Annotated in this window: 44 protein-coding genes and 1 riboswitch (1 of these 45 running past the window's edge); of the genes, 26 read left to right on the forward strand and 18 right to left on the reverse strand. The window is 33.2% G+C overall.

Translation table 11 applies throughout. From position 1 onward, the window contains the following. From PQF96_RS00005 to PQF96_RS00040, 8 genes are all read right to left on the reverse strand, one after another. Positions 1-5,484: DUF6923 family protein (locus PQF96_RS00005; RefSeq protein ID WP_271764618.1), on the reverse strand; the 5,484-nt coding region annotated here is incomplete at its 3' end. Positions 5,485-5,494: 10 nt separating this feature from the next. Next, positions 5,495-5,953 (reverse strand): hypothetical protein, encoded by a 459-nt coding sequence (locus PQF96_RS00010; protein WP_271764620.1) that lies wholly within the window; start codon positions 5,951-5,953, stop codon positions 5,495-5,497. An 834-nt stretch (positions 5,954-6,787) separates the two neighbouring features. Further along, positions 6,788-9,874 (reverse strand): sulfatase-like hydrolase/transferase, encoded by a 3,087-nt coding sequence (locus PQF96_RS00015; protein ID WP_271764622.1) that lies wholly within the window; start codon positions 9,872-9,874, stop codon positions 6,788-6,790. 813 nt (positions 9,875-10,687) lie between these two features. Beyond that, positions 10,688-11,359, reverse strand: coding sequence for a response regulator (locus tag PQF96_RS00020; protein ID WP_109438583.1), 672 nt, complete (start codon positions 11,357-11,359; stop codon positions 10,688-10,690). Positions 11,360-11,455: 96 nt separating this feature from the next. Then, complete coding sequence (locus tag PQF96_RS00025) at positions 11,456-13,501, reverse strand: sensor histidine kinase (RefSeq protein ID WP_271764624.1); 2,046 nt, start codon at positions 13,499-13,501, stop codon at positions 11,456-11,458. A 116-nt stretch (positions 13,502-13,617) separates the two neighbouring features. Beyond that, entirely contained in the window at positions 13,618-13,770 is a 153-nt protein-coding gene (locus PQF96_RS00030; protein WP_271764625.1) for a hypothetical protein, read from the reverse strand. Positions 13,771-13,829: 59 nt separating this feature from the next. Further along, entirely contained in the window at positions 13,830-13,985 is a 156-nt protein-coding gene (locus PQF96_RS00035; protein WP_271764627.1) for a hypothetical protein, read from the reverse strand. A 423-nt stretch (positions 13,986-14,408) separates the two neighbouring features. Further along, a complete protein-coding gene (locus PQF96_RS00040; RefSeq protein ID WP_109438581.1) occupies positions 14,409-15,146 on the reverse strand; it encodes a LytR/AlgR family response regulator transcription factor in 738 nt (245 codons plus the stop codon). Between the two features lie 387 nt (positions 15,147-15,533). Between PQF96_RS00040 and PQF96_RS00045 the strand changes: the two genes are divergently transcribed. Continuing rightward, positions 15,534-16,217 (forward strand): SIR2 family NAD-dependent protein deacylase, encoded by a 684-nt coding sequence (locus PQF96_RS00045; RefSeq protein WP_271764629.1) that lies wholly within the window; start codon positions 15,534-15,536, stop codon positions 16,215-16,217. A 112-nt stretch (positions 16,218-16,329) separates the two neighbouring features. Here the strand turns inward: PQF96_RS00045 and PQF96_RS00050 are convergent, their stop codons facing one another. Next, complete coding sequence (locus PQF96_RS00050; RefSeq protein WP_271764631.1) at positions 16,330-16,866, reverse strand: heme-binding domain-containing protein; 537 nt, start codon at positions 16,864-16,866, stop codon at positions 16,330-16,332. Between the two features lie 179 nt (positions 16,867-17,045). Between PQF96_RS00050 and PQF96_RS00055 the strand changes: the two genes are divergently transcribed. Both PQF96_RS00055 and purB read left to right on the forward strand, forming a co-directional pair. Next, a complete protein-coding gene (locus tag PQF96_RS00055) occupies positions 17,046-17,600 on the forward strand; it encodes an adenylosuccinate lyase (protein ID WP_143917036.1) in 555 nt (184 codons plus the stop codon). 211 nt (positions 17,601-17,811) lie between these two features. Continuing rightward, positions 17,812-19,155 (forward strand): adenylosuccinate lyase, encoded by a 1,344-nt coding sequence (gene purB / locus PQF96_RS00060; RefSeq protein WP_271764633.1) that lies wholly within the window; start codon positions 17,812-17,814, stop codon positions 19,153-19,155. 77 nt (positions 19,156-19,232) lie between these two features. Here the strand turns inward: purB and PQF96_RS00065 are convergent, their stop codons facing one another. The 4 genes from PQF96_RS00065 to PQF96_RS00080 all read right to left on the reverse strand — a co-directional run bounded on the left by PQF96_RS00065 (position 19,233) and on the right by PQF96_RS00080 (position 21,404). Then, positions 19,233-19,784, reverse strand: a complete 552-nt coding sequence (locus tag PQF96_RS00065; RefSeq protein WP_167571856.1) for a DUF4252 domain-containing protein — start codon at positions 19,782-19,784, stop codon at positions 19,233-19,235. 101 nt (positions 19,785-19,885) lie between these two features. Next, positions 19,886-20,422, reverse strand: coding sequence for a DUF4252 domain-containing protein (locus PQF96_RS00070; RefSeq protein ID WP_109438575.1), 537 nt, complete (start codon positions 20,420-20,422; stop codon positions 19,886-19,888). A 51-nt stretch (positions 20,423-20,473) separates the two neighbouring features. Then, positions 20,474-20,908, reverse strand: a complete 435-nt coding sequence (locus tag PQF96_RS00075) for a hypothetical protein (protein ID WP_271764635.1) — start codon at positions 20,906-20,908, stop codon at positions 20,474-20,476. Then, the gene (locus tag PQF96_RS00080) at positions 20,895-21,404 is read right to left on the reverse strand and encodes an RNA polymerase sigma factor (RefSeq protein ID WP_109438573.1); all 510 of its coding nucleotides are present in this window, start codon (positions 21,402-21,404) and stop codon (positions 20,895-20,897) included. Before PQF96_RS00080 ends, PQF96_RS00075 begins: the two co-directional genes overlap by 14 nt. A 229-nt stretch (positions 21,405-21,633) precedes the next feature. Here PQF96_RS00080 and PQF96_RS00085 point away from each other — a divergent pair, with 229 nt between their 5' ends. Continuing rightward, entirely contained in the window at positions 21,634-23,046 is a 1,413-nt protein-coding gene (locus tag PQF96_RS00085) for a S41 family peptidase (protein ID WP_271764637.1), read from the forward strand. 72 nt (positions 23,047-23,118) lie between these two features. On the opposite strand, the gene PQF96_RS00090 is transcribed toward PQF96_RS00085, so the two are convergent. Next, the gene (locus PQF96_RS00090) at positions 23,119-25,041 is read right to left on the reverse strand and encodes a TonB-dependent receptor plug domain-containing protein (protein WP_271764639.1); all 1,923 of its coding nucleotides are present in this window, start codon (positions 25,039-25,041) and stop codon (positions 23,119-23,121) included. An 81-nt stretch (positions 25,042-25,122) separates the two neighbouring features. Further along, a riboswitch (cobalamin riboswitch) is annotated at positions 25,123-25,418 on the reverse strand. A gap of 84 nt (positions 25,419-25,502) precedes the next feature. On the opposite strand from PQF96_RS00090, the gene PQF96_RS00095 reads away from it, so the two are divergent. From PQF96_RS00095 to PQF96_RS00180, 18 genes are all read left to right on the forward strand, one after another. Then, positions 25,503-26,015 carry a bifunctional adenosylcobinamide kinase/adenosylcobinamide-phosphate guanylyltransferase gene (locus PQF96_RS00095; RefSeq protein WP_271764641.1) on the forward strand — a complete coding sequence of 171 codons (513 nt, stop codon included), beginning with the start codon at positions 25,503-25,505 and terminating at the stop codon, positions 26,013-26,015. Between the two features lie 12 nt (positions 26,016-26,027). After that, positions 26,028-27,065, forward strand: a complete 1,038-nt coding sequence (gene cobT, locus PQF96_RS00100) for a nicotinate-nucleotide--dimethylbenzimidazole phosphoribosyltransferase (protein WP_271764643.1) — start codon at positions 26,028-26,030, stop codon at positions 27,063-27,065. Between the two features lie 66 nt (positions 27,066-27,131). After that, positions 27,132-27,455, forward strand: a complete 324-nt coding sequence (locus PQF96_RS00105) for a hypothetical protein (protein ID WP_109438568.1) — start codon at positions 27,132-27,134, stop codon at positions 27,453-27,455. Between the two features lie 34 nt (positions 27,456-27,489). Next, positions 27,490-28,254, forward strand: a complete 765-nt coding sequence (locus PQF96_RS00110; protein WP_271764645.1) for an adenosylcobinamide-GDP ribazoletransferase — start codon at positions 27,490-27,492, stop codon at positions 28,252-28,254. Continuing rightward, a complete protein-coding gene (gene cobC / locus PQF96_RS00115; protein WP_271764647.1) occupies positions 28,236-28,754 on the forward strand; it encodes an alpha-ribazole phosphatase in 519 nt (172 codons plus the stop codon). The genes PQF96_RS00110 and cobC overlap by 19 nt, the downstream gene beginning before the upstream one ends. A 132-nt stretch (positions 28,755-28,886) precedes the next feature. Continuing rightward, positions 28,887-30,026 carry an ABC transporter substrate-binding protein gene (locus PQF96_RS00120; RefSeq protein ID WP_109438565.1) on the forward strand — a complete coding sequence of 380 codons (1,140 nt, stop codon included), beginning with the start codon at positions 28,887-28,889 and terminating at the stop codon, positions 30,024-30,026. Beyond that, positions 30,027-31,058, forward strand: coding sequence for a FecCD family ABC transporter permease (locus tag PQF96_RS00125; RefSeq protein ID WP_109438564.1), 1,032 nt, complete (start codon positions 30,027-30,029; stop codon positions 31,056-31,058). 117 nt (positions 31,059-31,175) lie between these two features. After that, on the forward strand, positions 31,176-31,751 hold the full coding sequence (locus tag PQF96_RS00130) for a DUF1572 family protein (RefSeq protein WP_271764650.1): 576 nt from the start codon (positions 31,176-31,178) through the stop codon (positions 31,749-31,751). Between the two features lie 124 nt (positions 31,752-31,875). Continuing rightward, a complete protein-coding gene (gene dnaN, locus PQF96_RS00135) occupies positions 31,876-32,994 on the forward strand; it encodes a DNA polymerase III subunit beta (RefSeq protein WP_109438562.1) in 1,119 nt (372 codons plus the stop codon). A 214-nt stretch (positions 32,995-33,208) separates the two neighbouring features. Continuing rightward, the gene (locus tag PQF96_RS00140) at positions 33,209-34,729 is read left to right on the forward strand and encodes a M20/M25/M40 family metallo-hydrolase (protein WP_271764652.1); all 1,521 of its coding nucleotides are present in this window, start codon (positions 33,209-33,211) and stop codon (positions 34,727-34,729) included. A gap of 2 nt (positions 34,730-34,731) precedes the next feature. Continuing rightward, positions 34,732-35,580 carry an alpha/beta hydrolase family protein gene (locus tag PQF96_RS00145; RefSeq protein ID WP_143917023.1) on the forward strand — a complete coding sequence of 283 codons (849 nt, stop codon included), beginning with the start codon at positions 34,732-34,734 and terminating at the stop codon, positions 35,578-35,580. 17 nt (positions 35,581-35,597) lie between these two features. Beyond that, on the forward strand, positions 35,598-36,557 hold the full coding sequence (locus PQF96_RS00150) for an aldo/keto reductase (RefSeq protein ID WP_271764654.1): 960 nt from the start codon (positions 35,598-35,600) through the stop codon (positions 36,555-36,557). Positions 36,558-36,614: 57 nt separating this feature from the next. Beyond that, positions 36,615-37,256 carry a fused MFS/spermidine synthase gene (locus PQF96_RS00155; RefSeq protein ID WP_271764656.1) on the forward strand — a complete coding sequence of 214 codons (642 nt, stop codon included), beginning with the start codon at positions 36,615-36,617 and terminating at the stop codon, positions 37,254-37,256. An 80-nt stretch (positions 37,257-37,336) separates the two neighbouring features. Beyond that, the gene (locus PQF96_RS00160) at positions 37,337-38,272 is read left to right on the forward strand and encodes a threonine ammonia-lyase (RefSeq protein ID WP_271764658.1); all 936 of its coding nucleotides are present in this window, start codon (positions 37,337-37,339) and stop codon (positions 38,270-38,272) included. Between the two features lie 212 nt (positions 38,273-38,484). Beyond that, a complete protein-coding gene (locus tag PQF96_RS00165; protein ID WP_271764661.1) occupies positions 38,485-39,723 on the forward strand; it encodes a glycosyl hydrolase family 18 protein in 1,239 nt (412 codons plus the stop codon). A gap of 207 nt (positions 39,724-39,930) precedes the next feature. Further along, on the forward strand, positions 39,931-40,290 hold the full coding sequence (locus PQF96_RS00170; RefSeq protein WP_109438555.1) for a BlaI/MecI/CopY family transcriptional regulator: 360 nt from the start codon (positions 39,931-39,933) through the stop codon (positions 40,288-40,290). Further along, the gene (locus PQF96_RS00175) at positions 40,290-43,058 is read left to right on the forward strand and encodes a M56 family metallopeptidase (protein ID WP_271764663.1); all 2,769 of its coding nucleotides are present in this window, start codon (positions 40,290-40,292) and stop codon (positions 43,056-43,058) included. Before PQF96_RS00170 ends, PQF96_RS00175 begins: the two co-directional genes overlap by 1 nt. A 108-nt stretch (positions 43,059-43,166) precedes the next feature. After that, on the forward strand, positions 43,167-44,651 hold the full coding sequence (locus PQF96_RS00180) for a serine hydrolase domain-containing protein (RefSeq protein ID WP_271764664.1): 1,485 nt from the start codon (positions 43,167-43,169) through the stop codon (positions 44,649-44,651). 85 nt (positions 44,652-44,736) lie between these two features. On the opposite strand, the gene PQF96_RS00185 is transcribed toward PQF96_RS00180, so the two are convergent. Both PQF96_RS00185 and gltB read right to left on the reverse strand, forming a co-directional pair. Beyond that, on the reverse strand, positions 44,737-46,200 hold the full coding sequence (locus PQF96_RS00185; protein WP_109438552.1) for a glutamate synthase subunit beta: 1,464 nt from the start codon (positions 46,198-46,200) through the stop codon (positions 44,737-44,739). 13 nt (positions 46,201-46,213) lie between these two features. Further along, on the reverse strand, positions 46,214-50,713 hold the full coding sequence (gene gltB / locus PQF96_RS00190) for a glutamate synthase large subunit (RefSeq protein ID WP_271764666.1): 4,500 nt from the start codon (positions 50,711-50,713) through the stop codon (positions 46,214-46,216). 495 nt (positions 50,714-51,208) lie between these two features. Here gltB and PQF96_RS00195 point away from each other — a divergent pair, with 495 nt between their 5' ends. Continuing rightward, positions 51,209-51,547 (forward strand): P-II family nitrogen regulator, encoded by a 339-nt coding sequence (locus tag PQF96_RS00195; protein ID WP_109438550.1) that lies wholly within the window; start codon positions 51,209-51,211, stop codon positions 51,545-51,547. 45 nt (positions 51,548-51,592) lie between these two features. Beyond that, entirely contained in the window at positions 51,593-52,876 is a 1,284-nt protein-coding gene (locus PQF96_RS00200; RefSeq protein ID WP_109438549.1) for an ammonium transporter, read from the forward strand. Positions 52,877-52,939: 63 nt separating this feature from the next. Here PQF96_RS00200 and PQF96_RS00205 read toward each other — a convergent pair whose 3' ends face one another. Beyond that, entirely contained in the window at positions 52,940-53,278 is a 339-nt protein-coding gene (locus tag PQF96_RS00205) for a DUF4870 domain-containing protein (protein ID WP_271764668.1), read from the reverse strand. A 204-nt stretch (positions 53,279-53,482) separates the two neighbouring features. Beyond that, positions 53,483-55,372: a trypsin-like peptidase domain-containing protein gene (locus PQF96_RS00210; protein ID WP_271764670.1), complete on the reverse strand. Its 1,890-nt coding sequence runs from the start codon at positions 55,370-55,372 to the stop codon at positions 53,483-53,485. A 314-nt stretch (positions 55,373-55,686) separates the two neighbouring features. Between PQF96_RS00210 and mnmE the strand changes: the two genes are divergently transcribed. Both mnmE and PQF96_RS00220 read left to right on the forward strand, forming a co-directional pair. Beyond that, entirely contained in the window at positions 55,687-57,078 is a 1,392-nt protein-coding gene (gene mnmE / locus PQF96_RS00215; protein WP_271764672.1) for a tRNA uridine-5-carboxymethylaminomethyl(34) synthesis GTPase MnmE, read from the forward strand. Positions 57,079-57,197: 119 nt separating this feature from the next. Further along, a protein-coding gene (locus PQF96_RS00220) for a helix-turn-helix domain-containing protein (protein ID WP_271764674.1) crosses the window boundary here: on the forward strand, positions 57,198-57,671 show its 5' end (the start). 543 nt of this gene lie beyond the right edge of the window; 474 of the gene's 1,017 nt are visible here — the first part of the coding sequence; the start codon lies at positions 57,198-57,200; its stop codon lies off the right edge, out of view.

The raw sequence follows: 57,671 nt of genomic DNA on the forward strand, positions 1-57,671 counted from the left end.
ACATCCCCCTGTACCACTTACCGTATAGGTCATGGTCACTGTACCGGCTGCAACTCCGGTAATCAGTCCGGTGCTTGCGTTGATGGTTGCAATAGTAATATCGGCCGAACTCCAACTTCCTCCTGCTTCTGTTGAACTAAAAGTCGTCGTACCGGCAATACATGCTTCCTGAGTTCCCGATAGTGTTCCTGCTGTAGGTGGTGCGGTAATAGTTACATCTCTAGTCGCTGTAGCATCAGGACATCCCCCTGTACCACTGACCGTATAGGTCATCGTTACCGTACCGGCTGCAACTCCTATAATAAGTCCACTCGTCGGGTTTATTGTTGCAATACTTGTGTTTGCTGAACTCCAGCTTCCGCCGGCCTCTGTAGAGCTAAAGGTAGTCGTACTTCCTGCACAAGCTTCGGTAGTACCCGATAAAGTCCCAGCTGTTGGTGCCGCTGTAACGGTTAATGTTCTTATTTCTGAAGTAACCGAGCTACATATATATGTAGAACTAGTAACAATAACTTGATATTGATTCCCATTGTCAAATGTTGTAGGCCCTGTTAAAGTCAATATTGCAGTATCACTTCCGCTATAAATATCACCTATGTTTGCAGGATCAATATTAACAAATCCACTTCCGGAATCAACTTGCCATTGATATGTATCTGCATCAGAAGTGACTACAGTAAACGTAGTATTTGTTCCTGAACATATAATTGCATTAGATGGTTGTGTAGTAATTGATGGTGAAACACCAGATGTGGTCACATTTGCATTTGTACCTGTATACCCATCAGTTCCAGAAGTAACTACTCCATTCCCATCAACGGTAAGACCAGCACCAAACGTACCACTTCCTAAAAATCCATTATTATCTCCATCGGTAAACCCTGCTTCGGTGACATCATTACATCCATCATTGTCACTATCTAATTCTAAGAAATTATCATTATCATCGGTATCACTATCTGCAAGAACATAGTTTATTGTTCCGCTATCCTCATTTCCTGACCCTTGAACAGCATCTGGAATACCATCTGCTCCTACTGCACCCGATACTACTCCATTAACATGAGCTTGATTATGTCCAGCTTCTACAGCATCATAAATCCCATCATTATCACTATCCAAATCAAGACGATCCACAATTCCATCACCATCAAAATCTCTATCATAGCATAATTCGAATGAATTTGCCTTAAAAACTAACCAGGAATCAAAAACATTATCTCCATTATCTGCTACACCAATCTTAATTGTATTATCTCCAGCAGTAAGTACAGCTGAAAATGTTATTGTGGTTGTAAATCCGTCAGCTTCAATATTTACTGCTGTAGGATCAGTTTCATTATCTATAAAAAATGCGCTATCAGTGGTATTATTTACCGTGTTTATACTTATTTGCGATCCTGAAGGTGTTAACGCTACATTGGTTCCATTTACAAATATTTTGGCGGCATCATTTAGACCCGTATTCACAAAATCATTATATTCTTCTGAAGCAAATACAAACTCCCCGATAATTGTTGTTTCAGTCGGAACATTAACAACAACTTCTAAACTAGCGACATCAAACTCTGTACTACTACCTCCTGCAAAATCTGAATCAGTTCCTCCTCCTGCAACTCCAGTTCCATTTCCATTAAATCCTAAAGCTGGTCCAAATGTAGAGAATGGAGGTGTTGGTTCATCTTCATAAAATTGGTTAGACAAATTATCATCTAATTCGAGGACATTCCCTGAAGAAAATATAATTCCCTTATCAAATCCTACGAATGCATTAGGACTCCCACCACTATCTGTTATTTGGTCTCCGTCATCAAATGTTCCAATTTGCGGTACTGTTCCATTACCAACATTAACAGTTGAAGAAACCAGAGTAAGATCAGAGTTTGGAGCGAATAATAGATTTGCTAATGTTATTGAATTGTCCTCAGCAGTAATTTCAAAATTTGTATCTGCATCATCAACTAATTCAATTCCAAAAGAACCACCTCCAAAATCACATTCTTCGATATCTGGAATTCCATCATTATCATCATCTTTATCATCGCTATCGGCTACACTATCATTATCTGAGTTTATAGTTAATATTGCTGGTCCTGCCGGATCAATAATTTGTCCATCAGAAACTGTATCATCACCAGGTTGACCATCCTGAAGCACATATGAAGCTGTAGGAACTGTATTTGACCCAATAACACTAGTGTTATATGTAGTGGCGAAGTTTTGGAATATATCGGTCAATCCTCCTGGACTAGCCGGACCATATTTACGATATGTATATCCTGATAAAGAGTTAGCTACATGCCAATAATATGTCACGGTTACATCATCATTTGCATTGACACAGGTCAATGTAAAATCAATCAACCCAAAAGGATAATTATATCCAGTATCATTTGCTCCCAATTCAGACTCTAATACTGTATCTATGCTAGTAATCTGTATACAATCTCCTGTGGTTTCCACTGTAACAAACCCTGTTCCGTCTGCAATCAGCAAAGTAGCCACGTTACCTTGTAAAGAATCTAAAATACCATCTCCATTACCATCACCTCCATTAGGTCCCTGATTCTCTTCAGTTCCCTGAATACCATCTCCATCATCACATCCAGTTGCAATAGCATCATTAGTTACAGCAGCAACTATCCCGGTATCATAAGGAGCTGCTACTACTATTCCTTTAGAGTTTACAGTAGCATTCGCTACTGTTAATGGTTCGGTTGCTGTATTTCCCGGATTATATACTCCGCCATCTCCTCCATCTGCATTAGGGTTAGCATAGGCTTCATTAGCATCGCTACACCCATCAACATCACTATCAATTGATTGAAAATCTGGATTTCCTGCAACATTTGCATCAGCAATTGTGTAATTTAGCACTGCCGCATTTGTATCCACATCTTCGAGTGCATTAAAAAGACCATTATCCCCTGACCCTGTATTGGCACCAGTTATTCTCCCGTCTGGTCCCACTGTTTGCCCATGACCGGCTTCAACTGCATCATAAATCCCATCATTATCACTATCCAAATCAAAAAAGTCTGGTACACCGTCCCCATCGGTATCAAAACTAGCCTGAATAGCATCATCATCATTTCCTACTAAATTGTTGTTATCATCATCATCCAGATATGCAAAAACATTATCGGTATCTACATCTGCATAAGGATCGGTTGGAGATTCATCTACATTAGGAATACCGTCATTATCTACATCCAAATCTAGTGGATCAAGTACTAAGTCCTGATCTTCATCAAAAGCAGAAGTTGCATCTGGACAAGCGAACCCATCATTACTTGTGGTAGATATTGTAGAATTTAAAAAAGAAGCCGTTGGAGTAGCAGTATCATAATCATTGATTAAATACATGCCCCCATCGTTATATGATACATATAATCGATCTTCTGCATCGGTAAATGCGGCTCCAAAATTAGTTGCTGTAGGTGTTGCTAAACCACCTATTACCGTTTTTTCTAAGGTAGTAAGATCCCATATTACCAATTCACTTGCATTAGTAACCCCATATAGTTTACCGTTAATAAAAACGACATCATTTGTTCTTTGACTAGGTACTGCAGTTCCTCCTGGACCTGTAAATGTTACTGTTATTACGACTGGATTTCCTCCTTCTGGTAATGTTGATACATTTGCTATTAGATCATAATGATTTCCTCTATTAATCCATAAATTATCACTACCATCTACATCTCCTGAAATACCTCCACCAGAAAACCCCCCACCTAAAGGGCCAAGATCTTTTATAGCTCCATTAACTCCTACTTTAATAAGATGATTATTAATTGGGCTTGAACCTCCTCCTTTACCAATACCGTATACAAAATCGTCTAAGGTATTATATCCTGTTGCATTATAAAATTGGGTAATATTAATTGGGTCAGAATATTCTCCTGTTATAGGATCATAGCTTTTTAATTCTCCTGCAATAATTTGATAAAATGTTTGCGGACAGTTAAACGGAATTAACACACAAGCAGTAGATATTTGATCATCCAAATAATCTCCTCCCGGAGCTGTATATCCATCGACTCCACTAGTGACAACTCCATTCTCATCAATTGTAATTGGTGAAGACCCTAAAACTCCATCAACATCACCATCAGTAAAACCAGCTTCTACTACATCATTACATACATCTCCATCTGACTCTAAAGACTGAAAATTGGGGCTCCCTAGGCCGTCTGTATCTGTAATTGTATATCCAAGAGTTCCCGAATCGGCAGCGCTTTCTGCTCCATCAAAAAGTCCATTGGTTCCTGATCCTGTTTCATGTCCTGTGATTCTTCCATTGGTATGTGGTAATCCATGTCCTGCTTCTACAACATCATAAATTCCGTCATTATCACTATCTAAATCAAAGAAATCCGGAATTCCATCGGCATCAGTATCAAAAATAGCTTCAACAACTCCATCGAGGTTTCCAATGGCTCCCATAGTATCATCATCATCCAGATAGGCAAATACATTATCAGCATCAACATCAGCAAATGGATCTGATGGGGATTCGTCTGTATTCCTCAAACCATCTCCGTCCACATCCAAATCAGACGGATTTAAATTATTATCCCCATCCTGATCAATCGCAGAAGATGCTGTAGGACACGAAAAACCATCATTACTGGTTGTAGCTATAGTAGAACCTAAAAAAGAAATTATTGGAGTACCCGTATTGTAATCATCAATATGATATAAACCTCCATCATTGTAGGATACATATAAACGATCTGCCGAATCTGTAAATGCAGCTCCATACCCAATTGCCGTTGGAATACCAGAAAGAGGTACTTCGGTTTTTGTCAATGTAGTAAGATTCCAAATTAATAAATTTGGAGTTTGACTCACTCCATATAAGTTTCCATTAATAAATACAGCGTCATTTGCTTCATCAGCACTTCCTCCTGTAAAATTTACAGTGACTACTGCCGGTGAACCTCCTGCAACAAGAGTAGATAAATTTTCTATTCTATCATATTCTGAACCACGATCAATCCATAAATTATCACTATCATCTACATCTCCCGATATTCCTCCAGTTCCCATATTGGTTAATTCACCTAGGTCCTCAAATGTGCCGTCTGCGTCAATTCTAATTAAATGTCGATTTATAGCACCTGCTCTTCCTATACCATATACAAAATTATCTATTCTGTTATAACCAACTGCATTATATCGAGGTGTAGTATTAATAGGACTTGAATACCCTCCTGTAATAGGATCATAACTTCTAAGTTCACCATCTATAATCTGATAAAAAACAGAAGAACAGCTAAATTGCCCATGTACAACAGAGCCTATAAACATTACTACAATTATAAACACAAGAGATAAATTACTTCTTGTTTTTTGAACGGTGTAATCTTTTTTTCTACTACCAAAAGTGTTTTTTCTTATCTGGCAAAAGCCCAAAAAATTATACATCCAGGCTAGTATGTCTCGTATTAGAAATAGGAATTGAGTATAAATTTTCATAAGCTATCTATTATGAAACTGTTTTATTATTTTTTTGAAAGGATTCAGAAAAACCCGTTTCTATTATTGTTTCTGAGATGCAAAGCATAGATCTACTCCTCTGTAATGGGTGATCTTTAGGGATCTGTTCTAAATGATTTTTTAAAAAAGTAGAAATAGGAAGTGAGTCAATAGCCTCATTATTTATCAATACATTATCATTTATAGTTACTTTATGATGCGAAAAAAATTGGTTAGTTTGTTTGTTTTGACTGGTTATAGTGGTAGGTAAAAAAGAATAGTCTTCAATCAATAATGAAGAGGAAGTTGTTAAAAAGGAGTATGCCACAAAAGAATAAATCCCTAATAAAAGAGTCATTGCTCCTATTAAAATTATTGTGGTATAATTAGATATATTATCTTTTGCAGAAAGATGTTTTGATACAACTTTGGGTGTAGAAAAATGAAACCTTGTCATGGTTAATTTCATATTAAATTTATCGTTATTCAGATCTCTACTATCGTTGGCTCGCCAAAACTTTTACAACAGTGAGATTGTTATTGTTATACTATGATTTTAACTATTTATCATTATATACTATTTAAGGAAAACAATATGAATTCAATCTATATTTTTATCCTATTCGTTATTATATAATCACTACTCTGCAACTGTATAAAAAAAACAATTTTCAGAATACGATTTATACATATTTAGACAACAAAAATCGTGACGATAAAAAACCGTCATTTTTTCATTAAAGAGATAAAAATAATGCTTTCCACAGGCAATTTATTTTACAGGTTAAGTTCAATACTTATAACATTTATGGGACAAATAAACATTATAACTAGCAAAACATACATTATGTTTTTTTTAACATTATAAATTTATACATAAAAGCTTGATTCTAAATAATTTAAAACATCAAAATAATTACGGTTAAACCACAATTAAACAATTAAACCACTGATTATCAATGAAAAAGGAGTTTAAATTACTACAAAACAGAAACACTTTGTAGTCTATTTTCTACAAAAAACTGATATAAACGTATAAAAAAAGAGGTTTTGACCTTAAAAAAAGAGATTAATATTGTTATTAATCGATAAAATCTGCATTTAATACTGAAATTTAATCTCTAATTTATCGTAATAACATCTTTGTACTATGACTGTAAATTATACCCATATATATCTAAGAAAAGGAATTAAAACGTATAGAAGAAGAGTACTTATAAAAAAACCAAATGAGTAAACTAAATAATTTACTCATTTGGATATATTAATATGTGTTATATCATACCTATTGCATAGATGATATTTACATTTTTATTAATCGTTTTGTTGTTATCTTATTATCGATATTTATTTTAACAAAATACTGACCTGCAGGTAAATCCTGAGTGGACACTTTTATTCTTTCTTCTTTTTGATATGATTTTAAAAATAAAGATTGTCCCAGATTATTAAATAACTCTACTTCTGCATTTTGGTAATTCCCTCCTTTTATGGTTATATTAATTTGATTATTAAATGGGTTTGGATACACAAAATTTTCATCTCCCTTGGTAACAATTTCTTCTTCTGTCACTGCCTGTGTTTCTGTTTCTACATTTTCATGAACAACCAACATTTCATTTGCTCTTGCCGAAGAGGTTGTACATCCATTAATTACCACATCATCTATATATACCCAATCCTGATTACCAGAAGCATCTGCTCTAAATCGAATTTGCGTATTCGCAGTAAAAGGTCCAGCTATTACCACCTGATCATTATAACGTTGATTATTCACAAATTCATCTCCCTGATTCCATTCCTCTATTATAGCAAAACTTGCTCCACCATCTGTCGAAATCTGAAGCCAAAAATCTTCATTACTATTATCCATACTTCTGCAATAATATGAGAAATCAATGGTAAGTTCTTCATAAGTTGTTAGATCCAGATTACTTGTCGTCATCACTGATGTAGATGTATTATCTTGTAATCTCACACAATAGGTTCCATTTGCATATGCGGCATCACTTGAACTTCTTCTTGCGTCAGCTCCACCATCTATCCAAATTCCCAAACCAGATTCAAAATCTTCTGAATTAATTACAGAATAGGTACATACTGGTGGTGGCGGTGGTGGTGTATCATCTACACAGGCAGCTTCTACTACTTGCGCTGTCGAAAGTGCAACATCATAAACTGCTGCTGCATCCATTTTCCCGGTATAGAAATTATCAGCAGTTTCGCCAAAACTATCCTTTTTTTGAACCCCGCCTATACCTCCTGATCCAATATGAGTAGGAACAGAACCTGGAGCAGCTGCACTAGATGAAACAGAAACGCCATCGATATATAATTCATGACTTGTAGCTCCACCATTATAGGTTACTGCAATATGATGCCAATCTCCATCATTTGGGAATGCTGCACTACGAGTATCAGCAACAGTAGAACTATTTCGTACTATTGATTCCAGATTTGCTCCATTTAATCGCAGAACCACTCCGCTAATTCCTCCACCTTCTTCAAAAAGATTCTGGATACCTGATAATGCCGTTGGTTTTATCCACATAGCGACACTTCTCTGAGTCATTGAAGAAATCATAAACGGTCCTGGGTTTTGACTATACTGTATTTTTGTAGCTCCGTCAAACACAAAAGACTGGTCTCCTTCTTTAAAATCTATAGTATCATAAGTTAGTGTTCCTATAGTAGAAAGAGGATCATTATTATTTACAGATGCATCATTAGCTCCATTTACACTGTCAAAATTCCAAAATGCAATATAAGAATCGGGAGCTCCACATCCTCCTGGAGGAGGTGTCGTAATTTCAATAATCTCTGGTAAAGGAACTGTAGCACCACTACTTCTAAATGTTGGCAAAGGAGCCGATATATCAATCAAGTAATTACGAAGATCTGTACTTAAATCATTTCCGATGGTTAATGTGGCAACATCTGGACTTCCTGACAACAAATTGTTTGATTCACTAATATCATTTATCAAATCATATAACTCATATGATGCTGTTTCAAAATTATGAATCAGTTTATAATCTCCTTTTCTTATAATAGAAACTGGTCTTTGATCTCTCTTAGAATCTATTAAATACCCCGGAAAATGCCAATAAATTGCATCTCTGTTTAAATTTGGATTAGTGCCTGTTAGCATTGACCACTGACTTACTCCATCTATTTCGTATCCTGCCGGTAGTGTTCCTCCAGCTGCTTCAACTAGTGTTGGATATAAATCAAAAGCTACAACAGGAGTACTATTTATAGTTCCTGTGTTTGCCAGCAGCCCTTCTGACCAAGCCATGGTAATAGATCGTACTCCTCCTTCATAGTGTTCACCTTTCATACCTCTTAATGGACCATTATCTTCGGTACCTATTGCACCTCCATTATCAGAAATAAAATACACTAATGTATTTGCCGAAAGCATTTGACCTGCATTTCTTGGATCTGGAGTAGTTTTTAAATAATCTATAAGTCTACCTATGGTCTGATCCATTCCTTCTGCAATAGCTGCCTGAGCGATATTGGTATGTCCCATCTGACTAGGATTAGTATTATTTTTTGCTACGTATTTAGCATACAGATCTGGTCTTGCATTAGCTTGCCCCCATGGTCCATGGATTGCAAAGTTGCTAAAATGCATAAAAAATGGAGAACTGTTATTTGCATTCATAAAATCAATTGCTGCATCTGCCATGGCGTCTGTTACATGTTTGGCTGTACCTGTGAGTGAATTATCACCCGCAAGAGCTAATGATTCTGCTGCAGTATATGGCGAAGCATATACATCTAGTTCTGGGCCAATTCTTGGATGAAACTCCCAGTTACTTCCTGACAAAGCAGCAAAATAAGATCCTGGAGCACCATCTGATCCTCCTCCATAATTAAAATCAAACCCCTGATCAGTTGGTGAATTATTTAGACTTCCACCAGAATGATATTTTCCAAAATGCGCAGTTGTATATCCAGCTGTCTTTATTGTTTCTGCAATAGTAATCGCACTTGCGGGGATTTCGTCTTCTCCATTTGAGATTCCCTGACTTGGGCCTACCAACAATGTAGAATTTCCTCCTCTATTTAATCCATTAACCGCAAATACATTATTATCAGGTCTTGATGCATATTGACCACTTAAAATGGCTGCCCTTGTAGGTGCGCAATTCGCTCCGTTTACATATGCATTATCAAATGCTATACCTTCTATCGCTAACGTTTCTAATCTTGGAGTTTCATAGAAATCACTAGGATTATTAAGATTTGTTAGCCCTGTACTCACTTGAGACCACCCCATATCATCGGCAATGATCACCACGATGTTAGGAGACTGTGCATAGATTGAACCACCAACTCCAAAAACGAGCAGTAGCGTTAAAAATTTAATTGTTGTTTTCATAGATTAATAGATTAAGGTTACATGTTGATGTAGCGTACTACACTGATTATTTAGTTATTCTTTATTTATATTGTTTTTGACAATATCGGTTCGGGTATACTTAGGGTTTTATAAAAATTTGCTTTTGTTATTCTGTATTGATACTGTATACTAGAGATGCCGTTTTGCATTTGGATTTGGCATAGTATTGTCTACAAAGCAAAGTAGCTTCGCGATCATTTTTTCGAAAATATTTGGGCATATGTATTGGTTTTATTTTAAATTACTCGTTATCCAGTACTGCAATTGTTGGCTCGCCAAAGTTTTACAATTTTGCAGCGTTATTTTCACAAGCTGTTTCTCAGAAGAAATAGTTAATTATTGTATCTCTGATGTATCAGCTTAATACCTTCTTATTGTGCATTGTTTATTCCCATTTTTTACCAGAACATCATAATATTCATATACTTTTATCCCATTGAGGATATAAGCATACCTTCTTTATGATTTTGACAAATATGATTGTGAGTAACTATCTAAAAAAGACACAGATGACAAGTAGAGGTAAGAAAATAAAATGTCTAGTGTAGTTTCCTTCTATAGATAATCGTAAAAAATATTGTGTTTACTTTATGTTTTCTTTAACATTATAAAAGTAGACATAAAACTTTAATTATCACCAGTGCAAAACATCAAAATATATACGTTAAAACCGTAAAATCCTTATTAACCCTTATGAATCATATAAAAAAAGGCAATCCAATATGGATCGCCTTTTTTTATACTTGTATATTTTATAAAAATTTAAAACATCTTAAATATCAATATGTTGTATTATATAAAACCTCTTTTGCGAGCTTCTTCTAATAATTTTTGATCATCAGCTTTGGCAATAGAAAACATCTCTTTAATCTGATTTTTTCTTTTCTCGATTGCACTTAGTGATAAGCTCACATAATTAGGAAGATTTTTCGTTTTTACACCCCGAGATAAATGATACAAAATCTTAAGATTTTTCTCATCCAGAGAAAACTTATTGGTCATCATTTTTCTAAAATGATCATTTACCGTGGCACTATAATAGGCTTTACCTTTTACAATGTTATTGAATGCCAATAACAGTTCACTAGACGTAAGATCACTCTTAATTAAGAATCCCGCCGGGTTAATGTTTTTAAGTATGTTATGTATTCTATGATCTTCTCTATGCATGGTAAGAATAATCACCTTTGACTTTGGCAACAATTCTTTGGCATGTTTTGCCAAATCCTCACCAGAAGTAATCGTTCCGTCTGAAGAAGGAGGTAATTTGATATCAATAAAAAGCATATCATAAGGCACCGTCTCAGAAGATTTTACGATGTTTGCATATGCATCATCACAGTTGGATGCAATATCAATCTTAATTTGATACTCTTTTTGATTTTCTCCTAACAAGGTATTTTTATACCCTTCGATAATCATGGGATGATCATCGATCATAAGAACTTTTAGTTTTTTCTTCATCTTTAAAAATTGTTGTTTAGGTTTTAAAAATAATACCGTATTATAATTTAACTCGGCAAAAGAAAAAATAGTATGTATCTATTCTATCTATTAGTTTTACACCGGTACACTTACTGATACGGTAGTTCCTGAGTTTACTTCACTCAAAAACTTAACTACTCCACTCATCTGACTAACCCTCGAAGTAATGTTTTTTAAACCAATTCCTTTTTTAACCTTATTTTCTCTAAACCCTATTCCATCATCTAAAATAGTAAGATTTATTTTATCCTCGACATAATCAAAGTTTATTTTTATACTATCTGCATGCGCATGTTTAAAAATATTCTGCATCGACTCTTGTAAAATTCTAAAGAAATTTACCTTTTTCTGATCATCAATCTCCTCCCAATCGATATCCTCATCATTATTAAACTCAAACTCTAGCTTATGCACTTCGCACAGGTCTTTGATCAGGTTTTCTACCGCATCAATATAGGCTACATCAGACGGTAAGGTTTCTGCTCCCAGATCATGAGAGATGAGTCGTATCTCTTTTTCTATAGCTTTAAGTTCTTCTATATATTTATTTCTTGAATCTGTAAACTCATCATTGGCACGTTGGTTAATCCCATCAAGACTTAATCGCACTCCAAACAATCGACCTAATACCCCATCATGCAACTCTTCTGACATACGTTGTTGCTCCAACTGTCGACCTTCTTCTAACTTAATTTGTTGATTAATAAATAATCGATAAATCTCCTCGTTAGACTCCTGCTGGGTTTGTGCAAATAATAATTCTTTATTACTCTGTTGTTGTCTAAAGATAATATACCCCAATAAAAATAAGGCCGTTAATCCTAGTATTGCAATAATTAGGATTTCATTTTCCCGACTAATTTGTTGGTTTGCTTCTACAATTTCATCTGTTTGAAATTTAATACGTGCAAATTTGTCTCTAAATAAACGTTCTTGTTTTATCAGACTATCATTGAGTTTAATATAACTATTTGCATATCGCAAGCCTTCATCACTATCAGAAACCTCTGATAAGATTTGATATACTTTTAATAATTCTTCATTTTTTTGTAATTCTAAAGATAGATCTCTTGACTGTTCTGCATATATCCTAGCAATACTATCCTTATTAATAGATTGATAATATTCTGCTAGATGTAATGTATTTGTAGCAATACCATTTTGATCATCAATACTATCCCGTATTTTTAAGGCTTTATAAAATAAATCAGGAATTTCGGAAGTATCATTGGATAGAAAATTCACATAGGCCAAATTATCTAATAATAAAGAATGCCTCCTGGGATTTTTACTCAAAAATTCAGTATATGATAACGCTTTATCGTATGATTCCCTTGCTTTATCATATTTTTGTTGCGATTTATATACTGTACCAATATTATTAAGGGATATTAATGTTTGTAATATTTCTGTTTTTGTTCCTTTGGCATATTCTATAGCTTTTTGGTGGTACTCAACCGATTCATCGTACCGCTCTAAATATTTTGCAATTATCCCAAGGTTTGTATAACATAAGGGTAAATGTTGTATATTTTCAGCAAATTCAAACTTTTTAATTGCTTTTATAGTCGTGGCTTCACTTTCATTATAATCTTTAGTTCTTTGTTGTATTCTAGCAATATCAATTAATGCTTTCCCATGATCAAATGCATAATCCTTAGGATTATATTTTTGATTATCTAAAGAAGCATATATTTTCTCCGCTTCATGAAAATTTTTGAAAGCAATATCCAATTGAGATCTTCTATAATAAAGTCCAATAAAAAAATGAGATTGAGCCATATTTAAAGAATCATTTATTAAAGTAGATAGCTTTAACGCCTTTTCATTCATATCTCTATAGCTATCAAAATCCTTAAGGGAATAATATTCAATCGAAATTTCTTGAATCTTTTCTATTTTAAAAGAATTATCCTCTAGAGTAGAATAAATAGTATATGCTTTTTCTAAATTCTCTTTACGTTCTTCGATAGAACCTTTTTTGTCTTTAGCTTTTTTTATATAAGTATCTATAAGGTCAGATTTCAATTTATTACTTTCAATATTTTTATCTGTTTGGTTACAACCAATATATGAGATAAAAAAGCAAAGAGAAATTGATTTAAGAAAAAATCGTAACATTCTATACATTATTTTAATTCAATTTAACAAAATCCAACAAAGAAAAAAAATAAAAGAAAAAACAAGTCTTATAAGATTAAGACTTGTTTACAAAATGATAATAATAATTTTTCTAATTAAGGTATCGTAGGACCTGTTTCATTTGCATCATCTTCACCAATTGTATCATTTACCTCAATCCCAATTTCATCATTTACGGTATCTGCTTCACAAGCCATAAACATGGTACCTAAAAATAATATAACGAATAATGTTTTTATAGTTTTCATAATGTTTTTTATAATTTTATATTTATTTTTTCAAAATATTATTAATTTTTGGATACTTATTATCCATTTTTTGTTGGACTTGTTTCTACTGCATCGTCCTCTGCAATTGTATCTTCAATATCAACACCCAATTCATCATTTACTGAGTCTGCTTCACAAGCGATAAAAAATGTACTTAAAAATAATATAGCGAATAATGTTTTTATAGTTTTCATAATGTTAGTCTTTTAGTTTTAATACTTTGTTTTTTTTGATAAAGATTTTTTTTAAGAAATCTTTAGGGGGTATTCAATTTTTCGTTTTTAATTTCGGGGTTGTCGCTGCGCAAACGACGTTTATTTTACTAGAGTACTCTATTTAATTTTTATTTGTTTTTGTATCTCTAATTGTACACTACAAATGTAGTTGTATTCCCTCCTCGCGCCCAATATATTAAGGTGTCTTTAGTAGTTTGGCCTCTATTAGAAGTACATTGACCGATTATACGAGTAGATGGACGGATTTTTAACAACACCCCTATTTGTAGGAAAGGAAGTACTAAGAATATGACAACCTAAAAACCCATTATTTTTATACAAAAAACCCGATAAACGTTATATGTTTATCGGGTTTCTATAGTAGTATAAACCTATAAAATCTTATATATAAATTAGACTTTTTTTGGCTAAAGTATCTTTAATCTCCTCTACATTGTTTTTATATGATTTGGAGAATGGGATTAAATCGTCTGTATTTTTTATAGCACATTTGGCTTTTCCAAAATGAATTCTTGACACATAGTGCGTATTGATAATATAACTATTATGAATTCTAACAAAATGGTCGGGTAACAGATGCTGGAAATGTTTTAAGGTTTTAAATGCTTCTACCTTGTTACCATTGCTCATCATAAAATCAGTAGTATTATTATCTGCTTTGAGGTATAATATTTCATCAACATCTACAAATCTATAGTCACCATAGGATTTAAAACATAAGGTATTGTCTTCTACCTGATCAAAATCTTTTACAAATCGCATTAATGTTCTATTAATTTGCCCCTTATTAAATGGTTTAAGGATATAGTCCAGAATTCTATTGCGTATTCCTTCTATTGCATAATCTGATGTTTTGGTAATTACAATAAACTCTGGTAGCCTAGACATATACTTAGCAAGTTCTGTCATCAGGTTATATTGTGTTTTATCACAATGTATTCCTGGTACTTCTGGTTCTAAAAAAACAATCCGAGGTCTTCTCTCTAAAATTAAATCCAACGCATCATGCTCATCTTTAGCGATTCCTGTACAGATATAATCTGGTTGGTCTTCTAAAGAAATTTGAATAGAATCTGCAATTTTTTGATCATTGTCAATAATTACATAAGGATATTTCATAGGGTATGAGTTAAAAAATTAGAGTTGGTTATAAACATCAAATTATCATAATTACAAGATAGTTCATTTGGCTATTTTTTCCGTACGGTAAAACCGTAATATTATTGCGGAAACCCGCTAGCCGCAAGAGCTAACATTGTGTTAATCATCGTTTAATATTTACATTTAATCGATAAAAATGCACTAAAACACATAACGAGTTCATCTGGAGATAAGTATGTCATTTTATAAAAAAATGTCAAAAACAACTTATTTGGGTTAAAAAAGTCCTAATAATAACTTAAGACTATGACTTTATATTGTACAAATCATAAAAATCTATATCTGTTCTCCTTTGTCACTCAATTATTTTAAATAGTTTTATACCTAGTTTTAGAAGAAAATACAATGAAAAATATAGTGGTTCTTACCGGAGCGGGAATTAGTGCAGAAAGTGGTATAAACACGTTTAGAGATGCCAATGGTCTATGGGAAGGGCATGATATTATGGAGGTTGCATCTCCTATTGGGTGGAGGAATAACCCAGAACTGGTATTAGATTTTTACAATAAAAGACGTAGTCAACTCCATACTGTAGCTCCTAATATGGGTCATTTGTCTCTTGTTGAATTAGAAAAGCAATACAATGTATCCATAATTACTCAAAATGTAGATGATCTGCACGAACGTGCTGGTAGCAGTCATATTATCCATTTGCACGGTGAGTTATTAAAAGTAAGAAGCCAGTTTAATGAACAACTGGTTTTAGACTGGGAGAAGGATTTATATCTTGGAGATCATTGTGAACATAACTCTCAACTGCGCCCTCATATTGTATGGTTTGGAGAAGCAGTACCTATGATGGATGTCGCTATAGAGATTACAGAAAAAGCAGATATACTACTTATTATTGGTACATCTATGCAAGTATATCCTGCTGCAGGATTACTGCAATATGCCAAGCATCAAACACCTGTTTATTTTATTGATCCAAAACCATCAATTTCACCTCAACCTAACCTAACTATACTATCAGAGAATGCTACGACTGGTGTTCCTAAAGTAGTAGAAGAGTTGTTACAACAAAATTAACAATATACATAGATATCATTAATGTCATTCCAGCGTAGACTGGAATCTATACCTTTTGTGCCTAAATGGATTCCAGCCTTCGCTGGAATGACAAAAATACGATTATAGAACACTACTCCTCTGCGGTTACTTCTTCTATTGCTGTACTATCAGATTCTTTTATGGATAACGAATCTCCTTCTTTGGTTTGTGGAGCTTCCTCTGTTTTTCCTATCCCAGAGCGAACAACTTTTGCCCAATTCACTAAGGTTTCTGCATCCTGACCAGATAGTTCTCCATGAATCCAGGTATAAGGCTTTAAAGGCATTTCTTTTTTCTCTATCATCTCTATAAATTCCTCTAGCTTATGATCTTTTTGTTTGTCTGTATAGGAGTCCCATTCTGATACATTAAAATGTTCTTTTCCCTCATCAATCTGATAGGACATCCAATGCGTAATAGGGCTTACTTCCATAAACCATGGATATCTGGTAGTATTACTATGACAATCATAACAATTACTTTGTAAAATGGTCTTTACCTCAACAGGAGCTTCTGCAGCAGCTTCGAATGTTGCTATGCTATCATAACTGCCCTGGTTTTTATCTGGTCTTAAAAACTGAGAAATCACCAAAACAAAAAATAATAGTAAAAATATTCTTTTGATCATTGTGTTATTTTTTAATGAAATTATTGATAATACAACCTGACACACATCATAATCACCTGTAATTGATAGAGATAACGATTTTAACACCTAATTATTATTTATTTACTTTTGAATATTTACTGCAAAGACCTATTTTTTACCTTAATCACAACACTGTTTAGTATTATGTATACTGCCTTATGATATCCCTTGAAAATGTATTAAATACTATTAATCACTCACGAGAAAAAAGGAAATATTTTGCATATTTGATTCTTGATCATCCAGAATTATTACCAGAACTATTAACGATTTGTGCTCGGGTTGATGATGAAATTTCTTGTAGAGCCTCCTGGGGATTAGAGTTTTTGTGCAAGCAAAATCTAAAAGAGGTTTTACCATATCTCGATCAACTTATGGTCCTTGTTCCTAAAGTACATCAGCACCCTGCAGTGCGACCTATGGCTAAAATATTTGAATATCTTATTGTAGCATACTACCAAAAGAAAAATACTCCTGTACAAAAATTTTTAACTGAATCGCATAGAGAAAAAATTACAGAGATTTGTTTTGATTGGCTGATCACAGATCAAAAAGTTGCCCCAAAAGCATATGCTATGACTTCTCTATATTTATTAGGTAAAGAATTTGACTGGATTCACCCCGAACTTAAAATCATTTTGGAAAATAATTATCATGAAGGAAGTGCAGCATATCAAGCCAGATCTAGAATGATATTAAAGAAGTTGTTGTAGTTAAGACGGAAGTCACAAGACAAAAGACAGGAGTTAGGTGTTAGAAGACTGAAGTCGGGAGAGATCTAAGCTTTATCTCTGCAATATCTTTCTGATAGACCTTTTGCTCTTGACTTTAAAACTTCAATTTCTGGCTTCTCAAAAAATTGTAAATCGTAAATCAAAAATCAAAACATAAACTTTATCTTTGCAGCTTCAAAAAAAGAAAATTATGTCTGTATTTCCTTTACAAGCTATCTCTCCTATAGATGGTCGTTATGCTTCAAAAACTACATCTCTTAGTCCATTTTTTAGTGAAGAGGCTTTAATTAAGTATCGAGTGCTTGTAGAAATCGAATATTTTATTGCTTTATGTGAAATTCCATTACCGCAATTACAAGATATAGACACTTCTGTTTTTGGTAAACTGAGAGAAATCTATACTTCTTTTTCTACAGCAGATGCGCAGGCTATAAAAGATATTGAAAAAGTAACCAATCATGATGTAAAGGCGGTTGAGTATTTTATCAAAGAAAAATTTGATGCTCTTGGATTACAACAATACAAAGAATTTATTCATTTTGGATTAACATCGCAAGATATTAATAACACTGCTATTCCGTTAAGTATTAAGGAAGCCATAGGAGCAGTATATATTCCGCAATACTTAGAATTAAAAGACAAACTAACATCTTTGGTTGGTGAATGGTCAGAAATATCTATGTTAGCTCGTACACATGGGCAACCAGCCTCTCCTACCCGTTTAGGTAAAGAGTTTCAGGTATATGTAACGCGATTAGAAGCACAGTTTGATTTATTGAATGATATACCGAGTGCTGCAAAATTTGGTGGTGCTACAGGAAACTATAATGCTCACAAAGTAGCCTATCCAGATATTGACTGGAAAGCGTTTGGTACTCGATTTGTACAAGAGAAATTAGGACTACACCACTCGTTTCCAACAACACAAATCGAGCACTATGATCATATGGCTGCTTTATTTGATGGTCTCAAACGAATCAATACGATTATATTAGATCTTGATCGTGATATCTGGACGTATGTATCTATGGATTATTTTAAACAAAAAATCAAAAAAGGAGAAGTAGGATCTTCTGCTATGCCACATAAAGTAAATCCAATCGATTTTGAAAATAGCGAAGGTAATCTGGGGATCGCAAATGCATTGTTTGAGCATCTTGCTGCAAAATTACCCGTAAGTCGATTGCAACGTGATCTTACTGATAGTACAGTACTAAGAAACGTAGGCGTTCCTTTTGGACATACAGTCATTGCTTTTCAGGCTACTTTAAAAGGATTAAACAAGCTTCTTTTAAATGAAGAAAAATTTGCCGAAGATCTTGAAAACAATTGGGCTGTAGTCGCAGAAGCTATACAAACCATACTAAGAAGGGAAGCCTATCCTAATCCATATGAAGCTTTAAAAGGGCTTACTCGAACCAATGAAAAGATCAATCAAAATTCTATTGCAGAATTTATTGAAACCCTTGATGTTTCTGATACGATAAAAACAGAATTAAAACAGATTACGCCTTCAAATTATACCGGGATATAATCTGTGATTAGATATAATAATAAAAAAAGCGTTGATATTATTTATATCAACGCTTTTTTGTATAACATAACTATGTATTAATCACCAATGTTATCACTGATAGTTTCTCCTATCATTTTGAATGCATCAAGATCAATTTTACCTTTTTCTACAGATTGTGCTAGTTTAACCATTTTTTCTGGTCTCATATTATCTCCTAATACACGTATTAATGCTAATCCTTTTTTCTGATCTGTAGCAAAAACGATTACCTCATCAATATCATCTTCTTCTCCCTGGTACTTTAATACTACTTTAGCTCCGTTTGACCCAAATCGCATTAACGTTTCATACTTCTCAGAACTAAGAATCTTATTTATAGCTACACTTTCTTCTTCAAACCTTATTTCATTATTATCATTAAGTGGTAATGCCAAAAAGTTTACTTTTTTAATACTCTCCAGTGCTTCCTTCTCCTCTTCATTAAGCTCTACCGTTTCTTTATCCAAAAGACTAGAAGGTACATCCACTGCAATAAAATCTACATCTCCCTGGTGATCCACAAAATACTTCTGTAGTGATGGTTCGCTATTACAACTCATAAGCAGCGATATGCAAACTATCCCTAAAATTTTAAATACATTTTTCATTTCTTTGATTTTTTTGGTTGATTGTTTTGATTGATGTTTAATCATATTACTTCTAATCATTCAACTAGAAGTAATATGATCATTATATTATTAAAACCTGATTAGTTTCCTTTCTTCACTTTTTTCAATTCTTTTCCGCCAGGAATATTAAGATCATTTGCCAGTTTAGATACTTGCTTTAGATCTATATTACCCGTAATAGTAAGTATAACAGTTCCTGGCCCGTCATGATTATCATTTCCTTCCAGATACATGAACAATTCTTTTACATAATCCTCACTGCTTCCTGGTTTTACATAAAACTTAATGTTTTCGCCATCATCACTCTTTACTCGCATTAACTCATCCAGAGAAGAATTTTTAAGGTAACTATCAACATCACTTCTCATTTTTTGGCTTACTTCTTTATTATCAGTAACAAATACTTTGATATTATTAATATTTTCTACCAGATTAAGGTATTGCTGTGTTTCTTTATCTGAGCTTTCAAAATCAATTTTGCTAAGTAGTTTAAACATCTTGCTTGTCATAACCATAGAGGTTACATCTTTCATGTTTTCGTACTTATCAAAATTACTTTGTGCGTTCGATACATATGGTAAAACAGCCAGTACTAATATAATTGCTAACTTTTTCATATCTTTTAATTTAAATTATTACCCCGATGTCATTCGAGATTGTTGTTGTTTTTATTTTATAAATTTATTTTTAGTGTTTTCAAATTCTTTCAGGTACACTAATTCCTGTTTACCCTCATTCATATATTGTGAAACCATATTGAGGATTTTTTTGGTTTCCTGTAATGCTATTTCTGGATCATCAAAAGTATCTTTTGGCTCTACTATTGGATTATTTTTTGTTAAAAATATTCCTGCAATCAAAGCTACAGATGCGGCTACACCAACCCAGGCATACCTGGTTTTTCTTCGGGTGTTTAGTTTTAGATCCTTAGTAGCAGTTATGGTACTCTCCTGAGAAAAAAATTGAAATAGATCTTTGTATCTCTCCAGGTGCGCCGGCACAGTTTCTCTGGTAAAATAAACCTTTAATTCTTTTTCTTCAGAAATGGTCGTTTCGCCTTCAAAATACTTTTCTAATAATTTTTCTATGTTAGACAACTCCATAATTGTGTTTTTTTAATAATGCTTCTCTAATTTTTTTTCTTCCTCTTGATAAGGCAACTCTCACTGCCGTTTCATTAATTCCTAGCATTTCTGCTATTTCTGGATTATTGTATTGTTCTATATCTCTAAGCTGAATAATCATTCTTTGTTGTTCTGGCAGATTATCCATAATCTTACCAACCCAATCGAGACTATCTCTAGCTTCTACTTGTCTTTGTAACGAAGGTTGCTCATCTTTATAATTGCTATGAACAATCTTCAGGTTTCCGGTTTCTTTGGCTTTAAGTTTATCATAACAATAATTTTTGGTCATTGTCATGGCAAAAGCTTCTACATTTTTATATTCAGCCATTTTACTTTTATTCTTCCACAGTTTCAGCAATACTTCTTGTGTAGCATCTTCTGCTTCTTCATTGCTTACAAGTAAACGCTTGGCTAACCTAAAAAGTTTATCCTTAAATCCGTTTGTAAGCGTTATAAATGCTCCTTCTCTCATTTTGGTGGTTTGGTTTGTATAAAACTTTGTCAGCTTTATATTAGGGAGACGACTATGTATGTAATTTGTTACATTCTTTTTTAAAATTATAATAAAGTCGTTACATTTAACGCTTATATACTGTATCAGATCCAAATGTAATATATCATTCCTTAGTATATGTCTACTGTAATCGGAATGATTATTGTGATTTTGTATTTGATACAAAAAACAAAAAAATAGGAAATACATGAAGTACCTAAAATATTTTGCTCTATTATTACTCTTCGGAAATACACTTACAGGATGTTTTGATGACAATGATGATGTACAGCAAGTATCTAGCACCTTAGAAATCAATGATTATATTTGGAAAGGCATGAATGTCTTTTATTTGTATAAAGCAGATGTTCCTGATTTGGCAGATAATCGCTTTCCTTCTAATCAAGACTTTACTCAATTCTTACAAGGGTTTTCTTCTCCGCAAGCTATTTTTGATGCATTGCAATCTAATGTAGATGATTTTAGTTTTCTGGTTGATGATTATGTGGCATTAGAACAAGCGTTTGATGGTATCACAAGGAATAATGGTATGGAATTTGGTTTGGTGGGTTATCCAAATGACGCTAACAATGTCTTCGGGTATGTGCGTTATATCCTTCCTGGTACTGATGCTGAAACAAAAGGATTAAAACGAGGAGATGTTTTTAATACTGTAAATGGTACTCAACTCACCAGAAGTAACTTTAGAGAATTATTGGATCCAGATACCTATACTATTGGGTTAGCAACTTATGATGGAACTGATATAACCCCAACAAGTACTTCTGTTTCTCTTACTAAGGTTCAATATACCGAGAATCCTGTTTTTATTGCAAATACAATAGATGTGGGTGGTAGCCCGGTAGGATATCTTATGTATAATGCTTTTACTGCAGATTTTGACACACAACTCAACGCTGCTTTTGCACAGTTTTCTGCCAATGGAATTACTGATTTGGTATTAGATTTACGGTACAACGGTGGTGGATCTGTGGCAAGTGCCATTGATCTCTCTAGCATGATTACCGGACAATTTAATGGTGAGATCTTTACCACAGAGGAATGGAACGCAGATCGACAGGATCAATTTGGTAGTGTTAATCGTTTTGATAATCAAATACGTACAGGAGAAGCTATTAATAACCTTAATTTGACTAGAGTATATATTTTAACGACCAGAAGTTCTGCTTCTGCAAGTGAGTTAGTTATTAATGGTCTTGATCCTTATATTAATGTAGTACAAGTTGGATCTACCTCTAGAGGAAAGTTTCAGGCTTCTATCACACTATATGATTCAGACAATTTTGGACGACAAGGTGCCGATCCCGGACATACATATGCTATGCAACCCTTAGTACTTAAATCAATTAATTCTGTAGGTTTTACAGATTATTTTGATGGCTTTACTCCAGAGATAGAAATCGAAGAAGATTTTACTAATTTAGGAACTTTGGGTAATGAAAATGAGCCATTATTAAAAGCTGCCCTGGATAATATATTAGGAACAAGAAGTGCAAAAAGCTATCATAGTATTCGATTAGAAAGCGTTGGAAATAGTAATATGTATGATGCTAATTATGAACGCATGTATCGAGATATAGATTTGTCTAAAACAGAATAACATTTATTTTTAAATTAAAAAAAAGCTCTCAATCTAGATTGAGAGCTTTTTTTATGGATTATTAATTTATTTTTAAAATTTTAAATCAAATCCTATTCTGGCATTTCTTCCTCTTGTGCTAAATCCAAAAACTTCTTGGTAATCTTCATTAGTAATATTATTCATTGCTGCATATACGGTCAAATTATTCATCAATTTGTGACTAATATAAAAATCTAACAGCCCAAACTCTTTTAAAGTAACAGGAGTAAACGTAGCAAAATCAGTATCCGATCTTTCTGTATTATATTGATAACGTATTGAAGTATAAGTCTTTTTATTTAACTGATATCCAACACTTGCATTAACCATATGCTCAGGAATTCGAATATTATCATCTAATTTATCAATATTGGTATACGTATAATTAGCATTTACAGATAATTTATCCTCTACTGTTTTTGCTGATATTTCTACTTCTACCCCATCTACTTTAATATCATCAACAGAGTTAATATTTACAAAAGTAGTAGGATCAAAAGTGATAAAATTCTCTGATTCGCGATTAAAATAAACTACACTCACTCTGGCTTTATTCTCGTGCGATAATTCTACACCTCCTTCGATAGTAGTACTTTCTTCTGGTGATAAATCAGGATTACCACTCAAAAATGCAACATCATACAACTGAAACAAAGACGGGGTAATATAAGCTGTGCTATATGAAGACAATGCTTTAATATAATTATCACCAAATTTATACGTATATGAAGGGTTCACATTATATACCATCTCATTACCATAGACACTATGAATATTTAGTCTTGCACCCGCATTAACATTCAAACCAAACTCAGAAGTGTACACAACATTAACATAAGGATCAATAATATCAAATTCTGCTTCATTATCACTTATCGTTTCTTCTAAACCAGAACTCCCAAAAGGAATACTTAAAAGATTAAAATCACTATATGACCCATTTACCCCCACCACAGTATATAGAGTGTTATTAAAGTTATATTTATTATATGCATCAAAAGTAAATACATCGCTCTCATATTTTGATGGGAAACCAGATGCTGTAAGATCTCTTTCCAGTGTTGCTATACTGTTTGTAAATGTAAAACTACCATTAGGGTACTTGAATTCCCAGAAAGATCCTGCTCGTAGCTGTTGACTCTCGAATTGATTGTCACCATCTATTCCTGCAGCCGCATCAAAATCATTTTTATATTGATCTAAATTTCCAAAAAAATGAAACTTAAAATTATTATCCCACTTATACCCTAATTTTGCATATACATTAAATTTTGAAAACGCATCACTTTCTGCTCCTTCTGCTTCTGCAGCCGATAATCCATCTGTAAATTGATTACTCAAACTTGCCAAATAGTTGACCTTACCAACTGTTCCATTAACAGAAGCTAAATTCACAAAATCGTTGATATCATAATCCTGATCATCTTGAGATTGATTTGTACCGATACTTGATTGAAAATTTGCCGAAATCTTTTTCTTACTTTCTGTTTTTGTTATGATATTGATCACTGCAGCTGATGCACCAGAGCCATATAAAGTACTTGATGCTCCTTTAAGAATTTCTATTTCTTGTATTTGATTGACTGATAATAACCTTAAATCAAAATCTCCTGATATAGCCGAAGGATCACTAACTGTTATCCCATCAACTCTAATCACTACTTGACGATTTCGTCCTCCACGAACCGAAACTCCTCGTTCCTGACCTGCTGCGCTCCCATTACCATTAATTATTACTCCTGCAGCCCTGCTAAGTATTGTAGCCACAGATTGCCCTTGACTGCGTTCTAATTCTTCGGCAGTAATTTTGGTAATCACCTTACCAATTTGCTCTCTTTTTAAACCAAATTTAGAATCAGAAATAAAAACCTCTTCCAATTCGTTTACCTTTTCGTCTTCTTGAATTTCTTGTCCAATTGCAAAATAGGACCCCAGCAATAGAAATGCTGCTCCAAAAAACATTTTTTTGTTCATTACTTAAATACTTTATTTTTTTACAATAACCGGAAAAAAGTATGTAGTTTACCCATACCCAAACCTTTGTCCCGAAAGTTTGATTTATGCTGAATAAAGGCAGGTCTCCTGACTCACGTCTTGTTGTTTACCTTCCCGTTTGAACTGAACTCGTTTCAGTTTCTTTTAAATTGATTCAAAAGATGCCGAAACAAATTCGGCACAAGCAGTGGTTTATAAAGAATTAACAACAAGCATCCTTTTTTAAAGGACAAAGTTTACAGTTGCGGGAACAGCTCAGGAATTATTAACTCTAAAATCAGAATTAATGCACCTGATTCCCTTTTAATCTTCAACTCTTTGAATAGAGTATCAGAACCAGAATTCTGGGCGAAAGTATTATATTTTCTGGAATTTCGGATTACTTTAGCGAATAAATATGTATTCACCTACCTTTGCCTTCTTAAAAACCAATTTTAACAATGCTATATTACATTACAGGAGGAGAACGTTCTGGTAAAAGCAACTATGCCCAAAACCTGGCGTTACAGTTATCTCACAACCCGTATTACCTAGCTACATCTCGTATTTGGGATGACAATCATCGCCAACGTATAGATCGACATGTAGCAGATCGGGATGAACGTTGGATCTCCATTGAAGAAGAAAAAGAACTCTCTAAAGTAATTCAAAGTTCTAGTGTCGTGGTTATTGATTGCGTAACTTTATGGCTTACCAATTTTTTTGTGGATACAGAAAATAATATCGAATTATCACTAGCACAAGCAAAAGCAGAATTTGATAAGCTTTTAAAAATTGAAGCCACAATACTCATTATTTCTAACGAAATAGGAATGGGGGTTCATGCCACAACCGAAGTTGGCAGAAAATTCACAGAACTGCAAGGTTGGATGAATCAACATATCGCTAAACATGCAGATAAAGCCATATTAATGGTTTCGGGGATTCCCGTCGAAATTAAAGGTTCTAAATAACTTAAATATACTATGAATTTTGATATAAAACCTATCTTCAATAACAACCTTGAAGCAATACTGCAAAATAAAATTAATACCAAAACAAAACCCATTGGCGCATTAGGAATACTGGAAACAATAGCTTTACAAATAGGTATGATTCAAAATACAGATCAACCTAGTTTAAAAACCCCTACAATTGTTGTTTTTGCTGGGGATCATGGTATTGCTGAGAAAGGTGAAGTTAATCCATATCCACAAGAAGTTACTGCACAAATGGTTTATAATTTCTTAAACCAAGGTGCTGCCATTAATGTATTTTGTAAACAAAATAATATCGATCTTAAAATCGTAGATGCAGGAGTAAATCACGATTTTGGAGTTACTCCTGGATTAATTGATGCTAAAATTGATTTTGGAACCAAAAATTACCAAGACAAACCCGCTATGAACGCAGAACAATGCAGTCTGGCGATACAAAAAGGCGCTGATATTGTCATAGATACTCATGCTACTGGATGTAATAGTATTGGTTTTGGCGAAATGGGAATCGGAAATACATCTTCCGCTTCATTATTGATGTCATATTTCACAGAGATTCCAGTGACAGAATGTGTAGGTTCTGGAACAGGGTTGGACACTTCAGCTATTAAAATCAAACAACAAATTTTATCTAAAGTTTACCAAGAATATACACCTTCTTCTCCTCTTGAAGCATTAGCAGCTTTTGGGGGGTTCGAAATTGCTATGATTGTTGGTGCCATTTTAAAATCTGCAGAACTCAAAATGACAATAATGATCGATGGTTTTATAGTAACAGCTGCATTTCTTGCTGCTTATGATATACATCCCGAGGTTTTGGATTATTGCATATTTACACACACCTCGGGAGAACAGGGACATAAAAAAATGCTTGAATTCTTACAAAAAGAACCCATTCTTAATCTCGATATGCGATTAGGAGAAGGAACTGGAGCGGCGGTTGCTTATCCTATCATCAAATCGGCTGTAGCTTTTTTAAATAACATGGCTAGTTTTGAGAGTGCAGGGGTTTCTGGTAATGAATAACATATTTTCTATCAAAAACGATCCAAAAAAAACCTAACAGCAAAATGATCGAATTAATTTAGCGTAATGAAAAAAGGGATATTATCTGTTATTGTTGCTACGATGGGAATCTATTTTGTATACTGGTTTAATCGTGGTATTTGTGAAACTATTATTTTATCTTCAGATACAACAAATGTTTCAGAATTCTCATTACATACATTTGGTAATGTTTATAAAATTATGACCGTTAGTATTGGTTTATTGGGGCTTTATTTAGGCGTAATTTCAATGAAAAACAAAAAGAAGATTGCAATAACCGGTATTATCTTATCAATTATTGTTATCATTATTTCATTTCTTCCGCTTTGCGAATACTATCTTCGTTTTAAAACACCTGTTAATCCATAAACTCCAATCTCAGAATAAAAAAACAATAGCTATCATGAAAAAAGAAATCTATATTTTCTTCACAGCATTAATGTTTTTTACGCGTATTCCTTGTCCAAAATGGGTGAATCATGACCCTCAATATTTAAGACTTAGTTCAAAATACTTCCCTCTAATCGGTATTATTGTAGGTAGCATTGGTGCTTTGATTTATTATGGCGCTTCTTTTCTTTTCTCAACAGAAATTTCATTATTATTATCCATACTCGCTACTGTTTACGCTACAGGAGCATTTCATGAAGATGGATTTGCAGATGTTTGTGATGGTTTTGGCGGTGGATGGACCAAAGAAAAGATTCTTCTAATTATGAAAGATTCTCGACTGGGAACTTATGGTACTGTTGGATTATTATTAATTCTTGGAGTAAAATTTGCTGCCTTAAGAGAAACCAATACATTATATATCCCATTGATACTTATCTCGGGACATAGTCTAAGTCGGTTTATTGCTACAACCCTAATTTTCACTCATCCCTATGTACGAGACGCAGAAGACAGTAAAGCTAAACCTGCCGCAAAAAGCATGACCATTTCTATGCTAATAATAAGTAGTATTTTTGGAATTGCTCCATTGTTTTTTTTCAAAAACCCATGGATATTTCTTACATTGATCCCTATGTATGTCTCCAAAATATTTCTTGCATATAAGTTCAAAAAATGGATTGGAGGTCAAACAGGAGACTGCGCCGGTGCTGTACAACAACTAAGTGAAGTGGTATTTTATCTCACAATAATAGCTCTATGGAAATATATCTGGTAAGACATACAACTCCGAATATAGAAAAAGGTATATGTTATGGTCAAAGTGATATTGGTATTACAGATTCCTTTCCTTCTGAAGTAAAAAAAATACATCAAAAGATACCCATTTCTGAAGTTTCTAAAGTGTATAGTAGCCCTTTACAAAGGTGCAGGTTATTAGCAGAAACTTTTAAAAAAGAGATAACTATTGATAACCGATTAAAAGAATTAAACTTTGGAGATTGGGAATTAAAACTGTGGGATTCTATCCATAGTAAAGTATTAGATCCATGGATGAATGATTTTGTTAATGTTACTGTTCCCAATGGCGAATCTTATATCATGCTTCAAAAACGAGTAGTAGAATTCTTTAATTCTTTAGATACTACTTCTGATGCAAAAAATATTATTGTCTCGCATGCTGGTCCAATACGAGCATTATTAGCGTATTTACGAAACATTGAACTTAAAGATTCTTTTGATATTAAAATAGCATACGGAGAAGTGGTTGTGATATAGACTAGGTGTAATCTTTTGAAACAGTTTAAGACATTTCTCAATGAATTATGGTATAGATTATAAACATTCAATTAAAAGATATTTTAGGTTTATACTTATTCTGATTTAATTATTTTTACAAAAACGATCTTTATGCGTACTATTCTTATTCTGATATTGGTAGTTACCTTACAATCTTCTTGTAAAAAAGCACCTGATGAAACCAAGCCACTTACCGTTATGTATCTGGCGCCACAAACATTAGAATATGCTTCTGGATTTACTATTTTAAATAAGGAAAACTATAAAGAAATCAAGGTTACAACTCCTTGGCCAGATGCAGAAGAAGAGCTAACATATATTCTATATCCTAAAGGAACAGAAAAACCATTTAAAGCTGCAAATACTGTATTTGTAGAAGTCCCTATAGAAAGAGTTGTGGTTACTTCTACTACAGATGTACCGATGTTAGAATATCTTAATCTTGAGCAAAAATTAGTTGGATTTCCTCATACTGATTACATTTCTTCAGAAAAAACCCGTGCTTTGATAGATAATGGCACTATTAAAGAACTAGGCAAAGAATATAATCTAAACACTGAAGTTGTACTTGAGCTCTCTCCAGAATTAATCATAGGATTTTCGGCCACCGGAGATACAAAAGCATATGATCTGATTCAAAAAACCGGAATCCCTGTAGTCATGAATGGCTCCTGGATGGAGCAACATCCTTTAGGCAGAGCAGAATGGATAAAATTTGTAGCAGCATTCTTCGGAAAAGAAGCGGCTGCAGAAGAACGATTTCAAAAAATTAAAAAAGACTACAATAAAGCCGTAACTCTTGCTCAAGATGTAACACATGCACCTACTGTTATATCCGGTAGTATGTTTAAAGATGTATGGTATATTCCTGGCGGAAATAGTTATTTTGCAAAGATTTTAAAAGATGCTAACACAAATTATTTGTGGTCAGATATCAATAAATCAGGAAGTTTGACGTTAAGTTTTGAAAGTGTTTTGGATAAAGGTCAACATGCCGATTTATGGATACGATCAGGGAGTTCTAAATCACTATCAGAACTCAAAGGAAAGAATCATCAATATGCATTATTTGATGCATTTAAAAATAAAACCGTATATTCTTCAACATTAAAAATGGGTAGTAAAGGAGGATCTATTTACTATGAATTAGGACCAATGCGTCCGGATTTAATTTTAAAAGACATTATTCATATCGCACACCCTGAAGTATTAACCAATTACGAACCTTATTTTTTCGAAAAACTTAATTAATTGATTCCCAACAAATCATATAAGCGCGTTTTTATTGGTATTGTTTTACTCCTGATTGTTTGTTTTATTACTAACATCAGCCTGGGTTCTGTCTTTATTCCCTGGCTAGACACCTTAAGTAGTTTGGTTAACGGTCCGGTTGACAAGGAATCCTGGAGGCATATTATTGTTGATTATAGGTTGCCAAAAGCGATTACTGCAATTATTGTAGGTAGTGGATTAGGAGTTTCGGGCTTATTAATGCAAACTCTTTTTAGAAACCCGTTGGCTGGACCTTTTGTTCTTGGTATTAGTTCTGGAGCAACACTTGGAGTTGCTATTTTAATTTTGGGAAGTGCTTTGGCTGGAGGAACAACATTTATTTTCTTAACTTCAAAATGGGGATTAATTATTGCTTCCAGTTTAGGAAGTATACTCGTGTTATTTGCCGTTATGGTAGTCTCAGCAAGAGTTAGAGACACCATGGCTATTTTAATTATCGGACTTATGTTTGGTAGCATTACTTCTGCGATAGTAAGTGTACTTTCTTACTTTGCTCCTGCTGATCAATTACAACAATATGTTTTCTGGGAATTTGGTAGCCTCGGAAATCTTTCCTGGAATGATCTACTTATTTTTTCTGGGATATCAATCTTAGGAATGTTATTATCCATACTCGCCATAAAACCATTAAACACATTACTATTAGGTGAAAATTATGCGAGAAGTCTTGGTTTAAATATAAAAGCCAGTCGTTTTCTTATCATTGCAGCTACAGGTTTACTAGCCGGTAGCATCACTGCTTTTGCAGGGCCAATTGCATTCATTGGTTTAGCCGTACCGCACCTTACTCGTCAATTATTTCATACTTCAGATCACAAAACATTGATTCCGGCAGTAGTATTACTTGGGAGCATTATTATGCTGGTTTGTGATAGTATAGCTCAATTACCAACTAGTGAATACACTTTACCAATTAATGCTATCACTTCCTTAATAGGGGCACCTGTAGTGATCTGGCTATTGGTTCGAAAAAGAAAAATGCTGTTCTAAAACTATTCATATTTAGATACTAATAACATTAGTATAAAATGATACCTCAAAATCATATTTATTTGAAATAAAATAAGTATCCTATAAAGTTGTATTTTTATAAGAAAACATCTAATAATGAATGCATCAGAATACTTAGAAGGAATCCAAAAACAATTTAAGTATTATCAATCATTGGGCAAAAAGACGATAGCACAGTTACCAGAAGAAAAACTTTTTTGGCAATATAATGATGATAGTAATAGTATTGCAATTATTGTCAAACATCTATGGGGGAATATGAAATCTCGTTGGACAAATTTTTTAACAGAAGATGGCGAAAAAAAATGGAGGCAACGTGATGCTGAGTTTGTTAATGACATTAAAACAAAAGAAGAACTTTTAATCAAATGGCATGATGGATGGAAATGTCTTTTTGAAGCTTTGGAGAGTATTAATGACGATAATTTTGATCAACCCATTTATGTTCGAAATATAGAACACAGTATCACTGAAGCAATCAATCGTCAATTAGCGCATTATTCATATCATATCGGTCAAATTGTTTTTTTAGGAAAAATGATTACAGGACAACAATGGCAAAGTCTCTCTATTCCAAAAGGAAAATCTTCGGTATATAATGAAAAACGATTTGCTAATCCCAAGCATAAAGCACATTACACTGATAAGCTGATGGAGGACGATACAAATTAGAATTGGGAATTCATAAAAATAGTCAATAACTCCCATTGGTTTGTTAATAACTATGGTTTTCTGCATATCGAAATCCTTGTAGATTACGATTATATTTGCCAAAACCGTACATAATAAATCACACATGAAATTCATAGTATCTAGTTCATACTTACTTAAGCAACTGCAGGTATTAGGTGGTGTAATTAGTAATAGCAATACCTTACCGATCTTAGATAACTTCTTATTTGAATTAGACAATAATTCATTATTGGTTTCTGCATCTGATCTTGAGACCACAATGTCTGCAAAATTAGAAGTAGAATCTGCAGATCAGGGAACCATTGCTGTGCCTGCCAAATTATTATTGGAAACACTTAAAACTTTTCCTGAGCAACCATTAACTTTTGTTGTGGCAGATAATAACACTATAGAAATTAGTTCTAATCATGGTAAATATGCATTGGCTTATGCAGATGGTGAAGAATTCCCTAAAGCTGTAGAATTAGAAGATCCTAGTGCTACTAATATTTTGGGTGATGTACTCGCTACTGCGGTAAGCAAAACTATTTTTGCCACTGGTAATGATGATCTTAGACCTGTAATGAGTGGTGTGTTTTTTCAATTTTCGACAGAAGGGCTCACTTTTGTAGCCACAGATGCTCATAAATTAGTTAAATATACTCGTGAAGATATCAAAGCTTCTCAATCTGCTGAGTTTATTATGCCTAAAAAACCTTTAAATTTATTAAAAGGAATTTTGGCTGGTAGTGACACAGAAGTATTAATAGAATATAATGAGGCTAATGCAAAATTCACTTTTGATGAGACTCAATTAATTTGTAGATTAATCGATGGAAAATATCCAAACTATGAGGCTGTTATTCCAAAAGAAAACCCTAACAAATTAACAATTGCAAGAACGCAGTTCTTAAATTCAGTTCGTAGGGTATCTATTTTCTCTAATAAAACAACACATCAAATCCGTTTAAAAATTGCTGGAGCAGAGTTAAATGTATCTGCAGAAGATATAGATTACTCTAATAAAGCAGAAGAACGTTTAACATGTGACTATCAAGGAGACGATATGCAGATAGGATTCAATTCTCGTTTTCTTAGTGAAATGTTGAATAACCTTAATGCAGATGAAGTACAACTTGAAATGTCACTTCCTAACCGTGCAGGAATCCTTACTCCAATTGATGGATTAGATGAGGGAGAACATGTAACAATGTTAGTAATGCCTGTAATGCTAAATAACTAATACACTAGCTAAATAACCACTATATTTAGATCCAACCATATAATTGTGGTTGGATTTTTTTGTGTTTTAATTTAAATCGAACAATAAAGATCTATTACAACAATAGTCCAATAACAAGAAAAACCCTGTTAAGGTTATTTAAAATAAAAAGATAAAAATCAATCTTTTATATACATTTACCATAATCACAAACAACTATTCAACGTATTTGATTATGACTAAGTATCTAATACCCGCTGTTTTTCTATTTATGATCTCCTCCTCTATTGCACAGAGTATAACAGATCAGGAATTAAACAAATTATCTCTCTCTTATGCCAAAACATCATTTGATGAACTTGTGAACCTCTTAAGTTTACCCAATGATGCACATTTCCCTAAAGACATCCAAAAAAATCTTAAATGGTGTGAAAAAGCGTTTTCAGAGAGAGGATTCTCTACTCAACAACTCACAACAAAAAAAATCCCATTATTATTAGCTAGCAAAAACTATAAAAAAGCAAAGAAAACGGTTTTGGTTTATCTTCAGGTCGATGGACAACCAGTGGATACTACAAAATGGTTTCAGGATAATCCTTATAGAGCCACATTAAAAGAATTTAATGATCAAGATAAATCATGGAATACAATTTCATTAGATCAATTAAAAGGCACCATTAATCCTGATTGGAGAATTTTTGCTCGATCTACCTCTGATGCAAAAGGTCCTGTAGTTATGTTTCTAAAAGCGATGGATATTATAAATGACCTAAACTATAAGCCCAACTTCAATATTAAAGTGATTATGGATTTCGAAGAAGAAATCAGTTCTCCCAGATTACCTAAAGCTGTACTCGATTATAAAGATCAATTAGCTTCAGACATGCTTGTCATTTTTGATGGACCAATGCATATTTCTAACCAGCCCACATTAGCTTATGGTGCTAGAGGGATAACAACTCTATCTCTTGAGGTTTTTGGCCCAAGGGCACCTCAACACAGTGGGCATTATGGTAATTATGTTCCTAATCCTGCATTACGCCTTTCACAATTATTAGCTTCTATGATGCAAGATGATGGTCGGGTAGCTATACCGGAATGGTATGACGGAGTTGAAATTTCTGAAGAAACAAAAAAGATACTGAATCAAGTTCCGGATGATGAACAAACGATGAGAAAAAAATTAGGTATTGCCTCAATTGATAATATCGCAGAGACCTATCAGGAATCAATACAATATCCATCGTTAGGAATCCTAGGGATAAAATCTGGGTGGGTTGGCACAAAAAGAAGAACTATTATTCCTTCAAGTGCAATTGCCGAAATGAATATTAGATTAGTCAAAGAAACTAATGCTAAACATATGGTAGATTTGGTGAAAAATCATATTATAAATCAAGGGTATCATATTATAGATAGCGTCCCTACTGAAGAAGAACGTATGAAATACAAAAAAATCGTTTGTTTTAATCATCAAATAGCATATGATGCTTTTAGAACAGATTTTAATACTGAAATTGGGCAATGGCTTAGAAATGCTATAACAAGAGCTTTTGGTAAATCTCCCATACAAATACGAACTGGTGGTGGTTCCATTCCTATTTCACCATTTGTGAATACCCTAAACATTCCTGCGGTTATCGTTCCCACCGTAAATAAAGATAATAATCAACATAGTCCAAACGAGAATATTCGAGTTGGAAACTATATAGACGGTATCAAAACCATTACAGCAATATTAACTCAAAAGTTATAAAAATGATAACCATTCCCGCAAAAGATGGATATCAGCTTATGGGGCAATTATATACTCCTTCATCAAAAGTTACAAATAATAAAGTCTTAATTATAAATTCTGCAACAGCGGTCAGTAGAAAATTATATCATCACTATGCGACTTTTATGGCAGAGCATGGATACCATGTAATTACATATGATTATAGAGGTATTGCGGCGTCAAGACCAAAAAAACTGAGAGGGTTTAAGGCTACTTTCCTAGATTGGGGTGATAAAGATTTTGCGGGAGTCATAAATTACGTCAAAAAAGAATTTCCAAATCAAAAAATTCTTACTCTAGGGCATAGTATTGGAGGTACTATTATCGGTATGACAGAAAAAAACACTGAAATCAGTGGAGTAATAACTGTTGGAGCACAAACTGCATATTATAAAGATTGGCCAAAGAAGCAAAGAGCTAAGATTTATTTCTTATGGCATATTATACTTCCCTGGATTACCAATGTTGTTGGTTATTTTCCAGGTAAAAAACTTGGAATGCTCGAGGATGTTCCAAAGGGAGTGATACATCAGTGGCATAATAGAAGAAAGCATACCGATATAAAAAAACAACTAGAAAATAATGGTGTGAAATTATTTTATAATACCTATCAATCAAAATTGCTTACTTTAGGCATAGAAGATGATCCCATAGGAACAGAACAAGCAATAAAAAGAATACATAATCTATTTAAGTCAAATCAAAAAGAGATTGAAATTATACGTTTAGAAGAGATTTTAACCGATAAAATTGGTCATTTTGGATTTTTTAGACGAAAATTTAAGGAAACTCTTTGGGTAAAGACAGTAAAATGGTTTGATAACTTATAATATAAATATTAAAACAAATGGATAACACCTATTCGTCAATCGGACTAGGAACAGCTGCTATTGGCAGACCACAATATATTAATATAAGAAGAGAAGAAAATACGCCTATTACTTTAGAAGATTTTCGAAAAAAAAGTTGGCAAACCTTAGAATATGCATATCAACATGGAATTCGATATTTTGATACTGCTCCGGGATATGGATTAGCAGAAGAATTGCTTATAGATTGGGTCTCTTCAAAAAATGATTCGACTATTGAAATAGCAACGAAATGGGGATACACATATACCGCAAACTTTGATCCTAAAGCCACACAACATGAGATAAAGGAACATAGTATTTCTAAATTAAACGAACAGTGGCAACAGTCTAAAAAGATACTTCCTTATTTAAAAATGTATCAGATTCATTCTGCAACATTTGAATCTGGTGTTTTAGAAAATGAGGTTGTGTTAAAAAGATTAGCTCAACTAAAATCAAAACATAATCTGATGATTGGAGTTACCACTTCTGGTGCTAATCAACTAGAAGTTATACAAAAAGCACTTGAAGTTGAAGTTGAAGGAAATTCTTTATTTGATGCATTTCAGATCACTTATAATATTCTTGATCAGAGTTTATTGAGTATCATAAAAACAATACATACAAAAAATAAAAAAATCGTCATAAAAGAAGCATTGGCTAACGGACGTCTACTCCCGAATAACAGCTATCCAAATTATCAAAAATTGTACATTTTTTTACAAGAACTTGCAGATAAATATCAAGTTGGAATTGATGCCATAGCTTTACGGTTTTGCATTGATACTGTGGATCCTTACAAAGTACTTAGTGGGGCTTCAAATCAATCTCATGTCAATGATAATCTTAAAAGTACAACCTTTGTACTTGATTCAAAAGAAATAGAAGATCTACAGTCTTTCAAATCACAACCAATTCAATATTGGTCTGAGCGAAAAAAGTTATCATGGAATTAATTTTTTGTTTGACAACATATAAATTAGCTGACCTACATTAGATTTTCGACATATAACATGAAAAAATTATTAAGTTATTTACTTCCGTTTACCAAAGAAATTCCCTCTAAAATTAATGGTACTTTAGAGATCACTTTGATGAATGGAAAAAAGGTATTAGACAGTCAAAATGCTAATTATTCTTATGGTACATTGCAAAAATTACTTACTTATGGGCTATCACAAATAGATATTCCTGAGGATAGTCAAATTCTATTATTAGGTCTTGGGGGAGGAAGTATCATACACCCTTTGCAAGAAAAGTTCAATCATAAAGGAAAAATCACTGCGGTAGAAATTGACGAAGTCATCATAAAAATTGCAAAAAATGAATTTGATATTACTGGTAGCTCAACTCTTGAAATTATATGTGATGATGCACTCCACTATGTTAATCAATGTACCAAACAATTCGAAATCATAATCATTGATATTTTTATTGATAATCAGGTCCCTGAACCATTTTACGAAGAAGAATTTTGGAAAAAAACAATTGATTTAATACCCCCCAAAGGGAAAGTGGTGTTTAATGCTGGGATTAATCTGAAAGAAAATACTAAAATCAAACAACTAAAATCAAAATTCGAATCTCAAATTGAGTTCATTCAATATAACAATGTACAAGGAACAAATACATTACTTATAGGAGAAAAGAAGTGATTTTTAAACGTTAAAAAATCAGTATATTTTTCTATACTTCTAGCAAAACCATAATTTTAGATGCTAACTATGACAAAATAATGACCAAACAAAAGTTAAAAGATCGTCACAATACTATTAAACTCTATATTCATAGAACTCCTGTCCTTACATCGAGATTACTAAATGAAATTTCTGGAACAACACTATTTTTTAAATGTGAAAATTTTCAGAGAATGGGAGCTTTTAAAATGCGTGGAGCTGCCAGTGCTATTTCAAAATTGTCAGAAGCACAAAAGTCCAAAGGTGTTGTCACGCATTCTTCCGGTAATTTTGCCCAGGCATTATCTTTAGCCGCATTGAGCTTAGGAGTAAAAGCATATATCGTGATGCCATCTAACGCTCCTCAAGTAAAAAAAGATGCCGTAAAAGGGTATAAAGGTGAGATTATTGAGTGCCCTCCCACTCTAGAAGATAGAGAACAAGCTGCTGACTTAATTCAAAAAGAAAAAGGAGCCACTTTTATACATCCTTCTGATAATCTGGACGTAATACTTGGACAAGGAACCGCCGCATTAGAGTTATTAGAAGATCACTCTGATCTCGAATATATCCTAACTCCTGTTGGAGGTGGCGGACTTATTGCCGGAACAGCATTAGCAGCTCATTTTTATGGTAATAACTGTAAAGTTATTGGTGGTGAACCTTTTGAAGTTGATGATGCTTACCGTTCTTTACAAAGTGGCAAAATTGAAACTAATGATACCATAAATACAATTGCAGACGGATTAAAAACACAATTAGGAGATATTAATTTTCCTATAATCCAAAAACACGTTTCAGAAATCATTAGAGTTGAAGAACAAGAAATTATTAACGCAATGCGATTGATTTGGGAACGAATGAAAATTATAATAGAACCTTCTTGTGCAGTTCCTTTTGCTGCTTTGCTTAGAGAAAAAGAAAAGTTCAAACATAAAAAGATAGGGATTATTCTCTCTGGTGGAAATGTAGATTTGGGAAATCTACCATTCTAAAGAATTGTGAAATAAAACATCTCCAATTATGACAAGGCATTCAAAAATAATATTTTTTATTATTCTCTGAATTTATCGTAACAACCATATTATTCTTGTTGTAAAACAGCATATACCTACTCCTCTTTTTTTTATTTTTTGTATATCTTAGGTATGAAATAACTTAAAACCTTAAACACTACCCTTTTTGGTTAGCTGTTGACACTAATTTCATGAAAAACAAACTACTCTTATTCATACTTTTTCTTACCATTATTTCATGTAGCAATGACAAAAAAGAAAAAGAGCCAGCCAATACATCTACTACAATAGAAATACCTAAAGAGTATATTACTTCTGATTTTAGAAAAAACGGAATATATTCAAATTTAAATCTTACAACAGAAGCTCAGTGGGATAGTGTTAATCAATTAAAACATCATTCTAAGCCAGTACCCAGACATCGTCTTCGTAAAGAATATAAAACCTTTGGATGGCATTTATACTCTAGTGGTTCTGCTTATAAAAGTTACAATTTCTCTTTATTATGGGGTATTTCATATTTTTCTTATCAAGTTAATCCCGAAACAGGAAGTTATAAAAGTATACATCAATGGAAAACCACAGCACTTATAGATAGTGCAAAAGTTCATCAATGTAAAGTGTTTCTTTCTGTTTCAAATTTTGGATCAAAAAACAATTCTAAATTTTTATCTAATCCAAAAGCTCAGGAGACTCTTATAGATAGTTTAACATCTTTACTAAAATTAAGAGATGCAGATGGAATAAATATAGATTTTGAAGGAGTACCCAAAAAAAACAAGCAAGCTTTTAGTAATTTTTTAATTAATCTATCTACCAAATTACACACTTCGAATCCTAAATATTCTATTTCTTTAGCATTATATGCCGTTGACCGAAACAGGATTTTTGATATCAAGACGATAAACCCTTATATTGATATATATACATTGATGGGATATGATTATTATGGAAGTTTTAGTGATCAGGCCGGTCCAATATCTCCATTAAACAGCAGTAAACAATGGGGCAAGAACAGCGTGTCACGCTCAATAAACTATTACCTGAATGAAGGTGTGCATCCTAATAATTTAATTGTTGGGCTTCCCTATTATGGAGGAGAATGGCAAACCAAAACTGTATCAATTCCCAGCAAGACAGATCATTTTATTAAACACTATTCCTATACCAGAATTAAAGAAATATTAAAATCTAATCGATTAGAGATAGCGTATGATACCATAAGCTCTAGTGCGTATTCCGTTTTTAAAAGTAAAGAAGATAAACCAAAACAAATATGGTTTGAAGATAGTTTATCACTATCTCATAAATATGATTGGATCAAGAGTAAAAAGCTATCCGGAATTGGAATATGGGCTTTGGGGTATGATCATGGAAATACTGAGTTATGGGAGTTATTAGCTAATAAATTTGGAGAAAAAAAAGAATAGTCTACCTAGAATCATAGCCTCCAAAAATAATATTTCTAACATAAATTTCCTTTTCTAAACCACATTATCAAATTTTTAACACTTCCTCCTATCTCCCTTAAGATCAAGCCTTAAGCTATTTTAATCCTAACTAATTAGTTAAACTACTAATAAATTAGTTGTAAAACTAATAGATTAGTACTATGTTTGTTGTATAAAATTGATTCCATGCAAAAATTAGCCAAAAGAGAGGAGCAGATTATGCAAAGTCTGTGGAAATTAGAAAAAGCTTTTATAAAAGAGATTATAGAAGAATTATCTGATCCTAAACCACATTATAATACTACTGCTACCATTGTAAAAATTCTTGAAGAAAAAGGTTTTATAAGTCATACGGCTTATGGAAACAGCTTTCAATATTATCCATTAGTATCCAAAGACGAATATCAAAAAGAAGTATTAGGTGAAGTAGTTAATAACTATTTTGATAATTCGCCATTAGCTTTGGTCAAGTTCTTTGCTAAAGAGGAGAAAATAAATACAGACGAATTAGAAGAGATCATTCAACTGATAAAAAACAAAAAATAATGAACTATATCATTCATAGCTCGGCATTAATCGGATTATCCTATCTCATATATAGGTTTTTCTTGTCCAAAGAGACATTTTATCATCTTAATAGATGGGTTTTATTATCCTTGATTATACTTTCATTTACATTACCTTTTATAACTGTACCAGAACACCTGTCTTTTAAAAGTGCTTCGTTTGATGAGGTAGTTACTACACCACCACATTCTGTTGTTCCTAATTATGAAACTTTAGAAAAAGAACATGTAATCTCCAAAAAAGCAGCCCATCTTAGTGCTAGTGAGAGTACAACAAATAAAGCAGCTTTTAATACGTCCTTAGATTGGCAATCCATTGTACTCTATATTTATATATTAGGGATATTGGTATTTGGAATCCATTTTATAATACAATTAGGGGTATTACTATATAGAATGATCAAATACCCTACAGTAGAGGTTGATGATTACAAAATCATTGAAACCGATAAAAAACACGCCCCTTATTCTTTCTGGAATCGAATATTTATGAATCCCAGTCAGTACAATCCTGACACATATTTACAAATTTTGAAACACGAGCAAGTCCATATTAAAGGGAAGCATAGTTTGGATATGTTATTAGTCGAACTATTAGTAATGCTACAATGGTTTAATCCCTTTGCATGGTTATACCGAAAAGCAATCGATAATAACCTAGAATATCTAACTGATAACAACATGCTTAATATAGGTGAAGACAGAGAAGTATATCAAATGAACCTTCTAAAAGTCTCCACTCCAAATATGCCAACTGGTTTGGCAACAAGTTACAATCAATCATTTCTCAAAAAACGAATACTCATGATGAATTCTAAAAAATCAACAACAAAATCAGGCTGGAAATACCTAATCATTATTCCATTGCTGGCAATTACTGTATTTTCTTTTAATCCCATACAACCTAAAGAAACTATAATCAGTGACACCAAACCTGAAATCGATCTTAACATTCAAAATCAGATCCAAACCAAAATTCAAATTCAAACAAAGAATGACTTTACTAAAGGCGTGTGGGATGCAGAAGTAGGGGGAGGAAAATTATGTATCATGTTTAGGAGTGCTGAGCCTTTAAAACGAAGTTTTTGGTCCACTACCCGATGCTACGAACCGTCCTTCTTTGCTAATTTCCCAAAGGGTGACAAACAAAAATTAGTGATAACAAGAGAAGCAGGAACATTAACTTTTATTGGTGAATTTGAAAATGGCCTTGGAGATGGAAGGTATACTTTTGTTCCAGACATGACTTTTAATAAGGCATTAAAACAATATGGTTTACAAGCCGATGAAAGTGATATGGTACATTGTTTTTTTACAGATTTTGATACTACATATTTAACATATCTAAAAAAGGAAAAATTAGACATCAGCCAAGATGACTTTGAAGATATTATCCATAAATCTCTTCCTTTAGATAAATTAAAAATGTATCGAAAAGAATTAGAGAAACTAGGATACCAATCCTATACCATGGAAGAAATCAGTAAACTCAATCTTTTTAATGTTGATATACCCTATATTAATTTTATCAATAAAGTGGCAGGAAATAAAACTTCACTAAAACAAATTACAAAAGCCAAAATTCACAATCTATCACCTGAGTTTATTAATTCTTATCAGAAAAAAGGTATTAATTCTTTATCACTAAGTGAGTATATGAAATTAAGTATTCATAGGGTTACTCCAGAATTTATAGATTCATTTAAAGAAGCGGGATATTCGCAGGTTTCAGTAAGAGAGGCCCAAAATCTTAAAATTCATAACGTAACTCCAAAATATATCCAAAAGTATAAAAATGCAGGGTACAAAAATATCACTTTGAAAGAAGCTCAAAATTTAAAAATACATAATGTTACCCCAGAACTTATAGACAGCTATAAAAAACTAGGATACCCCAATATTACGCTACAAGAAGCAAAGAAACTCAAAATTCATAATGTAACCCCCGAACTTATAAAAGCATACAAAAAATCTGGGCAACCTAACATTTCTTTACAAGAAGTCGTAAAGTTAAAAATTCATAATGTAACACCTGCACAAGCAAAAGTTGCTAGTAATTATTCTAAATCGAAAAATAAAGATAAAGATAAGAAATCTAGTTCTACAAATAGTATGGGATATGGGTCTTCGGATCAGCAAGATCCGAACGACTTCATGAAAGGTTTTATTGCTTTGGGATATAAAAATATATCTATAGATGATATGATTTCTTTAAAAATACACAATGTAACACCAGAATTCATAAAACGTTATCATGATGCTGGATATACAGATATTCCTTTGGAAGATGTAGTCGCTTTAAAAATTCATAATGTGACACCAGAGTTTATAAATTCATTTAAAAAAGCTGGATACAAGAATATTTCTATAGATGATGCCAAAGCATTAAAAATTCATAATATTAGTCCTGAACTTGCTTCTGAATATGAGAAAATAGGATATAAAAATATTCCACTAGATGAGTTAAAATCACTTAAGATTCATAATGTCACGCCAGAGTATATTCAGGAATTCAAAAAGACTGAATTTGGAAACCTGCCATTGGATGAGATTGTATCTTTTAAAATTCACAATGTTACTCCAGAGTTTGTACAATCATTTAGAGATATCGGATTCTCTAATATTTCTGCAGATCAGGCCAAGGGTCTCAAAATCCATAATGTTACTCCAGAATTCGTGCAATCATTAAAAGAAAAGGACAAAAATATTTCATTGGAACAAGCTACCAGAATCAAAATTTATTTTTAAAAATAAATTAACAAACATTCATCAATCAAACCACCTGTATAGCAGGTACTCTCAATCATTACAAAGGCTGCTGATGTAAAATTAGTAGCCTTTTTAAATAAATAAACTATGAAAATAATACCATACACTTATCTACTATTTCTATTCATTAGTTGTAACTCAAACAATAACATCAAAAAAGATACAGAGGAAACCAAAACCAACATCTCTCAACATTCTAAAGAAATAAAAGATAAAACAGAGATAAACCACAAAATTGACAATTATATCAATCAAACAAGTAAAGTTCATGGTATACCAGGAGTTGCATTAGCAGTAATTCAGAATGGGAAAATTATTCATAAAGAATACTATGGAAAAGCAAATATAGAGCATGATCTTCCTGTTGAAAAAAACACAATGTTTCGCGTATATTCTACCACTAAACTCCTTACAGCAACTGGGGTTTTTCAATTAATAGAAAAAGGTAAAATTTCTCTAGAAGATTCAATATCTAAATATATTGATAACTTACCACAGTCATGGCAAGTTGTCAAAATAAAAAACCTTTTGACTCATTCTTCTGGATTGCCAAACTTAATTCAATATGAAAATGAATTATCTGATTCAGAAATGTTTACCAAATTGTACGAAGAAAAGATTGAATTCCCTGTTGACACTAAGTTTAGTTATAATCAAACAAATTATTGGTTGCTTTCACTTATCATAGAGAAAATAACAACCCAAAAATTTGATGAATATATTTTAAAAAACCAGTTTTTTTCTTCAAAATCTGGAGTTTTGTTCTCTTCTAATTCTTTGGAGGTAATCCCTAATAGAATTTCGAAATATAATTTTGACATAGATAAAGGTAAATATATAACTACTACTTACAACAATGACCCCAGAGGGCATAGTGGTAATGGATTGAATATTACATTAGAAGAGCTTATAACATGGAATCAAAACTTTGATAACGGACAGTTTTTAAAAGCAGAGACAAACGCTCTGATGTGGAATGAATTTAATTTTAAAAACGAAAAAGATAAATTTTTACATGGATGGGGAATATATCCAATCAATGGTAAATCATCTATTGGCTTTACGGGTGGCGGAGTAAGTGGTTTTAGAAAATTTAAAGAGGATAATATTACTATCATTCTATTGACTAATGGGTATAAATTTTTTCCTGTTCATAATAGAATAATCAATCATATTGCTGGTATCGTAGACAACGATCTAATTGATAATGAATCATTACAAAAAGAACAAATAACTACTAACTTTCTTATGTTGAGTATTAAGGAAGCAATAGATCACTACAAACTAATTAAAAAAGCTAATCCAAATATGGATTTTGAAAACACTTTGAATTCTATAGGTTATACTATTGCAAAAATTAGGATAAATGATGCCATAGCTATATTTAATTTAAACGTAAAAGAAAATCCAGACTCATGGAATACCTATGATAGTCTAGGAGAAGGTTATGAGATTTATGGAGATATCAAAAATGCTATTGTTTTTTATCAAAAATCTGTAGACTTAAATCCTAAAAATATGCATGGGATCGAAAAAATAAAAACTCTCAAAAAAGAATTACTAGAACAATAATTAAAAAACAAAGGCTGCTAATTCCCATTTTTAGCAGCCTTTTATTAACACCAATAATTAAAATATTTAAAAAGAGAGTATTAATTTAAACTCTTGGTAAATCTCCATCACCTTTAAGTGGTAAATTAGAACTTCCCATCAAATAACTATCAATATGATGAGCAGCTTGTCTGCCCTCTGCAATTGCCCAAACAATTAATGACTGTCCTCTACGTGTATCTCCTGCCGCAAAAACTCCTTTTACATTTGTAGCGTAGTTGTCTTCTGTAGCTTTAATATTAGTTCTTGTATCCATATCAATCCCTAATTGCTCTGCAATAGTAGGTTCTGACCCTGTAAATCCAAGGGCTAATAATGCTAATTCACATTTCCACTCCTTCTCAGTACCTAAAACTTCTTTGAGTGTAAATCGACCATTTTCTTTCACCCACTCTACTTCTGTCGTAATTAAACCTTTTAAATTTCCGTTTTCATCTCCTAAAAACTCTTTAGTAGAAATACTCCAATTACGTTCTACACCTTCTTGGTGAGAAGAACTCGTACGTAATCGCATAGGCCAAAATGGCCAAGGCTGATTTGCAGGACGCTCAGTAGTCCCTTTACCCATAATCTCAAAATTGGTTACAGAAGTCGCCCCGTGCCGTACAGAAGTACCGATACAATCTGATCCGGTATCTCCTCCACCTATTACAATAACATCTTTTCCTGTAGCCAATATTTCCTCTCCTAAATCTTTTATCCCATCAACTCTTCTATTGTTTTGCGGTAAAAAATCCATGGCTTGCACTACACCATTTAAATCAGCTCCTTTTACGGGTAAATTACGACGAACCGTTGCTCCTGTGCATAAAACTACAGCATCAAAATCTTCTTTTAGCTGATCAGCTTTGATATCCTTTCCAATATGAATATTGGTTTTAAATATTATTCCTTCTTCTTCCAGAACAGTAACGCGACGATCTATTACATTTTTTTCCATTTTAAAATCAGGAATCCCATAACGCAATAATCCACCTACTTTTTCATCCCTTTCAAAAACGGTCACTAAATGCCCTGCTCGATTTAATTGTTGTGCAGTTGCCAATCCTGCGGGGCCAGAACCAATTACAGCCACTGTTTTTCCAGTACGCTCTTTTGGCGGATTTGCTTTCACCCATCCGTTTTCAAAAGCTTGTTCTACAATATTTTTCTCTATATTCTCGATAGTAACAGGATCTTCATTGATCCCTAATACACAAGCTTCTTCACAAGGTGCAGGACACAATCTACCTGTAAACTCAGGAAAATTATTTGTAGCATGTAAAATACTTGCTGCTTTTTCCCATTTACCACGATATACTGCGTCATTAAAATCAGGAATCAAATTCCCTAAAGGGCATCCACTATGACAGAACGGAATTCCACAATCCATACAACGCGCACCTTGATCTTTAAGTTTTTTCTCTGGCATTGCCACAGTAAACTCTTTATAATCTTTTATACGATCTTTAACAGGTTCGTACTGTTCTATTTCTCTTTCAAATTCTAAAAATCCAGTTATCTTTCCCATGTTCAATATCGTTTTATGCTTGTGCTAGTTTTTCTTCTTCTAATCGTTTTAACGCTTGCTTATATTCCTCTGGGAAAATCTTGATAAATTTTGGTAATTCTTTTTCCCAATTTTCAAGTATTCTCTGTGCCAACGGGCTTAAAGTAGCATTATAATGATTTTCAATTAACGTTTTTAGTTCATCAATATCCTTTTGTTCTATAACAGGATCTAGATTAAGAGATTCTTTATTACAATGTGCTTCAAACGTCTTTTTGTCATCATAGATATAAGCAATACCTCCAGACATACCTGCTCCAAAGTTTCTACCTACTTCTCCCAGAATTACTGCTACACCACCAGTCATATATTCACATCCATGATCTCCAATTCCTTCTACCACAGCTTTGGCTCCAGAATTACGAACACAGAATCTTTCTCCTGCTTTTCCATTAATGTACACCTCTCCATCTGTAGCTCCATATAATGTTACATTACCCGTAATCACATTATTTTCTGGGGTAATAGTAGCTTCTTCGGGGACTTTAATAATCAATTTAGCTCCAGAAAGCCCTTTCCCCAAATAGTCATTAGTATTTCCATTAACAATCATAGTTAACCCCTTGGTAGCAAAAGCTCCAAAGCTTTGTCCGGCAGCACCAGTAAAATTTAATTTTAAGGTGTTATCTGGTAATCCCTGAGCTCCATATATTTTAGAAATCTCATTACTTAAAATAGCACCTACTGCTCTATCTGTATTACAAATATCAAAATCGAGAGTGATTCTTTCTTTACGGAAAAGCGCTTGATGAGCCTGTTCTATAATTTCGAAATCTATAGATTTTCCAAGACCATGATCTTGTCCTTCTGTATTATAAATTTTTACGCCTTCGGGTGCATCTACCTGATGTAGAATTGGAGTAAGGTCAATTCCAGCTGCTTTATAATGTTCTATTGCCTTGTTATGATTTAACTTGCTAACCTGCCCTACCATTTCATCTATCGTGCGGAAACCAAGCTGTGCCATAATCTCACGTAATTCCTGAGCTACGAAATACATATAATTAACTACATGTTCTGGCTTGCCCTTGAATTTTTTACGCAATTCTGGATTTTGAGTTGCTATTCCAACAGGACACGTATTTAAATGACATACCCTCATCATTACACATCCAGAAGCAACTAACGGAGCTGTTGCAAAACCAAATTCTTCTGCTCCCAACAAACATGCTACAGCAACATCGCGTCCTGTTTTTAATTGTCCATCACATTCGAGTACAATACGGCTACGCAAATTATTCCCAACCAATGTCTGTTGTGCTTCTGCAATACCAAGTTCCCATGGTAATCCTGCATGTTTTAAAGAAGTTAAAGGTGATGCTCCGGTTCCTCCATCAAATCCAGAGATTAATACTACATCAGCTTTGGCTTTAGCCACACCAGCCGCTACGGTACCAACACCTACTTCTGAAACTAATTTCACATTTATTCTAGCATCTCTATTAGCCGATTTTAGGTCATAAATTAGTTGTGATAAATCTTCAATAGAATATATATCATGATGTGGTGGTGGTGAAATCAAACCTACATATGGTGTAGAATTACGCGTTTTGGCTATTTCTGGATTTACCTTTGGTCCTGGTAATTGACCTCCTTCTCCCGGCTTAGCTCCCTGAGCCATTTTAATTTGAATTTCTGCCGCGTTTGTCAAATAATTTGATGATACACCAAATCGTCCAGAAGCAACTTGTTTAATTGCACTATTTTTCCAGTCTCCATTTACATCTTTATAAAAACGTAACGGGTTTTCTCCTCCTTCTCCAGAGTTACTTTTTCCTCCGATACGGTTCATTGCAATGGCTAGATTCTCATGAGCCTCCTTACTAATTGATCCATATGACATTGCTCCCGTTTTAAAACGTTTTACAATTTCTGTCCAAGGTTCTACCTCATCTATCGAAATTGGATCATAATTAGAAAATTCTAACAGACCACGAATTGTCATTAAACTTTTAGACTGCTCATTTATTAATGTTGCATATTCTTTATATGTTTTAGAATCATTGTCACGAACAGATTTTTGTAATTTTGCCACCGACAGTGGGTTAAATTGATGTTTCTCTCCGTTACGTCTCCATCTATATTGCCCTCCTATTTCTAAATCTAAATCTGCTGCCACTTCATGTTCTACATATGCTCTTTTATGGCGCTTTGAGATCTCTTTCTCTATCTCATACAAACCTATACCTTCAATACGTGTTGCTGTATTTGGAAAATATTGATTTACCACTTTGGTGTTAATCCCTATACACTCAAACAATTGTGAACTTCTATACGAATTCAAAGTAGAAATTCCAATCTTATTCATCACTTTCAATATTCCTTTGCCAACTGCTTTATTATAGTTGTATATCGCTTCCTCAAAAGTAAGCCCTGAAATATTGTTTTCTTTAATTTGTTCTCCAATAATCTCATTTACCATATATGGATTGATAGCACTTGCTCCATATCCAAACAACAATGCAAAATGATGTACTTCTCTAGGTTCTGCAGATTCTATAATTATACTAACTTTTGATCGTTTCCCTAATTTTTGTAGACCACTATTTACATAGGAGCAAGCAAGTAAGGCTGGAATTGGAGCTCTATGTTTACTTACATTTCTATCGGATAGTATCACTACATTAGTGCCATCATCAATTACCTCTGACACATTCTTAAGCAATGCTTCAAGCGCATCTTCCAGACCATTTAACCCTCTATTAATGTTATATAACATAGGTATAGAAGTTACTTTAAATCCTTTTTCTGTATATGTTTTTATTTTGTCAAGATCCTCTTTGGATATTACAGGGTTCTGAATTTTTAGTTTATTACAGTGTTTCTCATCTATATTAAATATATTATGATCGGATCCTAAAGTCAAGCTAATATCAGTAATCATTTCTTCACGAATCCCATCTAATGGAGGATTCGTTACTTGAGCAAATAATTGCTTGAAATAATTATAAATTAATTGAGGACGTTCAGAAAGTACAGCAATTGGCGTATCAGACCCCATAGAACCTATTGGTTCTTTACCTAACTGCCCCATTGGAGCAATAATCGTATCGATATCTTCTTGCGTATATCCAAATACTCCTTTACGTTTGGCAATAGTTTCTTCTCCCAAAAACAAAGGACAATCATTATAAGGAATATCCTTAAGGTGTACCAGGTTATTATCTAACCATTCTCTATATGGATGTTTCGATGCAATTTCTTCTTTAATCTCTTCATCATTAACAATTCTTCCTTCGCCCATATTAACCAGGAACATTTTACCTGGCTCTAATCTACCATGATACTCAATATTACCTGGTTCCAGATCAACAACCCCTGTTTCTGAAGACATGATTACATAACCATCCTTAGTTACACTATAACGAGAGGGTCTCAATCCATTTCTATCCAGTACTGCTCCAATATAATTACCATCGGTAAATGGAATCGAAGCAGGACCATCCCATGGTTCCATTGCACAAGAGTTATATTCATAAAAGGCTTTCTTGGCCTCAGACATTTCTTTATTTTTCTCCCACGCTTCTGGTACCATCATCATCATGACTTCTGGAAGTGATCTTCCTGTCATTAATAACAATTCTACCACCATATCCATAGAAGCTGAATCTGATTTACCTTTTAATACTACAGGAAGTATTTTTTTGATGTCTTCACCAAACCAATCGCTCTTTAATAATTCCTCTCTAGAACGCATTCTGGTAACATTACCCCTTAACGTATTGATCTCTCCATTATGGCACATATACCTGAAAGGTTGTGCTAGATCCCAAGTAGGAAAAGTATTAGTTGAGAATCGTTGATGTACCAAAGCTAATCTTGTTACTACTTTTGGATCCATAAGATCCGTATAGTACAACTTAATATCTTCTGGCATTAATAATCCTTTAAATATTAAAGTCTTGGTAGATAAACTTGGTAGATAAAAGAATTTATTTTCAGAAAGTCTAGAACTATATATAGTATGTTCAGTAATTTTTCTGGCAGTAAATAGTTTTAAGTTAAAATCAAAATAGCTCTGGTCCTTTTTTTCTTTACCTATAAATAATTGTTTAATATAAGGTTCTGTTGTTGCTGCAATCTCACCCAAATGAATATGATCAACAGGCACATCTCTCCAACCTAATAATACTAATCCTTGATCTGCTATATTTTTCTCAAATGTATCGATGCAGAATTGTCGTTGGTTTTCTTTTTTAGGAAGAAAAACATTACTTACTGCATATTCCCCTGCTTGAGGCAATTCAAAATCACAATGCTCTACAAAAAAGTCATGAGGAATATCAATCAATATACCCGCTCCGTCTCCAGTTTTTCCATCAGCACTTACCGCACCTCGATGTTCTAATTTTTCAAGAATCTCTAATGCTTTATGAATAATATCATTTGACTTTTTTCCTTCTAAACTGCATATGAATCCTGCACCACATGCGTCGTGCTCAAATTCTGGTAAATACATTCCTTGTTTCTTCATACTGTTTTCCGATCTAATTATGAATTCATCATTAATTTAGTATCCATTACAAAATTGAGATGATTACAATGTTTCAAGTTGATGAAATTAACAAATCATTAAGGAACGGAAAAGAAAAAGGAATCATTCGGCTTCACTTTTTTGAGCTCACTAAAAAAAGACCATATTGGATAAAATAATCACAAAATAAGGACTTCTTATTACGAATTTGATAATGCGTTTTTTGTGAAAAACCAATAAAAACAATGTTTTACAAAAAATCATACTCACCTAATTATCAATAAATTACAATGAAAACGTTTTCGTAAAAAATCATTTTCAGCAAGGTATCAAATCACTATTTTTTTTCAAAAAAAATACATACCCCTAATTTTTTAGGGGGTAAATATCATAAAATGATAAAAATTACGTGTTTACCCCACAAAATTTGGATGTAAAAAATAAATTCACATATTTTTGAAAAAGATTTAACATTAATTTTAACTTTTATTCTTTATGAAGAAAATAGAAGCAATCATCAGAAGATCCAAATACAGAGTTGTAAAAGAAGCTCTTCATGATAAAGGGGTCACATTCTTCTCTTATTGGGATGTAACTGGTGTAGGAAACGAGCAAAAAGGAAGCGTTTATAGAGGTGTATCTTATAGTACCACCGATATCCAGAGACGATATTTATCTATTATAGTAAATGATGACTTTGAAGAAATAACAATAGCTACCATATTAGAAGCGGCAAAAACCGGAGAAGTTGGAGATGGAAAAATCTTTGTTTCTGAAGTTAATGAAGCCTACAGGATTCGTACTTCGGAAAAAGGTGGGGTAACCTTATCCTAATTTTACTTTTAAAAATAATCAACTTAAAAATTAAAATAAAATTTTATGAACGATATACAACAACAAGAGGTTCAAAAAGCAGTAGAAGCCGCAGTTGAAGGAATCAATGCTGACCTTGGCATATTATGGATTATCATTGCTGCTATTTTGGTATTCTTTATGCAAGCTGGGTTTACCTTAGTTGAAACGGGGTTTACCAGATCTAAAAACGCTGGTAATATAATAATGAAGAATTTTATGGATCTTGCCATTGGTTCTTTAATGTTTTGGGTAGTTGGATATTCTATCATGTATGGTGGAGATACTATCCTTGGAGGTTTCATGAGAGATCCTTCAGATTTAGCTTTTTTTAATAAAGAAGATTGGCATAACTTATTTTTTCAAACCGTATTCTGTGCAACTGCCGCAACCATAGTTTCAGGAGCAATAGCAGGAAGAACAAAATTTTCGACATATTTAATTTTCTCAGCTATTCTAACCACCATTATTTATCCTATATCGGGTAGTTGGTTATGGCCTTTTGATGATAAAGCTTGGCTTAACAACCTTGGTTTTATTGATTTTGCCGGATCAACAATCGTACATGCTGTAGGTGGATTTGCTGGACTGGTTGCTGCAAAATTAGTTGGACCAAGAATTGGAAAATATGCAGACGGTAAGGTTAACGTTGTTCAAGGACATAACTTGGTATTAGGTGCACTTGGTGTATTCATTCTATGGTTAGGATGGTTTGGATTTAATGGAGGTTCTCAATTAGCTTTTGGTGGCTCTAATTCTGTAGCTGTCGGTAGTGTTATTATCAATACCAACTTAGCAGCTGCTTTGGGAGCTATTACTGCATTGTTCTTTACCTGGATCAAGTACGGTAAACCAGACATCTCTATGACACTTAACGGAGCCCTAGCTGGTTTGGTAGGTATTACTGCAGGTTGTGGTAATGTTAACGCATGGGGAGCACTTGCTATTGGATTAATTTCTGGAATCGTAGTGGTATTATCTATAGAATTTATTGATAAAAAGTTAAAAATTGATGACCCGGTGGGAGCAATATCTGTACACGGTGTTTGTGGTTTCTTAGGAACTGTATTAGTAGGTGTATTTGCTATACCAGGAGATGAGTTTGCCGGAGGATTATTATATGGAGGAGGATTTAAGCAATTAGGTGTTCAAACTTTGGGTTCATTATCCATGATAGGATGGGCTGTGTTAGCTAGTTTTATTGTATTATTCATCTTAAAGAAAACTATAGGATTACGAGTTTCTGAAAAAGAAGAAATTGATGGATTAGATGTTCATGAACATGGAGTAAATGTTTATGGCAGAGATTAATTGAATCAAAAAAAAAGTAATTAAAAAAAGCGGATGATTTTAATACATCATCCGCTTTTTTTATTATTTAATAATTTGTATTGAAAATGGATAAGATGGGCGTTCTCCTTTATCAGCCTTTACAGCATTAATAATAGGAAATATAAAACATAATACTCCAATTACTGCCAGTCCTAAAGCTCCAAGTCCAAACAAAAATGTTAGTGGAATACAAATAAGTGCGTAGATAAACATGCTTATCTGAAAATTCATAATTGATTTCCCGTGCTCATCCATAGCTAGTACCCTTTCTCGTTGAGTTAACCATAATATAAGAGGTACTATAAACCCTCCAAACCCCGTAACAAGGTCTAATAATTGTGATAAATGTGTAATGACTAATACTGATTTGTCGTCTCTCATGGTTCTTTTGTTTTTTTTGGTTGATTGATGATGTAGTAATTGCTAAAAATATTAGCAACTTATATTGATATGACGAAAAAAATAGCATTTTGTTACAGTTAGTTTATCAAAAATTATATCACTATATCTTTTAATAAAAAAAACACCTCGAGAAAGGTCGAGGTGTTTAGTAACTACTAATTTAATGTCTATAATAAATTATGTTTAATTAACAATCAATTTTTGAGTTTTAGATTCTCCATCACTCCCATCAATTTTAACTAAATAAATACCTACTCCTAAGGATAAGCTACGTGTCGAAACGGTATTAACACCGGGTTGTAGTTCTATTTGAGCTTTTTCACTTCCTAAAATAGTATATATTGTAGCATTAATTCTTCCTTTGGCGTATTCATTAACATACAATGTAAAAACATCCTGAGCTGGATTAGGTGATAATTTTAATCCTGATAAACTTCCTTCGTTCTCATCTCCAAGTATCGGGGTAGCAGATTCTAATTCGGCAATTAAATTTTCTGCTGTAGCCGATTGTCCGCAAGATCCTTCATACACTTTTACATTACTGAATATAGATGTATTTCCGCTTCCGGCATCATTATCATTAATAAACACCAATCTATCCATACTCCCTGTATAAAAATTACCTACCGGAATTTGGTACGTTCTGGTTCCCGAACCTGGATAATTATCAAAATTACCAACTCCATAGTTTTGTGTACCATAAACTCTAAAGTACCTTGAAGAAGTTAGCGAATTATCATTTTCAAAACCAATTCCATGAATTTCACCTTGAGATGAACCACTAAATTCAAATTCGAGTACTGTATTTGCTGTTACATTATAGTTTAAAGCAATATACTTCCATGTATTATTCTGCAATGACAACGATGCTCCGTTATTTTGCACTGAAAAGTTACCCGAACTATCTTGATTTGAGAATGAGTTAATTTGAAAATCATCAAAATCTATGGTAGTACAACCTCCTGGAGGAGTAGTTCCTCCTAACCCCATAGCATCCCAAAAATCAGGTATTGTAGCTCTTTCTCCAAAATTAGAACCTCCGGATCCTGTACATCCTCCATAAGCATGAACACCAACTGCGTTTCCTGTTGCTGCATCAATTATTGGACTTCCCGAATTACCACCGGTGGTATCAGTTCTATACCTTACAAAGGTATTATTTACAGAAGATAACGGACCTGTATGAATTTGCTGTGTCTGATTATCTATACCTGTATCTGTACCAAATCCGGTAATTGTAATAGTATTACCAGGATTACTCTGTACAACATTAAATGATTTTCCTTGTGCCTGAATAGGAGTCTGTCCCGTTTGAGAATTTGCGCTAGCCATAAATACGGCCCAATCTGTTTCTGGCCTACCTCTAACATAATTAGTAACAAAATTACCTATAGGGTATTGATCCTCTGGACCTGGATGTACAATAGTACGATCTGGATTAGATTTTGGCACATTAAATTCGATAAGCTGCGCTCTACTACTAACACAATGTCCTGCAGTAACTAATCTACCATTGGTGATAATCCATCCTGTACAACCAATAGGAACTATTCGTCCAATTGCATCATCATTAGAATCTACTCTATCATCTGCAGATCCACATTGAGATTTTGCTCCAGGGTCATTTTCCCCTACTCCTACTTCTACAATATTGAAACCAATCGACTTTTCTCCGGGAGCTACTGTTAGCTTCAATGTAATCTCATCTCCATTAAAATAAGCCGTTGTATTTTTCCAATCTTTAATGGTCGTTGATGTTAATGTTTGTGTAGCACCATCTAATGCAGAAGTAATACTAAGTGTACTATTTTTTCCAAGATTTACATCCTTTAAAAATAAACGTAACCAGGTTGCCCCTTTTTCTGAAATAGTTCGTGTAATAACCTGAGAACTGCTTTTACTTTGAACACCCTCTGATTGTATTCTCATATTGTAGGGTTCATAATGTCTGGGGAGTTCATCTGTTTGCGCCCAATTTATTAAGGGTGAGAGCATAAAAATCATGCAAACCAGAACACCCAGCTTATGCAAGAAAAATGGTTTATTAAAATTTATTGAGTTTGTGTTTTTCATAAGAATAAGATTAAGATTAAAAATATATGGGTTAGACATTAAATTTAGTTAGTACATAGATTTTTGCGGTCAAATTAACTACTGCAAACCTGTATTCCACTAACTGGTCAACTCTTTTTAATCAAAAGAAAACCAGTGGTTTTCTCTTATTCTTTTTATTTTCCGAATCGAATAAAATAAGAAGTACTGTCAAAGTACATCTTCATATCCTCTCACAAGATAGAAAAGAAAAACAACTCCTCAAAAAACTTTGACAGGCAAAATTTAAAATACATTTATTAATGTCTATTTTTGCTTTTCGATACGTAAAACATATGATCGCACAAGATACCATAGTTGCATTAGCTACTCCTTCTGGAGCGGGGGCTATAGCTATTATACGTGTTTCAGGGAAAGAAGCAATTACGATATGTTCTCCTCTGTTTCACTCTATTAGTGGAAAAGAATTAAGCTCTCAAAAAAGTCATACTATTCATTTAGGGCATATTATTGATGGAGATAAAATTTTGGATGAAGTATTAGTTTCTATTTTTAAAGGAACAAATTCGTATACAGGCGAACCTACTATCGAAATTTCTTGTCATGGTTCTACCTATATCCAACAGGAGATCATTCAATTATTACTGCGTAAAGGGTGCCGAATTGCAAATCCAGGAGAGTTTACTTTACGCGCCTTCATTAATGGCAAATTAGATTTATCTCAGGCAGAAGCCGTTGCTGATCTCATTGCGTCAGATTCTGAAGCTTCTCATCAAATTGCTATGCAACAAATGCGAGGTGGTTTTAGTAATGAAATTAAAAAACTACGTGATGAACTTCTTAATTTTGCATCACTTATAGAACTAGAGTTAGATTTTGCAGAAGAAGATGTAGAATTTGCAGACCGAACACAGTTTAAGGATCTTATCTCAAGAATCACTAACGTCCTAAAACGTCTTATTGATTCTTTTGCCGTTGGGAATGTTATTAAAAATGGAATTCCTGTAGCCATTGTAGGAGAGCCTAATGTCGGTAAGTCAACATTACTCAATGCTTTACTCAATGAGGAAAGAGCTATTGTTTCTGATATCGCAGGAACAACTCGTGACACTATTGAAGATGAAATTAATATTGGAGGAATCGGTTTTAGATTTATAGATACAGCGGGAATAAGAGATACCAAAGATGTAGTAGAGAGTATCGGTATTAAAAAGACATTTGAAAAGATTGAACAAGCACAAGTAGTGATCTATTTAGTGGATAGTTCACAATTAAACCCAGAAAGTCTTCAGCAATTAAAAACTGAAATTGGGAAGATAAAGAATAAATACCCTCAAAAACCGCTAATCATAGTCGCTAATAAAGTCGATAAATTAGAGAATAATCAAATCAACCATTTGACCTCAGAAATCGAGAATATTCATTTACTTTCGGCCAAGCAAAATACCGGGGTCGAAGAATTACAAAATAAGCTTTTAGATTTTGTCAATACAGGTGCTTTACGTAATAATGAAACTATTGTTACGAACTCTCGACATTATGATGCTTTATTAAAAGCATTAGAAGAAATTCAAAAAGTACAATACGGTATAGATTCTGGACTTTCTGGAGATCTAATGGCCATTGATATCAGGCAAGCTTTATATCATTTTGGTGAAATCACAGGAGAAATTACCAGCGATGATTTATTAGGCAATATTTTTGCTAATTTCTGTATTGGGAAATAGATTCCTCCTTGGTATTCTTTTGGTAGGGTTTTGTCTAATTTTTATGAAATGAAGTAGAAAATAAAAATTCAATTATTATAATCTAGTAGATTTATCTTTACGATTTTTTTATAAAAAAAATGATTATCAAACTATTAATTGCAATTATAAGTGGTGTCGGGCTTGGAATAAGCCTCTTCTTTGGAATATATTTATTTAAAACTAAAAAAGTCCAGAATACAATATTAGGAACATTACTTATCGTGTTAACTTTAAGGATTACCAAATCTGTTTTCTATAATTATATTGAGTTACCTATTTTCATTAAGAATCTTGGCTTAGCCGCGAATTTAGCAGTTGGTCCTTTATTATATATCTATGGGTATTCTCTCTTCATAAAAACTAAAATTAGATTAAAATCAGTAATATTCCATTTTATTCCTAGTTTTATTTATGTGATCTTTTGTGATTATATCCCTAATGATACCAGTAACAATTTTTGGAAATTAAGTTATAGTTTCATCTTAGTGCATTCATTTTCCTACGTAATAGCAAGTCTATTTATTTCACAGAAAAGAAACATTGTAGTTAACAAAAAAGCAAAAGAATGGTAT

Origin of the sequence: Aquimarina algiphila (assembly GCF_947494415.1) — a bacterium.
Classification (GTDB): Bacteria; Bacteroidota; Bacteroidia; order Flavobacteriales; family Flavobacteriaceae; genus Aquimarina; species Aquimarina algiphila.

Excerpts from the sequence above, each read along its gene's own strand:
- PQF96_RS00020 (WP_109438583.1), bottom strand. The coding sequence starts at position 11,359 with ATGAAGAAAAAACTAAAAGTTCTTATGATCGATGATCATCCCATGATT.
- PQF96_RS00040 (WP_109438581.1), bottom strand. The coding sequence starts at position 15,146 with ATGAAATATCCTTATGTAATTATTGACAATGATCAAAAAATTGCAGAT.
- dnaN (WP_109438562.1), top strand. The coding sequence starts at position 31,876 with ATGAAATTCATAGTATCTAGTTCATACTTACTTAAGCAACTGCAGGTA.
- PQF96_RS00200 (WP_109438549.1), top strand. The coding sequence starts at position 51,593 with ATGAACGATATACAACAACAAGAGGTTCAAAAAGCAGTAGAAGCCGCA.
- PQF96_RS00105 (WP_109438568.1), top strand. The coding sequence starts at position 27,132 with ATGAAAAAAGGGATATTATCTGTTATTGTTGCTACGATGGGAATCTAT.
- PQF96_RS00075 (WP_271764635.1), bottom strand. The coding sequence starts at position 20,908 with ATGGAGTTGTCTAACATAGAAAAATTATTAGAAAAGTATTTTGAAGGC.
- PQF96_RS00055 (WP_143917036.1), top strand. The coding sequence starts at position 17,046 with ATGATATCCCTTGAAAATGTATTAAATACTATTAATCACTCACGAGAA.
- PQF96_RS00080 (WP_109438573.1), bottom strand. The coding sequence starts at position 21,404 with ATGAGAGAAGGAGCATTTATAACGCTTACAAACGGATTTAAGGATAAA.
- PQF96_RS00065 (WP_167571856.1), bottom strand. The coding sequence starts at position 19,784 with ATGAAAAATGTATTTAAAATTTTAGGGATAGTTTGCATATCGCTGCTT.
- PQF96_RS00095 (WP_271764641.1), top strand. The coding sequence starts at position 25,503 with ATGCTATATTACATTACAGGAGGAGAACGTTCTGGTAAAAGCAACTAT.
- mnmE (WP_271764672.1), top strand. The coding sequence starts at position 55,687 with ATGATCGCACAAGATACCATAGTTGCATTAGCTACTCCTTCTGGAGCG.
- PQF96_RS00165 (WP_271764661.1), top strand. The coding sequence starts at position 38,485 with ATGAAAAACAAACTACTCTTATTCATACTTTTTCTTACCATTATTTCA.
- PQF96_RS00175 (WP_271764663.1), top strand. The coding sequence starts at position 40,290 with ATGAACTATATCATTCATAGCTCGGCATTAATCGGATTATCCTATCTC.
- PQF96_RS00155 (WP_271764656.1), top strand. The coding sequence starts at position 36,615 with ATGAAAAAATTATTAAGTTATTTACTTCCGTTTACCAAAGAAATTCCC.
- gltB (WP_271764666.1), bottom strand. The coding sequence starts at position 50,713 with ATGAAGAAACAAGGAATGTATTTACCAGAATTTGAGCACGACGCATGT.
- PQF96_RS00185 (WP_109438552.1), bottom strand. The coding sequence starts at position 46,200 with ATGGGAAAGATAACTGGATTTTTAGAATTTGAAAGAGAAATAGAACAG.
- PQF96_RS00120 (WP_109438565.1), top strand. The coding sequence starts at position 28,887 with ATGCGTACTATTCTTATTCTGATATTGGTAGTTACCTTACAATCTTCT.
- purB (WP_271764633.1), top strand. The coding sequence starts at position 17,812 with ATGTCTGTATTTCCTTTACAAGCTATCTCTCCTATAGATGGTCGTTAT.
- cobT (WP_271764643.1), top strand. The coding sequence starts at position 26,028 with ATGAATTTTGATATAAAACCTATCTTCAATAACAACCTTGAAGCAATA.
- PQF96_RS00160 (WP_271764658.1), top strand. The coding sequence starts at position 37,337 with ATGACCAAACAAAAGTTAAAAGATCGTCACAATACTATTAAACTCTAT.
- PQF96_RS00170 (WP_109438555.1), top strand. The coding sequence starts at position 39,931 with ATGCAAAAATTAGCCAAAAGAGAGGAGCAGATTATGCAAAGTCTGTGG.
- PQF96_RS00130 (WP_271764650.1), top strand. The coding sequence starts at position 31,176 with ATGAATGCATCAGAATACTTAGAAGGAATCCAAAAACAATTTAAGTAT.
- PQF96_RS00180 (WP_271764664.1), top strand. The coding sequence starts at position 43,167 with ATGAAAATAATACCATACACTTATCTACTATTTCTATTCATTAGTTGT.
- PQF96_RS00035 (WP_271764627.1), bottom strand. The coding sequence starts at position 13,985 with ATGAAAACTATAAAAACATTATTCGCTATATTATTTTTAAGTACATTT.
- PQF96_RS00205 (WP_271764668.1), bottom strand. The coding sequence starts at position 53,278 with ATGAGAGACGACAAATCAGTATTAGTCATTACACATTTATCACAATTA.
- PQF96_RS00140 (WP_271764652.1), top strand. The coding sequence starts at position 33,209 with ATGACTAAGTATCTAATACCCGCTGTTTTTCTATTTATGATCTCCTCC.
- PQF96_RS00015 (WP_271764622.1), bottom strand. The coding sequence starts at position 9,874 with ATGAAAACAACAATTAAATTTTTAACGCTACTGCTCGTTTTTGGAGTT.
- PQF96_RS00045 (WP_271764629.1), top strand. The coding sequence starts at position 15,534 with ATGAAAAATATAGTGGTTCTTACCGGAGCGGGAATTAGTGCAGAAAGT.
- PQF96_RS00070 (WP_109438575.1), bottom strand. The coding sequence starts at position 20,422 with ATGAAAAAGTTAGCAATTATATTAGTACTGGCTGTTTTACCATATGTA.
- PQF96_RS00010 (WP_271764620.1), bottom strand. The coding sequence starts at position 5,953 with ATGAAATTAACCATGACAAGGTTTCATTTTTCTACACCCAAAGTTGTA.
- PQF96_RS00085 (WP_271764637.1), top strand. The coding sequence starts at position 21,634 with ATGAAGTACCTAAAATATTTTGCTCTATTATTACTCTTCGGAAATACA.
- PQF96_RS00210 (WP_271764670.1), bottom strand. The coding sequence starts at position 55,372 with ATGAAAAACACAAACTCAATAAATTTTAATAAACCATTTTTCTTGCAT.
- PQF96_RS00050 (WP_271764631.1), bottom strand. The coding sequence starts at position 16,866 with ATGATCAAAAGAATATTTTTACTATTATTTTTTGTTTTGGTGATTTCT.
- PQF96_RS00030 (WP_271764625.1), bottom strand. The coding sequence starts at position 13,770 with ATGAAAACTATAAAAACATTATTCGTTATATTATTTTTAGGTACCATG.
- PQF96_RS00150 (WP_271764654.1), top strand. The coding sequence starts at position 35,598 with ATGGATAACACCTATTCGTCAATCGGACTAGGAACAGCTGCTATTGGC.
- PQF96_RS00145 (WP_143917023.1), top strand. The coding sequence starts at position 34,732 with ATGATAACCATTCCCGCAAAAGATGGATATCAGCTTATGGGGCAATTA.
- PQF96_RS00110 (WP_271764645.1), top strand. The coding sequence starts at position 27,490 with ATGAAAAAAGAAATCTATATTTTCTTCACAGCATTAATGTTTTTTACG.
- PQF96_RS00195 (WP_109438550.1), top strand. The coding sequence starts at position 51,209 with ATGAAGAAAATAGAAGCAATCATCAGAAGATCCAAATACAGAGTTGTA.
- cobC (WP_271764647.1), top strand. The coding sequence starts at position 28,236 with ATGGAAATATATCTGGTAAGACATACAACTCCGAATATAGAAAAAGGT.
- PQF96_RS00025 (WP_271764624.1), bottom strand. The coding sequence starts at position 13,501 with ATGTTACGATTTTTTCTTAAATCAATTTCTCTTTGCTTTTTTATCTCA.
- PQF96_RS00090 (WP_271764639.1), bottom strand. The coding sequence starts at position 25,041 with ATGAACAAAAAAATGTTTTTTGGAGCAGCATTTCTATTGCTGGGGTCC.